The sequence below is a fragment of the Rhizobium zaerense genome, assembly GCF_051810725.1.
GTDB lineage: Bacteria > Pseudomonadota > Alphaproteobacteria > Rhizobiales > Rhizobiaceae > Rhizobium > Rhizobium leguminosarum_I.
Genome location: NZ_JBPWQY020000004.1, coordinates 55,515 through 113,185, shown reverse-complemented (window position 1 = coordinate 113,185; position 57,671 = coordinate 55,515). Strand labels below are relative to the sequence as shown.

Sequence of the window (57,671 nt, the reverse complement as noted above, 5' to 3'; positions counted from 1 at the left end):
GGTGTCGAACAGCATGCCGCCAGCGAAGGCGCCGCCGGCAATGGCAAGTTGGATCAGCGCCACCTGCAGCCCACCTGCCGCTTGCAACTCACCGGGGACGATGGCGGCCATCCAGGTGTTCCAGGCAACCGGAATCGGGGTTGAGAAAAATCCCCACATGACGAGCAGGGATGCCGTAATCGCCGGGAACGGCCCGAGAGCGATCAGCAGCAGGGCAATGAGCGCAAGAGCACCCGGCAGGCCTACGAGAACGAGGCGGAGGTGCCGCCGGGCGACGAAGCCAATGACGGAGGTTCCAGCCAGTCCACCGACGCCAAGGCCGAGAAGCACCATGGACAGAACATTCAATTCGAGGCCCGTGACGCCTTCGAGGAATGGACGAAGATATATGGACAGCGCGTTCTGGCCGATGAAGGCGAGAGCGGTCGCCGCCATTCCTATCGCGAATGTGCGATTGCGCAGCAGCCCGAATATTCTGGCCACCGAGACGATTGACGTCGCCGGCATCCTCGGCAGGACGACCAGTTGCCAGACGAGCGCGGCAATTCCGATTGGCACCGTGATGAAGAAGGTTCCGCGCCATCCGATCAACCCGCCAAGAAAACTGCCGAGCGGTGCGGCAAGGACGAGCGCGAATGCGGTGCCACCTTGAAGAAGCGCAATCGCCTTGGGCAGGTCACGGTCGGAGGTCAGGCGTGCCAGAATAGCCGTCGACAGCGACCAGAAGCCGCCGATCGAAACGCCGACCAGGGACCGCCCGACGAGAAAGACTAGGAAGTTGGGTGCAAGGGCAACCGCCAAACTCGATACAACAAGAACCGCCGTATAGAGCAGGACGACAGACTTGCGGTCGATCCTCGCCAGGAATGCATTGCCGAAAAGACTGGTGATAACCGCAAAGACTCCCGACACGGTGATCGCCAATCCGGCTTGCCCCTCTGACACCGAGAGATCCGTGGCGATTGGAGTCAGAAGGCTCACAGGGAGAAATTCCAGCCCCACCAGCAGGAAAGTGAGAAGCGAGAGACAGGTCACAGCAGACCATGAGGTCGCCGTGTCGTCCGTCAGTGAGGTCTCATCCAATGTCAACTCGACGGTCATGCATGTTCTCCTGTCCGTTGCCAGATAGATAGCCGGACTGGTTTTGCTCGACTAGAAGCTATAATCTGAATGTCGTGATGAAGGAGATTCAACAATGCGGCGCGACGAGTTCACGGAAATGCGTGCGTTTCTGGAGGTGGCTCAGGAGCGGAGTTTCACGCGCGCTGCATCAAAATTGGGAGTCACGCGCTCGGCGTTGAGCCATACGATCAGCGCGCTCGAAGCCCGGCTCGGAGTCCGGCTTCTCTCCCGCACGACGCGGGACGTGGCTCCCACGGCGGCTGGTGCGCGTCTCGTGGAAAGCATCCAGCCGCATTTTGAGAGCATCGCCGCCGGGATCAGTGCCCTCGGCGCGTTGCGCGACAAGCCCTCGGGCACAGTCCACCTCGTATGTCCCGATGATGCCGTGGAGCTGGTCTTCCGTTCGAGGCTTCCGGCATTTCTACGGGATTACCCCGATGTCGCCGTGGAACTCATCATCGACAACGGTTTCACAAACATCGTCGAGCGCCAATTCGATGCCGGTGTGCGGCTCGGCGAAGCGATTGCGCGCGACATGGTGGCCGTTCGCATTGGACCTGATATTTCCTACGCCGTGGTCGGATCACTTGAGTATTTTGCGACCCGCACTGTGCCTTCGATCCCTCATGACTTGACGGACCACAATTGCGTCAACTTGCGACTTCCGACGTCAGGCGCTCTCTATGCCTGGGAGTTCGAAAAGGATGGCCGCGAGTTCAGCGTTCGTGTGGAAGGCCAGCTCGTGATGAGCAACATAGGGCCGGCGATCAATGCCGCTCTCGATGGCGCGGGGCTGTCTTATGTGCCGAGGGACCTCGTCCGGCAATATTGTGACAGCGGTCAACTGAAGGAAGTGCTGGCGGATTGGGCACCAACGTTCCAAGGATATCATCTCTATTACCCCAGCCGGCGCCATCCGTCCCCTGCTTTCTCCGCCTTCGTCGAAGCCTTCCGCTACCGGCATCGGTAACCAATGATGGAAGCCTTGACGGGATGGTGGAATGAGTACGGCAAGAGTGTGCCGGTGAAACTAAACGCACGCGGTCGGAAAGCGAGAGATGGCTGAACTGCCTGGGGGTGATTGCTACCCCTGCCGCAACCGCTTTGGCGCAATAGCCGACGACAATGAAGATATCGCAGTTCGTCCGGCAGCAAATTGGACGGATTTTGGATGCTGCGGCAACTCACCGGCAGGTGGTCATCCCAAGGATGACATTCACGAAAAACTCGAACCGGACTTGTCCCAGCCTTCCTTGACCGTTTCCATCGCGACGTTCGTCGATGTGCTGGCGACGTGGGGCAGTGTCGAGATGCGCTCGCCGAGGACGCGGCGGTAGCGGCCGATATCGCGGGTGCGGATCTTCAGGAGATAGTCGAACCTGCCGGCGATCATATGGCATTCTTCGACTTCGCTGATCTTCTTGATGGCATCGTTGAAGCTTTTCAGCGCGTTCTCGCGGGTATCGGAGAGCTTCACCTCGACGAAAGCAATGTGGTCGAGCTGCATTTTCGACGGATTGAGGACGGCCTTGAAGCCTTCGATATAGCCTTCGCTGATCAGCCTTTTGAAGCGGAGCTGGCACGGCGTCTTCGAGAGGCCGACACGCGCCGCGAGATCGGTGATCGACAGTCTGCCGTCCTCGGCAAGAGCCGCGAGGATTTTTCTGTCGAATTGGTCCAATTCACTAAAGATATCGGGTTCGCCAGCCATTTGAACTCTCAACAGTGCTTTAATAAGTTCATACAGGCTAATATCTGCAAAAATCAAGTGAGATCGCGATCCTCGATCTGTGATAGTTTATGCATCGGCAATGGGATGGAAGGCGCAGGCGCTTGACGGATCGTCAGGATCGCATCGGCGCCGCACGCAAAATGGGGTCGTGCATGCGCAAGGAAGAACCGGATGACGATCAGAAGCCGGACCTGCTCGCCCACTACCGACCGGTGGCGATAAGAGCGGTTGCTGCGGCGCTCACCCTCAAGCGCAACAATCCGGATGCGCGTCCGCTTCGCGAGACGGAATATTCCGGCCCGGCCGCCTCGGACGACGCTGATTGGGACGATGAACCCGGCGTCTCATTCATCCGTTAAACTAGATATCGACTGATAGGGACCTTCATGTTGAACGCAGCGATCGAGACTACTCCATCCAAAGACGCCGACGACGGCGCGCCGTTTTCCGGCTTTGCGCCGCCAATCCGACCGCAATCCGAACTTCGCCAGGCCATCACGGCAGCCTATCGCCGGCCGGAAACCGAATGCCTGCCGCCGCTGGTGGCAGCAGCGCGCGTCTCCGAGGCAAAACGCTATGATATCCGCAGCACGGCCCGCAGCTTGATCGAGGCGTTGCGCTCCAAGCACAAGGGGACCGGCGTCGAAGGGCTGGTGCAGGAATACTCGCTCTCCAGCCAGGAAGGCGTGGCGCTCATGTGCCTCGCCGAAGCGCTGCTGCGTATCCCCGATACCGAAACGCGGGATGCGCTGATCCGCGACAAGATCGCCGAGGGCAACTGGACCTCCCACATCGGCGGCGGAAAATCCATGTTCGTCAACGCTGCCACCTGGGGCCTCGTCGTCACCGGCAAGTTGACGTCGACGGTCAACGACCGAAGCCTGTCGGCAGCGCTGACGCGGCTGATCGCGCGCGCCGGCGAGCCGGTCATCCGCCGCGGCGTCGATATGGCGATGCGCATGATGGGCGAGCAGTTCGTCACCGGCGAAACGATTGCGGAGGCGCTGAAACGCGCCCGGCCGCTGGAAGCGCGCGGCTTCCGCTATTCCTACGACATGCTGGGAGAGGCCGCCACGACGGGCGCCGATGCCGAGCGTTATTACCGGGATTACGAAAAGGCGATCCACGCCATCGGCAAGGCGTCGGACGGGCGCGGCATCTATGATGGCCCGGGCATATCGATCAAGCTTTCGGCCCTGCATCCGCGTTACGTAAGGTCGCAAGCCGGACGGGTAATGAGCGAGTTGCTGCCGAAGGTGAAGAAGCTCGCCGCTCTCGCCAAGACCTATGATATCGGCCTCAATATCGACGCAGAGGAAGCCGATCGGCTGGAGCTTTCGCTTGATCTCCTCGAGGAGCTTTGCTTCGCCCCTGAGCTTGCCGGATGGAATGGGCTCGGCTTCGTCGTACAGGCCTATGGCAAGCGCTGCCCCTTCGTCCTCGACTACATCGTCGATCTCGCGCGCCGTTCCGGGCGCCGGATCATGGTTCGTCTCGTCAAGGGCGCCTACTGGGATGCCGAGATCAAGCGCGCCCAGTTGGATGGTCTCGAGGATTATCCGGTCTATACCCGCAAGATCTACACCGATGTCGGCTACGTCGCCTGCGCGCGCAAGCTGCTCGATGCTCGGGATGCGGTCTTCCCGCAATTTGCCACCCATAACGCGCAGACGCTCGCCACGATCTATCGTCTGGCCGGTCCTGATTTCACCGTCGGCAAATACGAGTTCCAATGCCTGCACGGCATGGGCGAACCGCTCTACGACGAGGTCGTCGGAAAGGAAAAACTGGACCGGCCCTGCCGCATTTATGCGCCTGTGGGAACACATGAGACGCTGCTCGCCTACCTGGTTCGGCGCCTTCTGGAAAATGGCGCCAATTCCTCCTTCGTGCACCGCATCTCCGATCCGAATGTCTCGGTCGAAGCCCTGATCGCCGATCCTGCCGAAATCGTCGCAGCCATGCCTGTCGTTGGCGCGCCCCACGCCCAGATCGCCTCGCCGAAGGCTCTTTACGGCAACGCTCGGGTAAATTCCGATGGTCTCGATCTCTCGAACGAGGCCACCCTTCTGGATTTGGCTGAGGCGCTCACTTCTACGGCTGCTGCGCCGTGGCATGCGCTTCCCATTCTTGCGGATGGCTCTACGGATGGGGTAACACGCGATGTTCTCAATCCTGCCGATCACCGGGATGTTGTCGGCACGGTGACCGAAGTGAAGGTCGAGGACGCCACGCGCATCGTTCGCATGGCTGCGGAGTACGCGCCGCAATGGGCCGCCGTACCGCCGGCCGAGCGCGCGGCCTGCCTGGAACGGGCCGCCGACATCATGCAGGCCCGCATCAAGGTGCTGATGGGCATCGTCATGCGCGAGGCCGGAAAGTCTGCGGCCAATGCCGTCGGCGAAGTGCGTGAGGCCATCGACTTCCTGCGCTATTACGCCGAGCAGGCGCGCAAGACGCTCGGCCCCTCGCATGCGCCTCTCGGCCCGATCGTCTGCATCAGCCCGTGGAATTTCCCGCTGGCGATTTTCACCGGGCAGGTCGCCGCAGCTTTGGTGGCCGGCAATCCCGTGCTTGCCAAACCGGCCGGCGTCACGCCGATCATCGCTTCGGAGAGTGTGAAGATCCTTCACGATGCGGGCGTGCCTGTCGGTGCCCTGCAGTTCGTGCCCGGCAGCGGCCGCCTCGGCGCCGGCATGGTCGGGGCTCAGGAGACGGCAGGCGTCATGTTTACCGGGTCGACCGAAGTTGCCCGCCTGATCCAGGCGCAGTTGGCAGAACGGCTGTCGGTGAGCGGCAAGCCAATTCCGCTGATTGGCGAAACCGGCGGCCAGAACGGCATGATCGTCGACTCCTCGGCATTGGCCGAGCAGGTGGTGGCCGACGTCATTGCCTCTGCCTTCGATAGCGCCGGTCAGCGCTGCTCGGCGCTCAGGGTTCTCTGCCTTCAGGACGATGTCGCCGACAGGACCCTCGCAATGCTGAAGGGCGCCTTCCGCGAGCTGACGATCGGCCGTACCGATCGGCTGAGCATCGATGTCGGCCCAGTCATCAACGACAGCGCAAAGACGGAGATCGACCAGCATATCGAGCATATGCGCGGTTTAGGCCGCAAGGTGGATCAGCTGCCGCTGCCGGAGAGCGCTGCGACGGGGACCTTCGTTCCGCCGACAATCATCGAGATCAAGTCGCTGTCGGACCTGACGAGGGAGGTCTTCGGACCGGTGCTGCATGTCGTCCGCTTCAAGCGAAACGGGCTCGACCGACTGATCGACGACATCAACGCATCGGGTTATGGTCTGACATTCGGGCTTCACACCCGGCTGGATGAAACGATCGCGCATGTGACCAGCCGCATCAAGGCTGGAAACCTCTACGTCAACCGCAACATCATCGGCGCCGTCGTCGGCGTGCAGCCGTTCGGCGGCCGCGGCCTGTCGGGAACGGGACCGAAGGCCGGCGGTCCGCTCTATATCGGCCGGCTGGTGCAGCGTGCGCCCGTGCCGCCGCAGCAGGATTCCGTTCATACGGACCTCGCCCTTCGTGACTACATCGTCTGGCTCGACAAGAAGGGCCTGTCGGGCGAGGGGGAAGCGGCGCGTGGATATGCGAGCCGCTCGGCGCTCGGTCTCGAACGTGAACTCACCGGTCCGGTCGGCGAGCTCAATCTCTACGCGCTGCATCCCCGCGGCCGTATTCTCGTCGTGCCGCAGACGGAAGGCGGGCTTCATCGCCAGATCGCCGCAGCCCTATCGACCGGCAACCACATCGTCGTGGACGCCGGCTCCCTATCGAAATCCGTCCTGGCGGATCTTCCGGCGGCTGTCGCCGGCCGGATTTCCTGGACATCCGATTGGGAGAAGGACGGGCCGTTTTCCGGCGCGCTCGTCGAAGGGGATCGCGACAGGGTTCTGGCCGTCAATCAGAAGATTGCTCACCTGCCTGGTCCGCTTCTGCTGGTCCAAGCCGCGACGAGCGAGGAATTGGCGAGCGATCCCGAAGCCTATTGCCTGAATTGGCTGCTAGAGGAGGTGTCGACGTCGATCAACACTGCAGCTGCCGGCGGCAATGCAAGCCTCATGGCCATCGGCTGAGTAAGTGACGAGGGCGTTGAAAATATGATCATCGTCGGCATCCATCGCCAATCAAACTCAAGATGGGAAGAAGGCCTCCGAGCGCTGCATGACGCGAAGCGTGTTATTCCAGTCATTTGCGTAGACGATTCACGTCATGCAGTGGAGGGAGGTTCAGTCGAAGAAGCCCGCATCCCCTTCCGTGAGATATCGCCTGGCCGCTTCGGCGTCGATATCGAGGCCGAGCCCCGGCGCTTCCAGTAGGTCCACCATGCTGTCCTTCACGATCTGCGGTGGTAAGCCGACGACCAGATCCTCCCACCAGGGGTCGGTGGCGCTCGGATATTCGAAGGCGATGTAATTTGCCGGCAAGGTGGCGCAGACATTGATCAACGCGCCGAGCCCCAACAGGCCGTTGGCGGTGCCGTGCGGTGCCATCAGGATCGAGTGCATGTAGGCGTGTTCGGCGACCCATTTGAGCTCGGCAATGCCGCCAATATCGGCTGGATCGGGGCCGATGACGCGTACCGCCTGCGTCTCGATCAGTTCCTTGAAATTGTGCCGCAGGTAGATCTGCTCACCGGTGTGGATCGGCGTCGAGGTGGAGGTTGTCAGTTCCCGATACGCCTGCGGATTGACCCACGGCACGTAGTCGCCAGTCAGCATGTCCTCGAGCCACATCAAATTGTACTTCTCGACCGCGCGAGCGAACCTGATCGCATCGGGCAGCATCCAGCCCGGGCCGCAGTCGAGCGCCAGGCTGACTTTGTCGCCCAGCACTTCCTTCATCGCGATCACGCAGTCGAGCATGTGATTGAAACCGCGCTCGCTGATTGCGCCCTGATCCATGGCACCGTGATAGCCGGCCTTCTTCTGCGTCACGCCGTAGTGGAAGTCCTCGATGGTGTCTTTCATGTTGGAGTGGAACGAGATTCCTTGCTTGACCATGAAGAAGTTCTGCGGCTGCTCCATCATCCATTTGACGTCGGCGGCGTAATCCTCCGGCCGGTCGCCCGTGCGCGCCTGGCGAATCGAACCATTGTAGACGCGCACCTTGTCCCGCACCTTGCCGCCGAGCAGTTTATAGGCGGGCACGCCCGCGGCCTTGCCGGCAATGTCCCACAGCGCGTGCTCAATAGCGCTGACCGCCGCGCCGTACGGTTTGAAAGAGCCGCGTTGACGGATCTTCAGCATGACTCTCTCGACGTCGGTCGGGTCCTCGCCGATCAGTGCCTCGCGGAAATGCAGCACAAAGGGCTTGAGGTAGGTCTTGGTGAATTCGACTTCGCCCAAGCCATAGAGGCCCTCGTCCGTCACGATGCGGACAATCGGGTGTTTGCCGATAACGGCACAGCGGAGGTCGGTGATCTTCATCTTCGGTTCTTTCGCCTCAGCTCCAGGTGCGATCCCAGGAATACTCATCGTCCCAGCGATCCGTAGGCTGCCAAATGCCGGTGACGCCCGGCTGCAGGTGCTGCGAGATCACCTCGTCGACGACATCGTCAATCCCCAGGCCGGGCTTGTCCGGAACGGTGATAAAGCCGTCCTTCACGAGTGGCTTGGGAAGGCCGGTGACGATATCGTCCCACCAGTCGACATCGACAGAGTGGTATTCGAGCGCCATGAAGTTTTCAGTCGCGGTCGCGACATGGGCCGCGGCCATGGCGGCGATTGGACTTTCTGCCATGTGGATGGCCATGGCGACGCCATGGTCCTGCGCCATATCGCCGATCTTTTTGGTCTCGAGAATGCCGCCGCTGGTGAGCAGGTCCGGGTGGATAATGGAGAGGCCGCCGCTCTTGAGCAGAGGCCCGAAGCCCTCCTTGAGATATATGTCCTCGCCGGTGCAGATCGGCACCGTAGTGGCGTCCTGCAGTTGTCGGTATTGCTCAGTGTACTGCCATGGGATCACATCCTCGAGCCAGGCCGGCACGTATTTTTCAATTCGCCTGGCAAGGCGAATGCCGTTCTGCACTGAGATGTGGCCGATGTGGTCGATGGCGAGCGGAATATCCATGCCGATGACTTCACGAACCTCGGCGATGTATTGTTCAAGGAAGTCGAGACCCTTGTCGGAAAAGTGGAGGCCGGTAAACGGGTGCGGGACGTTATGCAGATCGTACGCAGCGTTGCGGGCACGCCGCTCTTCAATAGTCTTCAGCGGCCCGCGACTGGGACCGTTTCGGTATCCTTCTAGTGAGCCGGCAGGAAACACGACCGCACCGGGCACATCAGCGATCTGCATCAGCCCCAGATCCATCTTGAGGAAGGTGAATCCGAGCTCCATGCGCTGCTTGAGGCGCCTGCCGGTCTCGGTACCGCTCGGCACGGTGGCATCAGTATCGCAGTAGACGCGCACTTTCTCCCGAAACCGGCCGCCGAGCATCTGGTAGATGGGGACGCCATAGGCCTTGCCGGCAAGATCCCACAACGCGATTTCAACCGCCGATACGCCGCCGCCTTGCCGACCGTGCCCGCCGAACTGCTTGATCCGGCGAAACAGGCGGTCGATGTCGCAAGGATTCTCGCCAAGCAACCGGCTCTTCAGCATCAGCGCGTAGGTGGCGCTGGCGCCGTCGCGCACCTCGCCAAGCCCGACGATGCCCTGGTTGGTGTAAATCTTGAGCAGTACTGAGGTGAAGGGCGCGCCGATAATTTCGGCGACCCGCATGTCCGTGATGCGAAGGTCGGACGGCCTGGAATGCGTGTTCACTCGATTAAGCGCCTCGTCGGCTCCATCTGCCTCTAGCATGATTTAATCCTCATTCTGATCGGCCGGGTTCGCCGCCGCGCACGCTGGTGGCGGCGTAGATTGTTGGCTAGGCCAGTTCAATCTCGTGATTTTGAAGGTAGTCGCGGTTCATTTCGACGCCGAGACCGGGCTTGGGCGAAAGCTTGAGGCTGCCGTTCGAAACATCGAGTGGTCTGTCGATGAGGTGATCGTATTTGCCCAGGTTCCACTCCGACGTTTCCAGTTTGTAGAAGTTGGGAACGGTCATCATCACCTGCGCTCCCGCAACCACGTTGATCGGCCCTGCGGCGTCATGCGGCGAGACCGGGATGTAGTAGGCCTCGCATAGGGCAGAAATTTTCTTGAGTTCAGTAATGCCGCCGGTCCAGGTGACGTCAGGCATGATGTAGTCGGCGAGCCTGTTTTCGAGCACCGGCACGAAATCCCATTTCGTGTGGCCGCGCTCGCCCCACGAGATAGCGGCGTTGACCTTTTCGCGCACCTGCCTGAGAGCGTTGAGGCTCTCCGGTGGACAAGGCTCCTCGAACCAGTCGATCTGACCGGCTTCCTCGAGGCTCCGACAAAGGCGAATGGCGGTGGGAACGTCGAAGCGGCCATGCGCATCGATGAGGATGTCGACATCAGAGCCCGCCGTTTCGCGGATCAAAGCCGTGAGTTCGGCGGCTTCGCGCTCGTCCTTGCGGGTCATGCTGCCATCGAGGTAGCCGTCCCGCTGTTCGCGAGGCTGTCCATCGGCCGCGCGGCCTTGGTATGGGAAAGGATCGAACTTGAGCGCCGTGTGGCCGGACTCGACGATGTCTCGAATTTCACGGACCACAGCCTCCTTGCTGGTAAATTTCGCCTGATTGGGATGGGTGTAAAGCGCGATTTCATCGCGTATCGGTCCACCCAACAGCTCGTAAATCGGCTTACCAAGAATTTTGCCTCGGATGTCCCAGAGAGCTATGTCGATGGCGCTTACGCATTCGACTGCGGCGCCGCGACTGCCCATATAGGTGAAGCTGCGGAATATCTTGTGCCACAGATATTCGATACGCGCGGGGTCCTCGCCTGTCACCGCAGCACCGATCTGCCGCAGGATCGTGCAGAGGGCGCGATTGGCGAGCCTTGTCGTGGTGGTGATCTCTCCCCAGCCGCTCACCCCCTCATCGGTCTTCACTTCGACGAACAGAAACTCTCCCCAATAAGAAGCATCGGACTTGATCAGCCACGGCCGAACGCTGGTGATTTTCATCTCAACTGCCTTTACTGAAATGGTCGGGATAACGATATTCCAGGCTATCTATTCTATCCTGCCCGAGCGGCATTACGCGCACGCATGTGTTCGAGGATGTGCCGGCCGGAGCCCTCGACATGGCGTGCAATGAGCTCGGCTGCCTCGTTCGCATTTCCCGCTTTTACATGCGAGATGAGCTCGCGATGCTCGCTAAGGATCGCGGCGCGCCGGGCGAGCGTGAAGTTGAAACGCCGGCTCACGGCTCGAAGCACTTCGCGATGCTTCCACCAAAGCTCGGCGGCATGGCGATTGTAGTGCTTTTGGTACATCACGGTGTGAAAGGCGGTGTCCAGCTCGCTGTGCCTGAAGGTGTCCGCGAAGTTGTTGTCTTCAATCAGGCCTTGGATGCGTTCGAGTTCGGCAATGTCCTCGACGGTGGCCATATTCACGAACCATCGCGTCAGTGCCGGCTCGATCAAGACTCCGATCTCGTAGATGTCCCGAACAAAATCCTGATCTATGGGCCGCACGCGCGCTCCGCGGTTGGGAACGAGGGTGACAAAGCCTTCTCCGCGCAACAGTTGCAGAGCCTCGCGCACGGGGTTGGTTGAGGTGCCGTGGCGGCGGGCCAGATCGGTGACCACAAGCCGCTCGTTGGCAGCGAGCCGCCCTTCGATGATGTCATCCCTGATCAGTTGATAAAGCGAGGCGCCCTCGCTGGAGGCCCCGATTGCGTCGATCCCTTCGGGTGGCTTTGCTTTAAAATCGCTTGTTCCGGCCAAGACGGTCCCCAATCAATACACATATTGCTCGGATATCACGCAAGGCTTCCGTAAACAATGTACGATTTCTTTGATTGACAGACAATCTTCAATCTGAAAACGTATGATTAGGTCAAAGGGATACATTTGGTGGATAGTCCCGCGACCGGGGAGCAAAGACCGCTCGCCTCGAAGCAGAGCGGCATGGGAGAACCTGGAGGATACCTTATGACGAGGATTTCACTCGGCGGTGCCGTCCTGCGCGGCGCTGTCTCCACTGCTTTGATGGTATCGTTGATGTCCGCATCGGCGCTGGGTGCGCCGGTCGACTTGAGCAAGTGGTCGCCGCAATATGTGCGCTCCATTGCCGGCACAGAGGATTTTGACACGGCGGCCGATTGCGCCAAGGTCACGCCCCTCGACTACAAGGGGCGACTGACGTTCTGGTATCAGGGCGTGTTCGAGGGCGACCCCGACCTCCTGCGTCAGTATTACAAGGAGTTCTTCGAGACCTTCCGCAAGACCTATCCAAACATCCAGCTTGAGGAACAAGCCCTCACCTATAACGACCTGCTGGACAAGTTCCGGACGGCGCTCCTCGGCAATGCGGCGCCCATGGCGGTCCGCCTGCAAATCCTGGGCGGCACCGAGTTCGCCTCAAAGGGCTATTTGCAGCCGCTCAAACCCGAGGATGTAGGGTATTCGACCGAGGATTTCTGGCCCGGCGCAATGAAGGCTGTAACCTGGGACGGCGTGACCTACGGCATTCCCACCAACAACGAGACGATGGCGTTCATCTGGAACGCCGACGTCTTCAAACGTGCAGGCCTCGATCCGGACAAGGCTCCGGCAACCTGGGATGACGTCGTCAAGGATTCCCAGCAGATCCACGACAAGCTCGGCATTGCCGGCTACGGCCTCGTGGCTCGCAAGAATGCCGGCAATACGCCGTACCGCTTCATGCCGCAGCTGTGGGCCTATGGCGGCGGCGTCTTCGACGAAGCGACCGCCAACCCGACCTATAAGCAGGTCGAGCTCAATAGCCCGCAAAGCAAGGCGGCATTGCAAGCCTCCTACGATATGTATGTTCGCGACAAGTCGGTTCCGGTTTCGGCGCTCACCAACCAGCAGGCCGACAACCAGCCCCTCTTCCTCGCTGGTCAGCTCGGCATGATGATCTCGCACCCGTCCGACTACAACGTCATGCTCGACCTGCAGAAGAAGGCGACGGGTACCGACAAGGATAAGGCGCAGACCGTGATCGACAACATGCGCTACGGTCTGATCCCGACTGGCCCCGACGGCAAGCGCGCCGTCGTGTTTGGCGGCTCCAACATTCACATCCTGAAGCCCGAATATGTCGAGGGCGGCAAGGTAGACGAGCCGGCCGCAAAGGCGATCATCTGCATGTGGACGAGCCCTGAATGGTCGCTGAAGATGGCCTATGCGGGCTCGAACCCGGGGAACCTTAACGGCTTCAAGACCAAATGGATGAAGGAACGTCTGGACAACATCAAGTTCCTTGATGTCACGACTTCGATGCTGCCATACGGTATCCCGTTCCCTGCGCTGCCGCAGTCCCCCGAGATCATGAACATCATCATCCCGGACATGCTGCAGAATGCCCTGACCGGAGCCATGACCGTCGACCAAGCAGCGGACGACGCAGCCAAGAAGGTGAAAGACCTGATGGACGGCGGACTCTAGTCCAAGCCTGACGATCTGACCGGCTGCGCCTCGATTGCAGCCGGTTTGTTCCCAAGAACAAGGGCAGGGCACAGTGACGATCTTGACTGGCAAGGCCGAGGCTCGCCGAAGACTGCAGCCCGACGGGTCCAGTGTGCTGCGAAAGATTTGGGAGCATCGCGCTGACTACGCGTACGTGCTTCCTGCGATCGCCGTGATGCTCATCGTTATAGCCTATCCGATCTATTATACGATCGAGCTGTCGTTCTTCAATACGCCGCCGGGCCTGCAGCTCCGAGACAAGACTTTCATCGGCCTCGGCAACTACACCGCCATCCTCACAAGTCCGGTGTTCTGGACAGTCACCTCGAACACTCTTATCTGGACACTGGGATCTACTTTCATCTCATTTGTCCTGGGGTTTGCCAGCGCGCTCGCGCTCCATCGCGACTTTGTCGGCCGTGGCATCTTGCGCGCCGTCCTGATCATTCCCTGGGTCATCAGCGCGGTCGCCGCGTCCTATATCTGGAAGTGGATCTACCATTCGGACTTTGGGATCATCGGCGCGGTGCTGGTCGGCCTCGGATTGGCCGACAGGCCGCCGAATTTCATCGACAGCGTCAGCACTGTGCTGCCTTCCCTGATCGTCGTCAATATCTGGCGGGAGTTTCCGTTTGCCATGATCATGATGATGGCTGGCCTGCAGACAGTCCCGGACCAGTTGCTGCGCGCGGCAAAAGTCGACGGAGCCAATGCATGGCAGCGGTTCTGGCACGTCACCTTCCCGCACTTGAGAAATGTCTCGACGGTGACGATCCTTCTGCTGGCAGTGGCCAACTTCAATTCATTCATCATCCCTTGGATCATGACCGGCGGCGGGCCGTCGAACGCATCGCATATCTGGATCACCCACATTTATGAGCTCGCCTTCGGCCGCCAGCGCTGGGGGGTGGCATCCGCCTATTCGGTGCTGCTGTTCCTGATCCTGATGTCGCTCGGCTACTTCTACGTCCGTGCGCTAGGCGGCAACGAGCGGAAGGATGGCAGCGCATGAGCACGATTGCCGAGACTGTTTCTCGAGGCAAGGCCGGTCGCCGTATGCGCATCGACGGATGGCGGTGGGGCGGACGCATCTTCCTGGTGTTCATGCTGCTTTACACCGCGTTGCCGATGATCTGGATGCTGATCACCTCGATCAAGTCCGGCTTCGCCGCCATGCAATTCCCGCCGCAATGGTGGCCGGACCAACCCACCCTCGCCAGCTACCAGAAGCTGCTCGATCCGCAAAACAGCGTCGGTCAGGACTTCCTGCGCTTCTTCTGGAACAGCCTTTTCGTCTCCACCGCCACGACCATCCTTTCTGTCATCGTGGCAGTTCCTGCGGCCTACGCGTTTTCGCGCTTCACCTTCCCGGGCCGAAACTTTCTGTTCTTCGCCGTCTTGCTTCGCAACATGTTCCCGGCCGTGATCTTTCTCGTGCCGCTCTTCATCCTCATGCGCGCTATCGGGCTGGTGAACACGCATGCGTCGCTCATCCTCACCTACCTCACATTCGGACTGCCGCTGGCAATCTGGCTCCTCAAGGGCTTCTACGACAACATCCCGGTGCAGCTCGAGCAAGCGGCGCGCATCGACGGGGCAACGCGGTTCCAGGCCTTTGTCCTGATCGTGATGCCGCTCTCGGCGCCAGGAATCATCGCTACGGCGATCTATGCCTTCATCGGCGCGTGGAACGAGTACATCTACGCCTACACCTTCCTCTCCAAGAACGACCAATTGACGCTGCCGGTCGGCATCCAGCGTTTCTTCTCGGAAAATACGACGGACTTTCCGGGCCTGATGGCGGCCAGCTTTATGATGAGCGTGCCTGTCGTGGTCCTGTTCCTCGTCCTGCAACGATACTTCGTCCGCGCCCTTACGGAAGGCGCAGTCAAGCACTAGAGGAGTTACCGGTGGCCCACGTGGTCCTCAAAGATCTGGTCAAGACCTATGGCAGCTTCAAAGCTGTCAACAATGTTTCGCTGACGGTCAATGACGGCGAATTCGTTGCGCTCGTCGGCCCTTCAGGCTGCGGCAAGACGACCACGCTCAATCTTGTGGCGGGGCTGATCCCCATCACATCGGGCGACATCGTCATCGGCGACCGGGTGGTCAACGACCTCGACCCCAAGGACCGGGACATCGCAATGGTGTTCCAGAACTACGCGCTCTATCCGCAGAAATCGGTCTACAAAAACTTGGCGTTCCCGCTGCAGATGCGCAAACTGCCAAAGGACGAGATCGACAGGAAGGTCAAGGAAGCAGCGCGAGTGCTCGACATGACCCAGCTGCTCGAGCGCAAGCCGCGCGAACTTTCGGGCGGGCAACAGCAGCGCGTGGCGCTCGGCCGTGCCCTCGTTCGAGATCCGGCGGTTTTCCTGATGGATGAACCACTCTCCAACCTCGACGCGAAGCTGCGCGTGCAGATGCGCTCGGAAATCAAACGCTTCCACCAGGACCTCAAGGCAACGATCATCTATGTGACGCACGACCAGCTCGAAGCCGTGACCATGGCCGACAGGATGGCGGTGATGAACGGCGGCTACCTGCAGCAATACGATTCACCGGCGCAGGTCTTTGCCCATCCGGTGAACATGTTCGTCGCCAGCTTCGTCGGCAGCCCGGCAATGAGCCTTGTCCCGCTGGAGGCGTCGATTGCAGGCGGCAACACGGTGTTGACCAGCGCGGAGGGCTGGCGCCTCGAGCTCTCGCCAGCCAACGCCCGGAAGGTTGAGAGGGCAACAACCAGGAAAGTGGTGCTCGGCGCACGCCACTCGACGATCAAGCTGCACAAGAGTGCGGTGCCAGGAAGCCTTCCTGCCAAGGCCTACACTGTCGAGCCGACCGGAGACGTCACCTTCGTACAGGCGTTCCTGTCTGGCGCCATCGTCAACGTCAGCGTGCCGCCGACCATTGCCGTCGCGCCCGACGAGCCTATTTGGCTCGAGTTCGACCAGGAGCGGATGCAGCTGTTCGACGGCGAAACAGAAATGGCTCTCAGGGCCAACTGAGACAGAGCCGATGCGTCTGGAACGAGGGTGTGGATGACTACGAAGCTTAAAATCACCGCGATCAAGCCCTATCCGGTATGGGTAGGAACCCGCAACCAGATGCTGGTCAAGGTCGAGACCGACAACGGCATCTTCGGATGGGGCGAGAGCGGCTTGAGCGGTCGCGAGAAGGCCGTGGTTGGCGCGATCGAGCACTATCGCGAATTTCTCATCGGCCGCGATCCGATGCAGATTGGTCGGATCTGGCAAGAAGTTTATCGAAGCCAGTACTTCGAAGGCGGGCGCGTTCTGCAGGCGGCGATTTCCGCCATCGACATCGCCCTTCACGACATCAAGGGAAAAGCGCTGGGGGTGCCGGTCTACGACCTGCTGGGCGGCAAGCAGCGCGATCGCATTCCTACCTTCGCCTCGACCGGTGACGAGGCCGAGGGCGACGTTGCGATCGAACGAGCCGGCGAACTACGCGCACAGGGATGGCAGGCGATCCGCTTCTTTCCCATCGGGCAAAACAGCAAGGATATCTTTGAGCCGCGCCAGTCGATCGGCGCGACCGCAGCCATGCTAAACAAGGCGCGCGAGGCGCTGGGCGACGACGTCGTCCTCGGCATCGACTATCACCATCGGCTGTCGGTCGCAGAGGCGGCGAGCTTCTGCAACAAGCTCGGCCGTGGCGTGCTTGATTTCCTCGAGGAGCCGATACGAGACGAGACACCGGAGGCCTACGAATCCCTGCGCACGATGACCGACATCCCGTTCGCCATCGGCGAGGAATTTGCCAGCAAGTGGCAGTTCCTGCCCTACATCGAGCGCGGCATCCATCAGTTCAACCGGCTCGATGTTTGCAATGTTGGCGGGCTAACCGAAGCGATGAAGGTGGCTGGCTGGAGCGAGGCGCACTATGTGGACCTGATGCCGCACAATCCCCTCGGCCCAGTCTGCACGGCCGCGACCATCCATCTCGCCGCCGCGGTACCGAATTTCGCTTGGCTCGAGACCAGGGCGCCCGAAGCAAAGCTCGGCTTCGACAATTCCGACTTCTTCCCCGTGCAACCACGGCTCGACGGCCCCGACTATCCGGTCAGCGATCTACCGGGGCTCGGCATCGAGGTCAACGAAGAGGCGGTCAACGCGGAAAGCTTTCGGTTCTGGGAAGCGCCTCACCTGAAGCGCCGCGACGGTTCTGTTACGAACTGGTAGTCCATCCAACGGAGTCTAAAATGACGCATACTCCCGACATTATGCGGCCGCCCAAAGATATGATCGACGCGCTGAAGGAAATCGGCGCCGCGACGGTTGCCGGCACGCTTGGCCACATGGGCTTCCGCAATCCCCACATGGTCGGTCCCGTGCCGCAGAACCGCGGGAAGTCGATCGTCGGGCCGGCGCTGACGCTCCAGTTCATGCCACAGCGGCCGGACCTCTTCACCGAGGGAGAATATGCCGATCCGGAGACGCAGTTGCACCGGCACGTGCTCTATCACGCGCAGGAGGGCGATGTGGTCGTGGTTGACGCGCGCGGCGACATGAGCTCGGGCGTCTTTGGCGATATGATGTCGACCTATTTCAAAGGCAGAGGTGGCGCTGGCATCGTAATCGACGGGTGCATGCGCGATCGGCCCAATGTCGAGAAGCTGGATCTGCCCCTATGGCTGCGTGGCTGGACTCCCAACTACCATGTGCAGACCAGCATCTATCCGAACGCCGTCAACGTTCCGATTGCCTGCGGCGGTGTCACGGTCATCCCCGGCGATATCATCGTCGCCGACGACGACGGGGTGGTGGTGCTTCCAGTCGCAATGGCCTCGAAGGTCATCGAAGAGTCGCAAAAGCATCACGATTGGGAGGAGTTCTCGCGAGTGAAGCTTATGGAGGGCGGGTCGTTGCAGCGCTACTATCCGCTGCATGACGATGCCCGCGGAGAGTACGACGAGTGGCGCAAAACAAACCACTTGGGGAGCCGAAGCTAGCCTGTCGATTACCCTAGGCGGGCGGCGACCTGCCGCACCAACTTGCGTGCCGTGTCGAGAAAGGCTGGCGTTCTCCATCAAATACCGGCGGCAACCTGATTGGCATGTGCAGTGCGTCTAAAATCCCCTTGACAAAACGTGCCCGCTGCCACTATTGGGTAATCGATAACCCAAGGAGGATGGTGAAGATCGTGGCAGTATCACTTTCTGACATCGCGGAACGTGCGGGCGTCTCGGTAAAGACAGTTTCCGGCGCCTTGCACGGCGGCTCCGCCCGCATGTCGGACGATACGCGCCAGAAGATCAAGGCCATTGCGGAAGAATTCGGCTACGTCACCAACCTGGCGGCGCGCGGCGTGCGTCAGGGCTGGCTGCCGCTGGTCGGCGTCGTCTCCGACGGCCTCATCACTTCGCCCTTCGCCACCGAGATCGTGCGTGGCCTCGACGGGGCGGCCCGCAGCGCCGGCATGGCGGTTTTTGCGGTCAACCACAGAAGCGGCCAGTCTATCGGTTCGGTGCTCGACGAGGTGCAGCAGTTCCGGCCGCGCGCCGTTGCATATGCCGCCATGTACCACAAGCATGTCGCCCTGCCGGACAGGTTGGCGGGCGCCGTCGGCGTGATGATCAACTGCCGCGAGGCTGCCGGCCGCGTCACCGCGCTGGTGCCGGACGAAGAGGGCGGCGCGCGGGAGATCGTGCGTTATCTGCTTGTCGCCGGCCGCCGGCGCATTGCCTTCATCAACCTGCCGGGCATTCTCGCCGGCACGCTACGCGAGACGGGGTTTCGTGCGGCGCTTGAGGAGGGGGGCATCGACCCCGTCGGCGTGTTGCCGGCGGTGCGCCGCAGCGTCTACAGCGACCGTGCACCAAGCCTTGTTGCCTCTCATGTGGAGGCGCTTCTGAAATCCGGTCAACGGCCGGACGCCATCCTGTGCGGCAATGACCGCGTGGCGATGGAAGTCTATGCGGCGCTTGCCCGCGCCGGCCTTCGCATTCCGGATGATATCGCGGTGGCAAGCTTCGACAACCAGGTCGAGCTTGCCTCGCGGCTGGACCCGCCGTTGACGACGATGGCCCTGCCGCACCGCGCCATGGGCCGCCTTGCCATGGAGATCCTCCTGGCCGAGCAGCCCCAACCGCCGCATCTGCGGAAATTGCCGTTCCATCTGGTCGAACGGGCATCCGTCTGAACATCGAGTGTCTAACAGGAGGAGAATATCAATGAGCACTTCAATGGGTAATCGATTACTTTACGCATTCCTGGCGTCCGCCGCGCTGGTCGCGACCGCCGGTTTCGCCGAGGCGAAGACCGTCATCCACGTCATGCACCAGGGCGATCCCGGCTGGGTGAAGGCCTATGGCGATGTTGCCGCCCGCTTTGAGGCAGCCAATCCCGATGTCGACATCGAGATGATCTACGCGCCGCACGATGCCTATAACGAAAAGTTCAGCGCCGCCGTCATGGCCAAGCAGCTGCCCGATATCATGGAGCTCGATGCTCCGTTCCTCGCCAATTATGTCTGGTCCGGCTATCTGCAGGCCGTCAAGCCGCTCATTGACAAGGACCTGCTCGATGACATGACGGATTCGAATATTGCCCAGGGCACCTATCCGATCGACAAGGACCTTTATGCGATCGGCCTCACCGACTCCTCGGTCGTGCTCTACGGCAATAAGAAATATCTTGAAGCCATTGGCGCCCGCATTCCGAAATCGGTCGACGATGCCTGGACCCGCGAGGAATTCGAAGGCTATCTCGAAAAGCTTTCCAAGGTTGAAGGCGTGAAGTGGCCGATCGACACCTTCCGGGGTTACGGCATCAAGACCGAGTGGATCACCTATGCCTACGGCCCGCTGCTCGAGAGCGCCGGCTGCGACCTGATCGACCGCAAGACCTGGAAGGCCAGCGGCACGCTTGATGGCGAGGCCTGCGTCAAGGCGCTGACGATGATGCAGGACTGGGTGAAGAAGGGCTGGGTCGTACCGACTTCGTCGGGCACCAACCAGTTCTACGCCGAGGGACAGCCGGCCGCGCTCGCCATGGGCGGACACTGGTTCTACGCGGAGGCATCGGCAGCGATGAAGGACAATATCGTCGTCATGCCGCTGCCCAAGATCGGCGACAAGGGCGTGAGCCCGAACGGAACCTGGATCTGGGGCATTTCCGCGACCTCGGAAAACCCTGAGATCGCCGGCAAGTTCCTGAGCTTCCTGCTGAAGGACAAGGACTATCGGGAGTACGCCAAGACCCAGTCCGCCTATCCGGGCCTGAAGAGCTTCGCCGCCGCATCCCCGCTCTATGCGGAAGGCGGTCCGCTCGCCATCGCCTTTGAGCAGGCTTCCAAGACCGCGATCGCCCGTCCGCCGCACCCGGCCTATCCGACGATCACCTCGGCCTTCATGCAGGCCGTCGACAAGATCTTCAACGGTGGTGACGCGCAGGAAGCGCTGACGGCCGCTGCCAAGAAGATCGACGAGGATATCGAGGACAACGCCGGCTATCCGCCCTTCGACGAACAGCAGTAGGGGGTTTTGACGGGGCCGGTTCTCCTGCCGGCCCTGGACCATCTCGGGAGGATGACCGATGAGGAGGAAACAATGACTTTGCAACAGACCTCCACGCCCGCTTTGCGGCGTCCGGCGAAACGCCGCGACAACAAGCGGCTCTGGCAGGAAATGGCGATGATCGCGCCTGCCTTTCTGCTTATGGCGATATTCCTGATCACGCCGTTCCTCTTGTCCTTCTGGACGGCGATGACCAACCAGCCGCTCGTGCCGCGCCCGACGCCGGTGCGCTTCGTCGGTCTGCTGAATTTCGAGCGCGTCTTCACCGATCCGCTGTTCTGGACCTCGCTGTGGAACGTCACGCGCTTCACCGTCTGGGTGCTGCCGCTGCAGTGCGGCCTCGCCTTCCTGACCGCGCTACTCTTGCATCAGAAGCTGCCGATGCAAAACCTGCTGCGCGGCCTGTTCTTCCTGCCGGCGATCACCTCCATGGTGGTGGTCTGCGTCATCTGGGGCACGCTGTTCCAGTATCCGAGCGGTCCGCTCAACCAGATCGTCGGTTTTCTTTCCGGCGGCGCGATTCAGCCGATCGACTGGCTCGGCGACCCCAACTGGGCGATGTTTTCCATCGTGCTGCTTTCAGCCTGGCAGGCCTATGGGTTTCAGATGATCATCTATCTCGCCGGCCTGCAGGGCATTCCCGAAGAACTTTACGATGCCGCCCGCATCGACGGGGCAAGCGCGCTGCGCCGCTTCTGGCACGTCACCATGCCCGGCCTTCGCCCGACCCATGTCTTCGTGCTGGTCATCACCACTATCCAGGCCTTCAAGCTCTATACGCAGGTGGCGATCCTAACCCAGGGCGGCCCGAACGAAAGCACCGAAACCGTCGTCCACTACATGGTGCGCGCCGGCTTCGAGGAGCAGAAACTCGGCTACGCATCGGCCGTTTCCGTCATCCTCTTCGTCATCGTTCTTCTGATCGCGCTCCTGCAACGCAAACTCCTGAGGCGCTTCGATGTCTGATCTCGCTTTGACCCAGCCCGTCCCGCTGGCAATCGCACGGGGCAACGGCAAGAGAAGCCTGCGCATCGTGCAGAGCCTCTGCATCCTGGTCATCGCGCTGGTGATGATCTCACCGCTGTTCATGCTGCTGATCGCCAGCCTGAAGGACGACCGCTTCCGCATCCTCGCCGACATGGGCAGCTTCCGCGCCTTCTGGGTCAGCGACCCGACGCTGTCGAACTATAAGGAGATCGCCCATTTCTCCGGCGAGCTGGCCTATGGCCGATATCTCTTCAATTCGCTGGCGATCCTCGTCGCCACAGTCGTCTCGGGACTGGTCATCAATTCCATGGCGGGCTTCGTTCTCGCCTGGGGTTCGCTGCGCGGCAAGGCGGCGCTCTTGGCGCTGGTCGTCGCGCTCTATGTCATCCCGCAGGAAAGCATCATCATGCCGCTCGTCGTCATGATGTCGCGGGCTGGGCTGACGGATACATTCGCGGTGCAGATCCTGCCCTGGGTGGCAAGCCCGCTCTATGTTTTCCTTTTCTACCAGTTCTTCGCGCAGCTGCCGAAGGAACTTTATGAAGCGGCGGAAATGGACGGCGCATCGGCCTTCCGCATCTACCGATCGATCTACATGCCGCTCAGCCTGCCGGCACTCGCCACGGTCTCGATCCTCATGGGCATCGAAAGCTGGAACCAGTATCTCTGGCCGACGCTGGTCACCCAGACCGACTATGCTCGGCCGATTGCCGTCGCCATCGCCACCTTCTTCGGACAGGACAGCATCTACTGGGACCGCGCCATGGCCGCCTCGGTGCTGATGATGATCCCGGTCCTCATTCTCTATCTGGCTTTCCAGCGCTGGTTCGTCAGTTCATTCGTCGGCTCCGCCGTGAAAGGTTGATCATGTCTCTGCAGGCAAAATCCGAAACGTCCGCACCTGAAACCATTGAAGCGGAACTGCCCGAAGGCACGGTGCTGCATCTCTGGCTGAAGGCGCGCCATGCCGGCGGCGAGGCGAAGCTCTTCGTCGCCGTTAATGGCAACGACATCGGCGAGCCCTCGACCCGCCGCACGGGGGAATTTGAGTTCTTCGCTGTGACGCTCGCGAAAGGCGGTCGTGCCACGCTGTCCTATGATGCAACAACCACAGCGCTCTCCGTCGCTTACGCCTTCCGGCCGGAAACCGTGATGAAGGAGGGCATCCGCGTCCTGTACAGCGATGCCCGCACCGCCGCCCCCGAGGTGCCCGACAGCTACCATTTCCGCCCGCCCTTCGGCTGGATGAACGATCCGAACGGTTTTGGACGGTTCGGCGGAAACGCTCACCTCTTCTACCAGCATTATCCTCATGAGCCGCGCTGGAACACGATGCACTGGGGACATGCCGTCTCGAAGGATTTCGTCCGCTGGAGGCATCTGCCCATGTTCCTCTTTCCGGCAGCGCATCTGTCGGAAAAGGACGATGGCCGCGGCGGCGCCTTCTCCGGCTCGGCGATCCCCGGCTCCGGCCCGGAAGGCGAGGAGATCCGGGTCTTCTACACCGAGCATGTTCGTGACCGGCAACCGGAAGAGCAAATCCAGCTTTCCGCGGTCAGCCGCGACGGCATCGTCGCCGGGCCATCAGAAATCGTGATGCCGCTGCGCCCGGAAGGCTTGAACCTCACCACCGATTTCCGCGACCCCTATGTCTTCAAAGGCCCGGACGGGCGCTGGAAGATGCTGCTCGGCAGCCGCGACAGGCAGGGCGGCGTCGTACTGCTCTATGAAACTGCAGACGCGCAAGGCGCCGATGGCTGGAACTTCCTCGGCATCCTCCATCGCGAGGACGGTTTCGGCATGACGGCGGCGGAATGCCCCTGCATGGTGCCGCTTTCCGGCAAAAACGCAGAACCCCGCTGGGCGCTGATCTTCGGTCTGCTCACCAGCCGCGACCCGGCCACCGGCCGCCGCAATCTCACCTCCGTGACCGTCGGCGGTTTCGATGGCCGCACCTTCACTGCGGAGTTCGAGCAGGAGTTGGATTTCGGTTCGGATGCCTATGCCTTCCAGGCCTTCGTTGATGGCGACGAGCCGGTCGGCATCGCCTGGCTCGCCAACTGGTCGGATTTTTCCAAGAAGGATGATTTCCCGACGGCCATGACCCTGCCGCGCCGCGTGATTCTCGACGGCGACAGCGTGCTGACCCCGCCGGTCGCAGCCGTCGAAAGCCTGCGCCATCAGTTGCTTGATGACACCGCGCTTGCCGCCGGCAAGACCGTGCCGCTCGGCACCGGCGCCGTCGAGATCCTGCTTGATCTCACCGAGCCTGGCGCCGCCTTCGATCTCACCTTCGATCATCCGGATGTCGATCTAGCCGTGAAACTCGATGCCGATGGTCTGGCGATTGTCTTCGACGCTCGCACCGGTAAAACGCCGCCACGTTACGTCGCCGCGCGCGCAAAACCGTCGAGCCTGCGCATCTTCCTCGATGCCGGTTCCATCGAGGTGTTCGCTGACAACGGCCGCTGGACGGGGTCCAAACGGATTCCGGGCTTTGCCGCCGCACGTTCGGCAACGCTCGCCGGCGCCGTCGCCGCGGCCGGCGTCTGGCAATTGAAACTGTGAGGGAGGACAGACAATGGCATCGGTAGCAATCGATCGGGTTCTGAAGCAATACGGCGCGGCCTCCGTTATCCACGGGGTTTCCGCGGATATCGCAGACGGTGAGTTCGTCACGCTCGTCGGGCCGTCCGGCTGCGGCAAGTCCACGCTTCTGCGCATGCTGGCGGGGCTGGAGGATATCAGCGGCGGTGAAATCCGCATCAACGGCCGCGTCGTCAACGACGTCGCGCCGAAGGAGCGCGATATCGCCATGGTGTTCCAGTCCTACGCGCTCTATCCGCACATGACGGTGCGCGAAAATATGGGCTTTGCCCTGAAGCTGCAGGGGCGCGATAAGGCGACAATCGACAAGCTGGTGAGCGAAGCCGCCGCCATTCTCGCACTCGAACCCCTGCTGGAGCGCCTGCCGAAACAGCTTTCCGGCGGCCAGCGCCAGCGCGTCGCCATGGGCCGCGCCATCGTACGCCATCCGAAAGTGTTCCTCTTTGACGAGCCGCTGTCCAACCTCGACGCCAAGCTGCGGGTGACCATGCGCAGCGAGATCAAGGAGCTGCATCAGCGCCTTGGCACGACCATCGTTTACGTCACTCACGACCAGATCGAGGCGATGACCATGGCCGACAAGATCGTCGTCATGCGCGCCGGCCGCATCGAGCAGATCGGCAAGCCGCTCGATCTCTACGACCGCCCAGATAACACCTTCGTCGCCGCCTTCATCGGCTCGCCGTCGATGAACCTTTTCGAGGGCGGCGTCAGCGACGGCGGCTTCCGTATCGAAGGTGGTGTTTCCCTGCCGCTTCCGCCGCAATTGAGCCAAAGCGCGGCGCGCACCTACGGCATCCGTCCGGAAGACCTCGACATTGCGGAGACGGGCATTCCGGCCACCGTGCTGACTGTTGAGCCGACCGGTGCGGAGACCCATCTTTCGGTGCGTGTCGGCACGCAGACGGCAACCATCGTGCTGCACCGACGGGTGGATTTAAAACCTGACCATCAAATCCACCTCGCGCCCAAATCCGAGAAAATCCACCTCTTCTCCGCCGAAGGCAATCGGCTGGGCTGATCCCCCGGCGCCTCCCGCTGAGCCGCGTCCGTCATTTGACGGGCGTGGTTCGGTGCCGGTGCCATCCAGCCTTGCGACATCTTAGTTTTGGGTGTTCGGCCCTTCAGTTGATCGAATTAGCCAATTGCACGGCGATCTGTTGCCACGCGCCTGCCAAACGTGCTCCGCGGGCGGTGCAGGCAGCAGCGACCGGACCGTCCCGCCCATCACCAGACGTTCAAGAACCGTCCGCTTTTCGTGGATACTCATTTCCGTGTCGTCCACCTCGACGCCGTCGGTCACAAAGAAGGATTACGGCTCGATGGAGGTGGAGATCGCCTGGATATTACCTCTTACGATTTGTTGACTTACCTGCGGTTGAACAATAACTTGCTAATTTGGTCATCAGGCTTGTCCTCACATGACGGACCAATCTATTCAGCGTCGCCTTGCCGCCATCGTCGTTGCCGATGTGGTGGGTTATACACGCCTGATGGAGGCTGATGAAGTCGCAACGCTGGCGAACCTCAGAGAACTCCGTTCTGGCGTTATCGAGCCGGCTGTAAAGCGCCACAAGGGTCGCATCTTCAAGGTCATGGGCGACGGATTCTTAATCGAATTCGGTAGCGCGGTCGACGCGGTCGCAGCAGCATTGGAAATGCAACGGGCCACCACTGCTGTTGAGGCTTCCGGAGACCGGCGCCTGCTTTTGCGTATAGGCGTTAATCTGGGAGATGTCATTGACGACGGTTCAGACATCCTCGGCGACGGCGTCAATGTCGCGGCGCGACTCGAGACGCAGGCCGCACCGGGAGGTATATGCATTTCAGCCAAAGTTCACGGCGAGATCGTCGGCAAGATCGGCGACCGGTTCTTTGATGCAGGCGAACGTTACCTCAAGAACCTGACTCGCCCGGTCCGCGTGTGGCATTGGCCGGATGCGCTGCAGAGCACATTGCCGCTGCCCGAATGTCCCTCGATCGCTGTATTGCCGTTCACGAATATGAGTGGGGATGAAGCGGACGCGCCTTTCGTCGACGGCTTGACCGAAGACCTGATCACCGACCTTTCCCGTACGGCTGGCCTGTTCGTCATCGCGCGCAATTCCGTGTATCGCTACAAGGGCAAGCCGGTCGACGTGCGGCTGGCCGCCCAGGAACTCGGCGTCCGCTACGTCCTGGAGGGGAGCGCCAGACGCGCAATGGGCCGTGTCCGCATCAATGCCCAATTGATCGACGCGCTTGGCGGCCAGCACTTGTGGGCCGACCGGTTTGACAGGACGGTGGAAGATGTTTTCGAATTACAGGATGAAGTTAACGCCAAGATTGTTGAAGCCCTCGTCGGCCGGCTGACCATCCCGAAGCAGCGCAATCGGCCGAAGAACCTTGAGGCGTACGATCTGTGTGTGCGCGCTCGCCTCCTGACGGAAGAGTCGCCGCAAACTGAGCGTGAGGCCTATGTGCTGCTCCAACGCGCGGTTAAGCTCGAGCCATCATATGCCGAGGCGCTCGGTCTGCTCGCCTATAACCGTTGGCTTGCCTGGACTCATTTCGGCGAGCCCGACGATCCTAACCGTCGGATGGCGGTGACGTTCGCGCAGAAGGCGGTCGACCTAGATCCCAACGATGCCGGCTGCCGTTACGTTCTGGGGACCATTTTGGCTTATGAGCGGCGATGGGAGGAATCGGACGCCGCCTTCGCCAAGGCCCTGGAGCTGGACCCCAACCACGCCGACACCTGGGCCGCCATGTCGGACATGTCCGTGCTGGACGGCAGGATTGCCGACGGACTAGCGCAAATCGAAAAAGCTCTGCGGCTCAATCCCCATCCAACCTGCTGGTATCTTTGTCATCTTGGGCAGGCGCAGTACGCCGCGCGTGACTATGAGGCGGCAGCCGCGACACTCCGCAGGGAAGACACGTATCGTACCAACTCACGCAAATTCCTGGCTGCTACGCTTGCGCAATTGGGCCACCTTGAGGAGGCGCGGCGAGAAGCAGAATTGTTCCTGATCGCCCACCCTCATTTCACGATCGGCCATTGGCTCAGCTCCCAGCCGCTGCGCGATGCATCTGTACGAGACCACTTTGTCGACGGCTTTCGAAAGGCCGGCCTGCCGGAGATGTGACAGCGGGTGGGGACAATCGCGAGGCGTTCGAGGACTTTATCAACGGATATGCGCTGCGCGAGAACGGTGGTCTGGATCGCAGTGCCAAGCTTCGTCAGACGCTCCACCAAACGCGTCAACCAGCCCGAGTCTCGCATGACTTTTCCGCTGGACCGCTTGCATCCGCTAATCATTAGGTCCTGAGCCTAAAGAACTCGAACAGTGAAACGTCTGCTCCGCTCTCTTGTCCAGGAGCCGCTGAACATACGCTTTGCGTTTTGCCGTGATCATCGTGATCTAAATGGCCATTTGAAAAGACCACCTCGCCTAGATTGATCAGCATACGGAGCGCGACCGCAACGAAGGTCGGCCCCCCATAAGTCTGGCGAGAAATAACGATTAATCCTGCAGCTGCCGCCAAGAAAAGGAGGGCTGGCATCAGCGCCTTTTAAGGCGAGGACAACCGCGATCGAAAGCGGAGCAATGCTTGTCGTTACCATCGAGGGCCTCAGGCCTACTGAGTGAATCCGAGACTCGCGATCCCAATTCCCCCCACCAGGATCAGGCTCGCGGCCCACACGATATCGAGATTGAACCAGCTTTGTGAGATGAACTTGGGTCCGAGCCATCGATAGACGGCAAAGGCGATAACGCCGCCACTTACAATCATGGCGGCCGCGTGGACCACGGAGACGGCGGTAGCTGTGATCAGATTACCAGTCATGAGCGTGGCAGCCGCTCGGTGTCCGACATCCGGATCCCCGGCCAAGCACAGGCCCAGATAAATCGGCACCAGCATCAGCCCGGCGCCATGCGCGGTGGCAGCCGCGAAGGACCACAACGCCAGTTGCGCCGGCGGGATACGGGCAAGAACACGCGGGTGGCGCCGGTTGATCAAGAGATAGATTCCGGCTGCGATCACGATCAACCCGGCTGCGATGCGGATCTGTCGTTCCCAGACAATCAGCGTCAGCATCGCGCCGAAGGGCAGCAGGATGCCAATCATCGCCACAAAGTGGCCCATTGCCAAAAGGCCGAGCGCCCGGAACAATTCGCTGGCACGTCTGTCCAACAGTCCGGCCGAGACGGCCAACGGCCAGCCCATGCCGGGGTTGACGCCATGATAAATGCCGCTGGCGATGACGGCCAACCAGAGAGACCCGGCAGTCGTCCACTCGCTCATCGCTTCATTGATCCGAGCAGTCCGTTACACCGATGGATAGCAAAATGAATCCGTTGAGCAATCGCCGCCTTCCAAACGAATCTGGTGCGAGCGATACCCCTCGGGGAACTTGACAAAAAAGTCCTTGTCCAGGGTGATTCCACCGTTCTCGCCGACACTGGCCTTGACCATGGCTGCCGGGATGCCATCGGGATAGAATTGGTCATCCCAGGTCGAATACAGGGAGTTGGTCCAGTAAACGCGTTTGCCGTCGCGGCTGATCTCGACCATCTGCGGTCCGCCCCTGTAGTCGCCGCCGCCGGGATGCTTGGTCTTGCGCGTGATGCCGCCAATATGGACGGACCCTGCAAGCTTAGGCTTCATAGGATCGGTGACGTCATATTGGCGCATCTCACCGGTCCCCCAGCAGGATACGTAGAGGAAGCGGTCATCGAGCGATAGGTCTATGTCGGTTACCAGCGGCGGGACCGCCTCGAAGCCCTGCAAAAGCGGGGGAAGGTCATCTTTCGCGGCTGCCTCGGGCGGGATAGTCGCCGTCTTTTCGCAATGAAATTTGCCGTCCTCGCGCCACCATGTCCAGATCGATCCCTCAAGGTTTGTCGTGTCAACGACCACTCCAAGGAAACCGTATTCTTTTACCGGGTCATGGGCGGGGCGGACTTCCAGTGCCATCTGGTGATTGGCTCCCAGATCAATGGTCTGCACGTTCCTGCGTTCGCGCAAATCCCAGAAATGCACCCGGTGTCCATATTTGTTCGACAGGAGATCTTCCGGGACGATGCCCTTCTCGAACTGCGGCGGAAGTGCCCACTCGCTCGATACCATGTAGTCGCGTGGCAGGTTCCACCAGAAATCATACTGCTTGTCCTGTGGCCCACGATCGATCTCATAGCGCCCGATGACATCGAACGTCTCGCAATCCATGACAAAGATGCCGGGAGGTCCGTCGGTGCCCTCAGGGCCACCGCCCCCAAGCGTCGAGACATAAATACCTTCCGGACCGCAGTGAATCGTATGAGGCCTAGAATAGCCCGTCTTGGCAAACACTTCTTCTGGCTCGATGACCTTGTGGATTTTGGCTTTGGTCGGTCCGCCCTTGGTGTCTATTACGTAGATGCGCGAAGATCGAATACCGGGAATGATCAGAAACCGGCGCTCGAGAAACGGGTGACCGTTCAGCGGCGAAAGGGCCGAAGAGCACGCGTTCCAGCCGAAGTGGTGAAACTCGTCGCCCTTGTTTGGCATTATCACGCTATGGACGACCTTGCCGTAGTCCTTTGACTTCGGGTCTACGTCAACTATTGCTAATCCATCAGGCCGAGAGAAGTCGGGACTCAGCATCAAAGTGTACGCAAAATTTTCGACTGGCGCCTGCATTGCGAGCTTGGCAGTCGCGTGGAAAGTCCGGTCTGGCCGTACAGTCATCGTCGTCCTCCCTTGGCGGGTTAAGCAGCCCGTCAGACAATCAGGGCACGACCTGCGTTTGGACGCCCGCCGAAAACGTCGAGACGCTTTGTTGTTCGCACGCTATTTTCATCCGACTTTGGAGAATCTCACGGATTCTAGAGAACTACAATCTCGATTTGCACCGGAAGAGGAATCAGTGACATGGACTACAGATTCTACGAGGAGCTTGGTTGGCTTCAAAAAATCGATGCCCGGCGGCCATGCGAAGCCATCGTTACGAGTGATACTGTTATCCCAACATTGAGCGGCCGGCGAATTCAGCATTGCCAACATGCGCACACAAGGGTGGCGAGATCATCGAGGTGGCCGTTAGATGAACGCGGATATGATAGCCGCCTGGGCGGTGGAAAATGGTTTCCATGCGATGGATTCGGGGAATTATCGTCGCCATGACAATGCAGGCGTGATCACGATCGAGATAAAGAGGATGTCATTCCTCCTCATCGATGAGAGGCAAGGATTGCGGCCGCGCCTCATATCGCGGTTGTTCAAAGACATACCCCTTAAAAGCGGGAGCGGCCCCTTGCAAGGTCTTCTTCTTGACCGCTATCCCAATCACTGAGTCCTGACGCGGTCACCACAGCCAGCCAATTCATTCACCAAGGCGGCCGACCGGCGGTACCAAGTTGCCATGTCAATCAACAGAGCAATAGCGATCCTTCAGGAGGGGTGGCACTCGCACGATCCGGCCTGCATCGAAGCTCTGGAGCGAGCACTTGCTAGGACGAACGTTGCAGCGGGTTACATAGCTCGTTCGCCGCTCAGCAAACAGAGGCTGTGGTCCGCGTCGCAATACTGAACCGAATATCCGCCTGCGGACGCCCGAAATCCGCTCGCGGCAAGGGACCGAGGGCGGCGACGAAATAGAGGATGATCAAACCGAATTCCGCACAAAATGCAGATCCACCCGCCAACGCCACTCCGGAACTGAGCATTCGCGGTCGGATCTCGGCTTGCTGCGCATCTCTGACAATGTCATTGTATCGGGATTTTTCGCAATTGGTCGGCGCCATTCCGGTCGCCGGCATCGATCCAACTATCGACCGTCAATCACCCTTTTGCCGCATCCCTCCAGGCGCGCTCGAACGGCAGGCGCCAGGCGTGCGGGGCAACGAGTTGATGGATCGACTTCGGCCCCCACCCGCCCTGGTCGTAGAGGCGTACGGGCGGCGGGTTATCGAGGAGAGGTTGGGAAACCTCCCAGAGACGCTCAATACCCTCGGCCGTAGTGAAGAGCGTGTGGTCACCGCGCATGGCGTCGAGGATCAGACGCTCGTAGGCCTCCAGAACTTCGCCAATCAGGCCTGTTTCGCTCATGGCGAATTGCAGCGAGAGCTTGTCGAGCCGGAAGCCCGGGCCAGGGCGCTTGCCATAGAAGGAAAGCGAGACCTTGGAGGCATCAGCGAGGTCGAAAGTGAGGTGGTCAGGGCCCTGTGCCCCCACGCCAGATCCCGGAGGGAACATCGATTTCGGGGGCTCGCGGAACGCGATCGAAATAATGCGCTGCCCCTCGGCCATGCGCTTGCCTGTACGCAGGTAGAAGGGCACTCCGGCCCAGCGCCAGTTGTCGATGGCGCATTTTAAGGCGATGAAGGTGTCAGTGTCGCTTTCGGGATCGACGCCAGGCTCATTACGGTAGCCAATGTATTGACCGCGCACCACGTCGCGCGGCTCAATCGGCAACATGGAGCGGAACACCTTGTTCTTCTCTTCCGAGATTGGCGCAGGCTCAAGAGCAGTGGGCGGCTCCATCGCCATGAAGCCGAGGATCTGGAAGAGGTGGGTCACCACCATGTCACGATAGGCGCCGGTGGTCTCGTAAAAGGCGGCGCGGGTGGAAAGGCCGAGCGTCTCCGGGACATCGATCTGCACATGGTCGATGAAGTTCCGGTTCCAGATCGGTTCGAACAGGCCATTGGCAAATCGGAAGGCCAGGATGTTTTGTGCCGGCTCCTTCCCGAGGAAATGGTCGATGCGGAAGATCTGCTTCTCGTCGAACACTTCGTGCAGCTTCTTGTTTAGTGCAACGGCACTGGCAAGGTCTGTGCCGAAGGGCTTTTCCATAATGATTCGGGAGCGTTCAGTCAGTTCAGCCTGGGCGAGGAGTTGCACGGCCAGAAGGGCGGCACTTGGTGGCACGGATAAATAGTGCACGCGCCGCGTCTCGGCGCCCAGTGCTGCCTCGGCCCTGTCGACCGCTTCCTTGAGAGCATTGGCGCCGGCAGCGAGCGGGACGTAGTCGAGCGATGCGGCAAACGCTTCCCATTCGGACTGCGAGAACTTGCGAGTCAAGAACTTGTCCAGCGAGTCACGGGCGATAGCGCGGAAGGCATCCGCGTCGATGTCGTCGAGCGAGACGCCGATAATGCGGCAGCCTGGAATGAAGCCCGCATTCGTCAGGTGGAACAGCCCGGTCAGTAGCTTGCGTCGTGAGAGATCGCCTGTCGCGCCGACAAGCACAACGACCTGTGGATAGCCGGGGCCAACCCGAGTTGAATTCTTGCGCAAAACACTCATCCTCAAGTCTTCCGTTGTCCCTTGGGGATGGAGGTCGACCCCAGCTCCGAGCTGCCGCGAAGCGGCGATCTTCGTGCGTGATGCCATGACGTTGAAGCTCACCCCTCAAAGGTTAAATAGACGCATGGATTGCGTAGCGGAGCAAGGGGGCGGCGATACCGTCACGAAGTGCCGCGCCTTAGCGACTTCGGTCGCTCGTTTGTCGACATTCTCGATACCAAGGTCTTGAGCACCTCATTTTTCCACCAGCGCATTGCAGGTCGGCACCGGCCGGCTGGTCGAGGAGACCGGCCAGGCGCTGTCATCCATCATGGACCATTTCACCTCGATCAATGGGCTGGTGCACGTCATCTCGTCTTCGACGACCAGGCAATATTAGGGGATCGACGGCGTCAACAACGCCGTTCGCGATGTCGAGCACATCACCCAGCACAATGCCGCCATGGTCGAGGAAAGCACCGCGGAGATTCATCGGCTCCAGCATCAGGTGGAAGTGTTGAACGAAAGAATCTCCCACTTTCAGACCGCCGATATCCGCAAAGCATCGCCCGCCGCCCGCCCGCCGATGTCCCTGGTCTCCTGAAGGGATGCTTCGAAATCTCCCCGATGTGCCAGGGAACCTGGGGGCTCCATAAGTTGAGTCGCCATCGATAGAGGTCCTTCGATGCTGATCCGCCCCGATGCCTGTGTGGCTTGGTGAGGAGAGCGGCGCGGACGGATTGGAGGAAGCGCTCGGCTGCTGGTTCACGACAACACGGGATGAAGGGGCTATGCTGCGATCCGGACAGTGATCATATCTGCGGCAGCCCGAGGTTCGAGTGGGGCTGGCCTAGCCGCACTTAAAAATCGGCGACTTTGCCCCAGGCGGATGTCCCGAAGCGGTCAGGATGGTACGGCCTGGGATCGACGATCGGCTCATCGCCGGTGACGATATCGGCGATCAGATGACCGGCGCCTGGCCCGATGCCGAAGCCGTGGCCGCTGAAGCCGGCAGCGAGGATGAAACCGGGCAAGGTGACGATCTCGCCGATCCCCGGCACGCCGTCGGGTGTGCTGTCGATATAGCCTGCCCAGGCCGCGCTGATGGCGGTCTTCTTCAAGGCGGGCAGAAGCTCGAGCGCCCGCGCATGGGTGAGGGCAATGGTGGCCTTGTCGACGGTCGGATCGAGGATACGCATGTGCTCCATCGGCGTCGGCCTGTCGAGCCGCCAACGGGCCAGAGATTCGTGACCCGAACGAAACCCTTCCAACCCACCGGGTGCGAGACTGCGCCAGCGCCGGGCGAACATCGGCAGGAACTGCCGCGCGAAGCGGAACTGCTGTGGCGTCGGATCGACGCGGGCGCGGCCGCTGATCGCCAGCGTGTGGCCGCCATCGCGACGTCGCGTCACCGAAACGGCGGATGTATGCAATGCATCCGGAAGGCTGCCTGCGCCCGGAGATACGGAGAGGATCGAGGAGCGTATCGAGGCTTGCGGAAATCGAATGCCGAGCTGGCGACAGAAGGAGGAGGCCCAGGCGCCACCGGCCAGGATCGCGACTTTCGTGCGGATCGTGCCATGCTCGGTGACGACGCCCGAGAGCCTGCCGCCTTCGACGTCGAGGCCGCGGGCCGCACAGGATTGATGTACCGTGCCGCCGAGTTTCAGGATCGCACGCGCGACGGCCGGCGCAGCGCTCGCCGGGTCGGCGGTGCCGTCGGTCGGCGAAAACACCCCGCCTTTCCATGAAGCGCCGGTGGCACGCCCGCGTTCGGTTGCCTCGGCGCTGCTCAGCATATGTGTCGTGACGCCGACCGAGCGGGCGAAATCGCGCCAGCGGGCCCAACCGGACAGTTCCTGGTCGCTATTGCTGAGATAGAAGAGGCCGCAACGACGGAAGCCGGTGTCCTCACCGGTCTCAGCGGCGAAGCGCTCCCACAGATCGAGGCTCTTCGTCGACATCGGCAATTCACGGGCGTCGCGGTTCTGCTGACGGCACCAGCCCCAGTTGCGGCTCGATTGCTCGGCGCCGATCAGGCCCTTCTCGACGAGGGCGACCTTCAATCCACGTCGGGTGAGATAATAGGCCGCGAAAACGCCGACGATGCCGCCGCCGATGACCACGGCATCAGCGGTGGAAGGCAGTTCAGGCGTGGTGTCGACGCGATTGAGCGGTGCGGGCATGGGAGAGTCTCCGTTTTAACGGCAGTGTAGCTGATACGACGCCACGGCTTTGCCGGAGATCGGTTCGTGGCAGCAGAAGATTCCGTGTTGGGAGGATGCCAGCAGCCGTTTGTGCTTCGGCCTATCTCGCAACGCGATCGACAGGCCAACGTCATGTGCTAAGGTTGGTGTTGGGAACACGCAGCATAATCTGCTGCGTCATTGGCGATCTCCAGCAAGTGAGGGCGTGTGAGGTGAAACTCGACCGGATCGACGTAAAAATCCTTTACGAACTGCAGAAGAATGGCCGCGTCACGAATGTGGAACTCGCCGAACTGGTCAATCTCTCGCCGAGCCCCTGCCTGATGCGGGTGAAGAAGCTGCAGTCGGAGGGCTATATCGAAGGCTATTCGGCCCAGATCAACGTCAGCAAACTGGGGCAGACGCTGACGGTGTTCACCGAGATCACCCTGAAAAACCACCGGCAGATCGACTTCGCCCGCTTCCTGGCCGCGATCGAGAAGGTCGACCAGGTGATCGAATGCCATCTGGTTTCCGGCGGCTACGATTATATGTTGAAATTCGTCACCGCCGGCATCGACGAATACCAGACGATCATGGAGCGGCTGACCGACCTGGACGTCGGCATCGACAAATATTTCAGTTTCGTCGTCCTGAAGTCGCCGATCATCAAGGCCCACATGCCGCTGACCACCTTGTTTCCGCATTAGCCGGCGAGAAGGACCGCGGCCGGGGCCCGCTTCTGAACCGCGTCTCCCCGACCCATCGATCCTGCGCAGATGCCGGTTTCTCTCTGTCGCAGGTTGTTCTCCCTATAATTGTTTGGCTCATACTGGTTGGAAGGACTTGCGACAGAATTTCGGGCTTGCTTTCCAAAGCCATGTTCGCTGCCACTTGCAGATCTCCTGCCGTGGATCCCAGGCGTTTCAACACGACCGGAGCGGGTGCGCGCCGGGTCTGGCAAGCTTGAAGGTCGGCGCTCAGTGGCGGCAATAAGCCCGCACCAGTTCCGGATCCTGCTGGAGGCCGTCGAGCCAAGCCGGATCGAGCGTCGGCACCGATGAGAACAGCAGTTGCGAATAGGGGTGTTGCGGCGCCTTCACCGTCGAGGAGGTGATTTCCTCCACCTTCCGGCCTCCATACATCACGACGATCTCATCACAGATCGCCTCCACCACCGAGAGGTCGTGGCTGATGAAGATGTAGGAGAGACCGAGTTCGCGCTGCAATTCCTTGAGCAGGTCGATGACGGCGGCGGCGACCACCGTGTCGAGCGCCGAGGTAATCTCGTCGCAGAGGATCAGCTTCGGATCGGCGGCGAGCGCCCTGGCGAAGTTGACACGCTGCTTCTGGCCGCCCGAGAGTTCGCCCGGCCGGCGATGGCGCAGGTTGCGGGGCAGGCGCACCATGTCGAGCAGTTGATCGATCCTGGCGTTCCGCGCCTTTCGATCCATACGGTGGTAAAAGACCAACGGCCTGTCGAGGATGTCCTCCACCGATTTGGCCGGGTTGAGGGCGGTATCGGCATATTGGAAGACGATCTGCATCTCGCGTAACTCATCACGCGAACGCTCGCGCGCGTTGCGATGCAGTTCCGTGCCGTCGAAGACGATCTTGCCGACCGCCGCCGGCAGGATGCCGGCGATGGTCCGGGCGAGCGTCGACTTGCCGCAGCCGGATTCGCCGATGATGCCGAGATTACGGCCTTTTTCCACCTTCAGGCTGACGTGCTCGACCGCGCGAACGAGTGGCAGGCCATCAGCCTGGCGCTGTCCATAGCCCGCGACGAGATCTTCGATCCTCAGCAGGGGAGCGGTCGCGGGTTCGGCGGGGCCTACTGCGCCGCGCGGCTTTGGCTCAAAGGCAGCGAGCAGCTCCCTGGTATAGGGGTGCTTGGCATTGTTGAGGATCTCCTCGGTGGTGCCGGTTTCCTGGGTCTCTCCGCCTTTCAAGACCACGATGCGGTCGGCGATCTGGGCGACGACGGCAAGGTCGTGCGAGACATAAACGCCAGCGATACCACCCTTCTTCATGACCGACTTGAAAGCGCGCAGCACCTCGATCTGGGTTGTGACGTCGAGCGCCGTAGTCGGCTCGTCGAAGATAACGAGGGTCGGGTCGCCGATCAGCGCCATGGCGGCAGCCAGACGCTGCAATTGGCCGCCGGAAACCTGGTGCGGATAACGGCTGCCGATCGTCTCGGGTTCCGGCAGGGACAGCGCCCGGAAGAGTTCGACTGCCCGGGCACGCGCCTCATCCGGCGACATCAGCTGGTGAATACGCGTGACTTCGATCACCTGGTCCATGATCGATGTGGCCGGGTTGAAGGCGGCAGCTGCCGATTGCGGGACATAGGCGACTTCGGTGCCACGCACCTTGGCGCGCTGCTTCTCGCTGAGCGTGACCATGTCCTTGCTGCCAACCGAAACGCTGCCTCCGGAGATACGACAGCCCGCGCGGGTGTGGCCCATGAGGGTCAGGGCGATGGTTGTCTTACCCGAGCCGCTCTCGCCGATCAGCGCAACGATCTCGCCCTCGGCAACATCGAGGCTGACACCCTTGATGATTTCGACGCGTCGGCCGGAATCGGTGGTGGCCTCGACCTTCAGGTCACGGATTTCGATGAAATTGCTCATGACGTGCTCCGGTCGCGGATTTTCTGCGGCAGGTTGTCGATCACCAGGTTGACGCTGATCGTCAGGCTGGCGATGGCAAGCGAGGGAAACATCACCGCCGGCGCACCAAACGGCAGGCCGCCGATATTCTCGCGCACGAGCGCACCCCAATCGGCATAGGGCGGCTGGACGCCAAGGCCGAGGAAGGAAAGCCCGGAGAGCAGCAGAACGATGAAGACGAAGCGGATGCCGAGATCGGCAAGCACCGGCCCGACGATGTTCGGTAGGATTTCCGAGCGAATGAGATAGAGGGTGCTTTCTCCGCGGATACGCGCGACGGTGATGAAATCCATCGCATTGATGTTGACGGCGAGCGCCCGGGCGAAGCGGTAGGCGCCCGGGATGTAGATCACCGACAGCGTCAGGATCAGCACCGGGACCGAGGAGCCGACGGCAGCGACGACCACCAGTCCGAACAATTTGCTCGGGATGGAGTTGAGCGCGTCGAGGAAGCGGCTGAGGATGGTGTCCAGCCAGCCGCCGGCCACCGCTGCGATCATGCCGAGCACAACGCCGCTGAAGCAGGCGATCGTGACCGCCGCCAGCGAGATACCGACCGTGTAGCGTGCACCCATCAGAATCCGCGAGAGCATGTCGCGGCCGAGATAATCGGAGCCGAGCCAGAGTTCCCGGCTCATCGGGCCGAAATAGTCGAGATCGATAATCTCGCCGACGGGGTAGCGGATGATCCATGGCGCGAAGATCGCGACGAGCGCCCATGAGGAGATGACGGTGAAGCCGATCGCGCCGACGATGTTGAAGCGATAGCCAAACCGGGTTCCGGACAGCCGGCCGGAGGTGGTTTCGGAACTTGTCGTGGTCATCGGAGCCTCGGATTGGAAAGGATGGCGATGATATCCGCGATGGTGATCAGCAGCAGGTAGCCCAGGCAGAAGATCATCGCGCAACTCTGGATTAGCGGCAGATCGCGGGTGGCGACGGCATCCAGCATCAGCTTGGCGATACCGGGATAATTGAAAATGGTCTCGACGATGATGACGCCTCCGAGCAGATAGGACAGCGACAGCGCAACGGCATTGACGATCGGGCCAAGCGCATTGGGCAGCGCGTGTCGAAAGACGATGCGCGGCCGGGAGGCGCCCTTGAGCAATGCCATCTCGACATAGGGTGTGTTGAGCGTCTCGATGACAGCCGCGCGCGTCATGCGGATCATCTGGGCCGAGACGACGAAGGTGAGGGTGATCACCGGCATGGCATAGACACGCAACAGGTCGGCCAGACTGTGGACCTCATTGGCGAAAGACAGCGCCGGCAGCCATTTCAGATAGACGGCGAAGATGAGCGCGGCGGAGGTCGCAACCATGAACTCCGGTACGGAGATGACGCCGATGGTGATCACTGTGACGATCCGGTCGTAAAGGGTGCCGCGCAGCATCGCCGCAGTGATCCCGAGCGTCAGCGCGATCGGTACGGAGAAAAACGCGGTGACGCCTGCAAGTTTCAGCGTGTTGACAAAGCGGCCGGCAATGAGAGCTGCGATGGGCATTTGGTTGGCATAGGACGTGCCGAGATCACCCTGCAACAGCCCGACTAACCAGCGCAGGAAACGAAAGAGCGCCGGTTCGTCGAGATGCATGGCCTTGCGCAGGCCTTCGACGGCTTCCGGCGTGGCGGCCTGGCCGAGCAGGATCGTCGCCGTATCTCCAGGCAACAGCGTTGTCGCGAAGAAGACGGCGAAGGAGACGATCACCAGGGTGATCACGGCGACGAATAGTCTGCTCAATACAAGGGATAAGACCTGGCGGTTCACGGGCGTCTTCCCTTTGCGTTCGAGTTGAGTTCCATCAATGCAGATAGAGGAACTGGGGCGCGGCTGCAGCCCCAGTCTGCTTTGCTTAATCAGGCTTCAAGCCAGACATATTCCGCGAAAGCGTATCCCATCTGGCCGCCTAGCGGGTTGGCTTCCAGGCCCTTGAGCTTGGCGGTCGTGGCATCGACGTTCGAGATATAGGCCGGAATGATTGTACCAGCTTCCTGGGCGACCATGCCCTGCATCTCGTTGTAGATCGTCTTGCGCTTCTCTTGATCGAGAGAACCACGCGCCTCGATCAGCATCTTGTCGAATTTCTCCGATTTGTAGTGGCTTTCGTTCCACGGTGCGTCCGAGGTGTAGAGCAGGGAGAAGAGGATGTCAGGGGTCGGGCGCGGGTTGATATTGCCGAAGTGGATCGGCGCCTTGAGCCAGTAATTGTCCCAGTAACCATCGGATGGCACTCGCTGGATATCGAGCTTCATGCCGATTTCGGCGCCGGCGGCCTGGATGATCATGGCCATGTCGATCGAGGAACTCGCCGCATCGGAGGCGATGATCGGGATGGATTGTCCGAGAACGCCGGCCTTGTCGAAATGGAACTTCGCCTTGTCGGGATCGAAGGTCCGCGCTTTCAGCTCTGCGTCATGATAGAAGTTCGCCGGTGAAACGGGTTGATCGTTGCCGACCTCGCCGAGACCGCGCAGCGCCGATTTGACGATCTGTTCGCGGTTGACGAGATACTTCATGCCCTCGATGAAATCCCGCTTGTTGCCGGGCTCCATATCCAGTCGCATGTTGAGGTTGGTATAGTTGCCGGACGTCGTCTTAGACAAAGTGAAGCCGTCGCCCTGGGCCTCGACGAGGCGCATAGAGCGCGGATTGATCGTGGCCGCGAGATGGATGTCGCCCGCAAGCAGCGCGTTGACGCGGGCGTTGTCGTCGCTGATAGCGAAGTATTCGAAGGAATCGACGTTCGGGCCGGATTTCCAGTAGTTCTTGTTCTTGATCCCGACCGAGCGAACACCCGGTTCGAAGACTTCCTTGACGAAAGCGCCGGTGCCGTTGGCCTTGGTGAAATCGGTCGTGCCGTCGGCGACGATCATGAAGTGATGCATCGACAGGATGGTCGGCAGGTCGGCATTCGGGCTGGCGAGCGTGATCTCGACGGTTTGTTTGTCGGCCGCCTTGAAGCCGGTCATCTGTGCGGCGATCTTAGCGACCTTCGAGCCGACGGACTGATCGAGATGGCGCTTCAGCGAGAAAACCACGTCATCGGCGGTCAGCGGCTTGCCGTCATGGAAGGTAACGCCGGTCTTCAGCTTGACCGTCCAGGTCTTCGCATCCTTGGACTCGATCGCGTCGGCAAGCTCCATCTGCGGCGTGCCTGATTTGTCGAGGAAGGTCAGGCGATTATAGAAGGAGCAGCACCGGACATAGTCGGTGGAGAGCGACGCTTTTGCGGGGTCCAGCGTATCGGCTGTGGAAGACGACCAGCCGGCCGCCTTGAGCGTGCCGCCGGAAACGGGCGTGGCGGCGAGCGCCTTGCCGGCGCGGCCAAGCACGAGCCCGCCGGATGATATGGCCACGCCGCCTGCAAGCATCATATGCAGCAATTCGCGACGAGTGGCGCCACGACGGATGGCGCTTTCGACCATGGCTTCGTCGGATCTGGTCCAATTGGTGATCTTGTCGTTCATCTCATTCCCCTTTTCTTCTGTGGCGGGCTGCTCGTTGCGGGCAGGCCCGATCTGCTTTCAAAGTCAGCCGCGCGCGGCGGCCACGGCATCGGCAAGGCCGGCCATGGAGGTGAAATGGTAATCGGGTTTGGTGAACTCGGCCGGTTCGATCGTGCCGCCGTAACCCTTCTCGGCATGTCGCCGCTCGATCCAGCAATTGGTCAGCCCGAGTTTCCTGGAAATCCCGATGTCGTGGTATTGGCTCTGGGCGACATGCAGGATGTCGTCTTTCGAATGTCCTTCCCAGGCGACATAGTCGACCACCTTCTCGAAGAAGGCGGGATCGGGTTTCTCGGTCCCCGTATCATCCGCTGTGAAGGCGGCATAAAAGGGATTTCCGAGTTCCTTCTCGAAGAAATCGAATGCCCAGCGGCGGGCGTTGGTCATCGCAACGAGGCGGTAATCTTTTGAAAGTCTAGCCAGCGCCGCGGCGCTGTCGGCAAAACCCTTCCAGCTCTTTGCCGAATCCCGCAGCTGTTCGCCATATTTTTGCTCGGCGGGCAGGCGGAGCTTCGGCGCGATCGCGAGGTAGACGCGAACGAGGTCGTCGGGAAAGAGATCGGCGTCTTCGGAGTAGCGGGCTGCGCGGTAAAGGCTAAGAGCCTGCTCGCCGTCGACTTCAGTCCCCGCCTCGGCCGCGATCTCGGCTAGGCAGGTCTTGAGGCCGCCTTCGAAGTCGATGAGCGTGCCGACGACGTCGAAGGTCATATATTTGAATTCCGAAAGGCTTTTGCTCACGTGAATTCCCCAGTGTTCGGCTCCGATGGGAGCGCGGCTTCTCGAAGAATAAAATTCTGTTCCGCTGACGGGGTCATTGTCCCGCTCTTGTATGGGAAGGCCCGCATTTGCCGGGATCCGGGCCTTTCGTTGACTTCAGTGTGTCACCTGCACCGCGCCGAATTCGCCGAATAGGCGGCATGAGGCGGCACAAAATACCGAATCTGACGGTTTCGCGATATTCTCAGGCCTGCAGCGCCCGACGCACATCGGGGTCCTCCAGGGTCTCGTCCAGCGTGACGCGGGTGCGCTCGACGATCGCATCGATCTCCGTTTCGGTGCAGCAGAGTGGCGGAGCATAGCCAAGCACACCATTGCCGAAGGCGCGGATGACGAGGCCGTTCTCCCAGGCGCGATCGAAGATGCGGCGGGAGGGTTCGGCGGATGCCGGCAATGGCGTCTTGTTCACCTTGTCGACCACCAGCTCGACGGCGGCCAGCATGCCGCGGCCGCGGACATCGCCGACGAGCGGATGATCCCTTAGCGACTCCAGGCCCTGCATCAGCCGCGCACCCGCCCTGACGCCGTTTTCGAGAAGGCCGTTTTCATAAAGCTTCAGGACTTCGAGGCCGACCGCGGCGCTGACCGGATGGGCCGAATAGGTATAGCCATGGCCGACGGCGGCGGCACCCGCGCCCTCGGCAATCGTTTCATAGACGTGATCGGCCATCAAGACGGCGCCCATGGGGACGTAGCCTGAGGTGAGGCCCTTGGCGGTCGTCATGAAATCGGGGACGATCTCATCCTCGGTGCAGGCAAAAAGCGGGCCGGTGCGGCCAAAGCCGGTAATCACTTCGTCCGCGACGAATAGGATGTCGTGCGCGCGGCAGAATTCGCGCATGGCTTTCATCCAGCCTTTCGGCGGCACCAGAACGCCGCCCGAGCCCTGGATCGGTTCGACGTAGAAAGCGGCTACGCGTTCCGGCCCGATCGCTTCGACCTTGCCTTTCAGCGCCGCAAGCGAGGCGTCGATGATCGCTTGCGGATTGTCGCCCACCGGGTTGCGATAGGCATAGTGAGATGGAATCTTATGCTGCCAATCGAAGGGAAGACCGAAGCCGGCATGGAAGGCAGGCAGCGCGGTCAGGCCCGCGCCGACCGTCGATGAGCCATGATAGCCCTGTTCGACCGAGATGAACTGATCGCGCTCAGGCTGTCCTCGGGCATGCCAGTAGTAGCGGATGAAGCGGATCGTGCTGTCCACCGCATCGGAGCCGCCGAGGGTGAAATAGACATGGTTGAGATCGCCCGGTGCGCGGTCGGCGAGTTCGCCGGCAAGCCGGATCGCGGGCTCCGAGCCGAGGCCGAAATAGGCGGTAGCATAGGGAAGCTCGCGCATCTGCCGGGCCGCCGCCTCGACGATGCTTTCGTGGCCGTAACCGGCATTGACGCACCAGAGACCGGCGAAGCCGTCGATCAGCTGCTTGCCGGAGGCGTCGGTGACCGTCGCGCCCTTGGCAGAGGCCAGCACACGCACGCCGAGCTTTTCATGGCCGCGATAGGAGGCGACCGGATGGATGAGGTGGGCGCGATCGAGTTCGATGAGGGAATTACTGTACATGGAAATCTCCGGATCAGCCGAGTGCCTGGCTGGCGAGGGCAAAGGTGGTGGCGGTCGGATCGGCGGCGTCGCGAATCAACGGCTTTGTCATCGTGATTCCGCCGCCGACATGGGCGAGCCCCTGTTCGGCGAGCCATGGGGAAAGCCCGGTCTCATCAGTGGTATCGACCCTGAGGAACCGTCCGGGCCGCCTGGCGATGAAATGTTCGATGAGTTTCCTGGCTTCGCCGAGCTCGGCAGCCACCACGGGGCCGATCACTTCGCCGCGGCCGAAAGGACGCAGGCAAGCGAACCCGGAAATGCGGCCGTCACGGCGAATGACGGCGAATTCGCCGATCTTGGTGAAATAAGAGAGCAGCCCTTCGCGGTCGGCGCCGAAGGCAAGGCGGTCGAGTGCCGCGATAGCAGGAAGGTCGGCGTCGGTGGCGGCTTGCGTTTCCGCCGGCGCGGCGATGTCTCCGGCAAGGCCCTGGTGCTGCAGCACGGTACCCGTCTCGTGGAAGCCAAGCTTTTGGTAGAGCGGCAGCCCTGCCGTCGTGGCCACCAGCCTCAACGGCCGGTCTCCCGCGGCCAGCAATGCGGCGTCCATGAGTTTCCGGCCGAGACCCCTGCCGCGCATCGTCTCGTCGACGATGACCATATTGATCGTCGCACAATCGCACTTGTAAGGCGTGACGAGGACGGTGCCGACGACCCTGCCATCCTCGACCGCAACCATCCCGTCGCTCAAGGCGAGCGCCAGCTGCCAGTCTTCCGTCCGATGCGGCCAGCCCGCCTGTCTTGAGAGCGCAACGGCGGCTTCCAGATGATCGGGGCCGAACGGGACGATTTCGATCTGACTTGCTTGCATGGGGGCGTCCTTCATGTCGTGCCCGCCAGTCTGCCGGAGCGCCGGCGGGCAGATCGTCTGAAGGCCATGGTTGAAGCAGTATCTTATGGCGCTGCTGTCATGGGCCGCCGCATCTTATGCTGGAACCGATCGATATTCATCGGATCCCGGGTCTGTCAGCGCATCATTGCCAGCGCTGCGGTAAAGAAATCCTCGCCTCCGAAGTTGCCTGATTTCAACGCCAGAAGCATATCGCCCTGCGCATTGCCGACCGTGCGCAGCACCGGCACACCGGGCGCAATCTCCGGGCCGATCAGAAATGCCGGAATGGCGAGCCTGTCGACCGCCGCTCCTGAGGTTTCGCCGCCTGCGACCACAAGGCGCCGCACGCCTCTCTCCACCAGTTCTGTGGCGATGATCGACGTCGCGGTCTCGATCGTGTGGCCGGAGGCCTCTCTTCCATAGAGCGATTGCAGCCGGGATACGGTTTCAGGCGCAGCGCTCGCGGCGACGACGACGGGACCGGCGGAGATGCGGTCTCCAGCCCAGGAAATCGCCGCGGCGATCTCATCGGGACCGGCAAGCAGCCGCTCCGGGTCGAGCCGCAGGACGGGCATCGACCGTTCGGCGATGTCGAGCTGGTGGAGCGTCGCCTTGGAGCAACTGCCGGCAACGATCGCGGAAAGCCCGCCCACCGGGCGAATGGCGTCCGTCGTCGTTGCTCCGCCGGAGGATATCCGGCCGGAGCGGACGAGCGCGCGGGCAAGGCCGAGGCCGAGGCCGGACGCACCGGTGGACACCGGCGTTTCGAGAGCGACCTCGCCGAGCGTTTCAAGATCGCGTTCAAAAATCGCATCGGCGATAACCGTGGAGACGCCTGCCGTGCGCAGGGCATCGAGCCTCGCCTTGACGGCGCCGGGTCCGGCCGCGATGGCTGCGAGATCGATCAGTCCGACGGCATTGCGCGATTGTCGGGTGAGAACCCGCACGAGACTGGCGTCATGCATCGGATTGAGGGGGTGGTCCTTGAGCGGGCTCTCGTTCAGCGGCTGGCCGCCGACGAAGAGATGACCGAGATAGACGGTGCGTCCCGTTTCCGGAAAGGCGGGTGTCACCAGCACGGAGCCGCCGCCGGCCGCGTCGCTCAATGCTTCGGTGACCGGGCCGATATTGCCGGCATCGGTGGAATCGAACGTCGAGCAGATCTTGTAAAGCACGTGGCCGGCACCCCGCCGGCGCAGCCATCGCTCGGCGCTCGCCGCCGCCGCCACGGCGTCCGAAGCCGGGACGGAGCGGATCTTCAGGGAAACCACCACGGCGTCGACATCCGGTAGTGCCAGCGACGGATCGGGGATGCCGACCGTCTGCACCGTGCGCAGACCGTTCTTCGTCAGGGTGTTGGCGAGGTCGGAGGCGCCCGTGTAGTCGTCAGCGATTGATCCGAGCAAAATAGCCATCGTCTAGCTCCGTGCAAAAGGTTTGAACCAGCCAAGACCGTCCAGTGTGTGGCCGCGCGGGATGTATTCGCAGCCGATGAAACCGTCATACCCAAGTCGGTCGATTTCGCCGAACAGATAGGGGTAGTTCAGTTCCTCCCCATCCGGTTCGTTGCGTGACGGCACGCTGGCGATCTGGATATGGCCGGCAATCGGCAGGAGGTGTCGCAAGGCCATAGTGACGTCGCCGTGGATGATCTGGCGGTGATAGATGTCGAACTGCAGCTTCAGGTTCGGCAGGCCGCATTCGGCAATCAGCCGCTCGGCGGCGGCGAAGTCGTTGAGGAAATATCCAGGCATGTTGCGCCCGTTGATCGGCTCGAGCAGGAGATCGATGCCTTTTTCAGCAAGCCGCCCGGCAGCATAGGTGACGGCGCGCCGGTAACAGGAGGAGGCGTCTTCGTCATGACGATCGGCGATGCCTGCCATCAGGTGCAACCGTCTGACGCCCGTCGCCGCCGCATAGTCCAGGGCCCGCTCGACATCGGCTTTCAGTGCATCGAAGCGTCCGGGAAGCGCGGCGATACCACGCTCGCCTGCTGCCCAGTCGCCCGGCGGCAGGTTGAACAGGGCCTGCTGCAGATTGTTGCGGGCAAGCCGTTCGGCGATCGCCTCCGGCGCGGCTTCATAGGGAAAGAGGTATTCGACCGCAGCAAAGCCGGCCTCGGCTGCGGCGTCGAAGCGGTCGAGGAACGCCCATTCGTTGAACATCATCGTCAGGTTGGCCGCGAAAACGGGCATGTCTAGCGTTCCTTTTACAGGCTCTGCGGCTCTTTGGTCGAGCTGGGCAATTCAGCGCCGGAAAGTTTGGCATAGAGCCGCGCGAGCGAGGAATCGTCGTCACGGCCCATGCCGGCCCCGGAGGCGGCCAGATACATCTGCAGGGCCGCTGCCGCGAGCGGTACCGGATAGCGCTCGGAGCGGGCCATGTCCTGGACGATACCGAGATCCTTGACGAAAATCTCGATGCTGCTGAGCGGAGTATAGTCTCCGGCCAGCACATGCGGCACGCGGTTTTCGAACATCCAGGAATTGCCGGCCGACGCGGTGATCACCTCGTAGACCTTGTCGAGGTCGAGGCCCTGCTTGGCGGCAAAGGTTATGGCCTCACAGGCGGCTGCGATGTGCACGCCGGCGAGAAGCTGGTTGATCATCTTGAAGGCAGCACCTTTTCCGGCCTCGTCGCCGAGCTCATAGACCTTGGCGGCCATGGCGTCGAGACCCGGGCGCGCCGTATCGAAGGCCTGTCTGGAGCCGGATGCCATGATCGTCAGTTCGCCACGCGCCGCCTTGGCCGCGCCGCCCGAAATAGGCGCGTCGAGGTAATGCAGGCCGAGAGCTTCCACCCGCCCGGCCAGATCGCGCGCGACGGCTGGATCCATGGTGGCCGACGAAATGAAGACGGCGCCGGGCTTCATTGCGCTCGCGACGCCGTGAGGCCCGAACAGCACGGCCTCGGTCTGCGCGCCGTTGACAACTACGGAGACGACGATGTCGGCATCCTTTGCCGCAGCGGCTGGGGTCGCCGCGCCCCGTCCGCCGTCGGCGATGAAGCGGTCCACTGCCGCCGGCGTGATGTCATATCCAACGACGTTGAGACCTGCGCGCTTCATCGACAGGGCCATTCCAAGCCCCATGGAACCAAGACCGATGACGGCCGCGACAAAGGCCGAGCCCGAGTTTTCAGCAAGCGGTGACATGAGGAGCTTCTCCAGTCTTGTGAGGAAGGTCTGCGCCCCGCCGGGTGCCATCCCGGAGGGGCTGTGTTTTAGCGATTGACGCTTTTCGCCGGAACCGTCAACACGGCCAACGAACCAATGACCAAGGCAGCCGCCAGGAGATACATGCCGGCGCTGTTGGTGCCGGTGAAGTCTTTGAGATAGCCTACCAGAAACGGCCCGAGAAACCCGGCGAGATTGCCGACCGAATTGATCCAGGCGATGCCGGCCGCAGCGCCGGTGCCGGCGAGAAAAGCCGTCGGAAGCGACCAGAACAGCGGCGCGCAACTGATGGCGCCGGCAGCAGCCAGCGACAGGCAGACAATCGAGACCGCCGGGCTCGTTGCCATCGTCGCCGCGACAAAGCCACCGGCGGCGATGAGTGCTGGGACGATGAGGTGCCACCGGCGTTCGCGCAGCCTGTCGGCGGAACGTCCGAGCGCCAGCATCACGACGAATGTGCAGATATAAGGGATCGCCGAAATCAGGCCGATGTTGAGGTTTCCGTTGACGCCGGAGGCCTTGACGATGGTCGGCATCCAGAAATTCAGGCCATATTGCCCGAGCACGAAGCAGAAATAGATCAGGCACATCAGCCAGACGCGACGGTCGCTCAGCGTTGCGCCGATGCTGTGCGGGCTTGCCGTCTTGGCCCGGTTCTCCGCCTCGATATTGGCCGTCAGCACGCCTTTTTCCTCATCGTTCAGCCATTTCGCGCCCCTGATCGTATCATCAAGGTAGAAGAACGTCGCAACGCCGAAAAGAATAGCCGGAATGGCTTCGATCAGGAACATCCACTGCCAGCCGGAAAGTCCGTGCGTGCCGTGGAAACTGTCCATCAGGAGACCCGAAAGCGGATTGCCGAAAATGGCGGATATCGGGATCGCCGACATGAAGGTGGTGATGATCCTGGCGCGGCGGTGGGCCGGATACCAGGCGGTTAGATAAAGAATGATGCCGGGGAAAAATCCGGCTTCGGCAACGCCCAGCAGGAAACGCAGGATATAGAAGACGGTTTCCGACGAGGTGAACATGAAGGCGGCGGAGATGATACCCCAGGTGAGCATGATGCGGGCGATCCACACCCGCGCGCCAACCTTGTTCATGATGATGTTGCTCGGCACTTCAAACAGAAAATAGCCGATGAAGAAGATGCCGGCGCCGATGCCATAAGCGGCTTCCGAGAGGCCGAGTTCGCTCGACATCTGCAGCTTGGCGAAGCCGACATTGACGCGGTCGAGATAGGCGACCACGTAGCACAGCATTAGAAACGGTACGATGCGCCAGAATACCTTGCCGTAGGCACGGTCTTCGAGCGTCTGGGCGGGATGCGCGCCAACAACTGGCGCCTGCGTCTGCAGCGTCATGATTTTCTCCTCCGATTGTTGCCGCGGTCTCCTTGAGGTCCTCCCGCGGCACGCCATGCCACTTTTTGGCAGCGCTGCCATTCTCATTAATTCATTTTGGCAGCGCTGCCAACGGCAAATTGGTAGCGCTGCCAAAAAAACCTTGCTTCTTGGCGGTAGCGGTGAAAAATAGGGACAGAGCGGTGCGGGCAGGCCGGGCAACCACCTCAACAGGCGGGTTCAAACGTAACGATGGAATTCAGACATCAACCGACGGTGACGCTTGCCGAGGTCGCGGAGGCGGCCGGTGTCGGCGAGAGCACGGTATCGCGCGTGCTGCGCAACCACGGTTCGTTTTCCGGCAAGACGCGCGAGCGGGTGATGACTGCCGTCGAACGGCTGGGCTATGTGCCGAACCGGATTGCGGGAACGCTGGCCTCCACCGGTTCGCGTCTTGTCGCCTTCGTCATTCCATCGCTGTCGAACATCGTCTTTCCCGATGTGCTGCGCGGCGCCAGCGCCGTTCTGGAGGAAAACCGGTATCAGGCGGTCTTCTCCGTGACCGACTATGATCCGGGCAAGGAGGAAGCGCTCGCCGCCGCGATGCTCGCCTGGCGGCCGGCGGCGGTCATGCTGGCGGGATGCGAGCATACCGAGGGCACGGTGAAGATGCTGCGCGCCAGCGGATGCAGGGTCGTCGAACTGCTCGATCTCGACGGCGATGCTCTCGACATCGCCGTCGGCTTCTCGAACCGCGCGGCCGGGCGGGAGAGCGCTGCCTTCCTGCTGAAGCGTGGTTATCGCCGGATCGGCTATGTCGGTCACGACCTGAACCGCGATACCCGCGCCGGCAAACGGTTTTCCAGCTTTTGCGAAAGTCTCGATGTGCATGGCGCCCCGCTCGTCGCCCGCGAAATTCTCGCCGGCGCTTCGTCCGTGGAAAACGGCAGGTTGGGGCTGGAGCGATTGCTCGCCCGGACGAGCGATCTCGATGCGGTTTATTTCTCCAACGACGACATGGCGCTCGGCGGCTATTTTCACTGTCTGGCCGAGGGGATCGCGATCCCCTCGAAGCTCGCCATTTTCGGCTATAACGGCCTCGATATCGGCCGGGCAACCCCACAGCCGTTGTCGACCATCCGAACGCCGCGCGTGGCGACCGGGGAGATAGCCGCGCAGTTGGTCGTCACTAATGCGCCGCCGCAGTCCGTCAATCTCGGCTTTGAACTGATCGAAGGGGCAACCGCCTAATATTGGAGGAACTGTCATGTCCGACGCGCGCCTGCGTGAGGAAATCTGCCGATTCGGCCGCTCGCTGTTCGAGCGCGGTCTGACGCCCGGTTCGTCGGGCAACATATCGTTGCGACTGGAGGATGGCGGCTGGCTGGTTACGCCGACCAATGCCTCGCTCGGCTTTCTCGACCCGGCACGGATCTCCAGGCTCGATGCCGAAGGCCGGCTCCTGTCCGGCGACAAGCCGACCAAGGAGATCCCGCTGCACACCGCCCTCTACGATACGCGCGGCAGCGCCCGCGCCATCGTCCATCTTCACTCCACCCACGCGGTGGCACTGACCATGCTGCCGGAGATCGATCCGCGCGCGGCCCTGCCGCCGATGACGCCATATTATCTGATGCGCGCCGGCGAAACCGCGCTGGTGCCCTATTATCGTCCCGGCGATCCGGCGGTGGCTGATGCCATTCGTGGGCTGGCGGGCAAGTATTCGTCGGTGCTTCTGGCCAATCACGGACCGGTTGTTGCCGGTGACAGCCTAGAGGCGGCGGTCTTTGCGGCCGAGGAACTGGAGGAAACGGCGAAGCTCTATCTGCTGTTGCGCAACCTCAATCCCCGTTTCCTCAGCCCGGCGCAGGTGACCGATCTCGTCAACACCTTCGGCCTCGACCTTCCGTCGCATCACGATCACGAACGACGGCAATTGAAGGCGTCACTTCGCTGGCCGTTGACTGCGGGCAGGCGCGCAACCTTCTGCCAAACCCCGCTTTCGATACGATAGATTCTGCTTTCGATGCCGCCAATTCAGGCGAGCTGCGGGTGAAGCGGTGCCTATGATTGTCACAGCTCCGATCGTTCAAGGATACGCAGATGACGACGTTTCGTCCGAAATACATCACCTTCGACTGCTACGGCACGCTAACCAATTTTCAGATGGCGGAGGCGGCACGCGATCTCTACGGCGAAGAGCTCGACGAGCCACGCATGGTGGAATTCATCACGAATTTCGCTGCCTATCGGCTCGACGAGATCATGGGCGCCTGGAAGCCCTATGCCGAAGTGGTGCACAATTCGCTCGAGCGGACATGCAAGCGCAACGGCGTGACATTTCGCGATGAAGCCGCCCGGATGATCTATGAGCGGGTTCCGACCTGGGGGCCACATTCAGATGTCCCGGCCGGTCTCGCCAAGGTCGCCAAGGAAATCCCTTTGGTCATCCTTTCCAACGCCATGAATTCGCAGATCATGTCGAACGTCGAAAAACTGGGCGCGCCCTTCCACGCGGTCTATACCGCCGAGCAGGCGCAGTCCTACAAGCCACGCTTCAAGGGCTTTGAATATATGCTCGATATGCTGGGCTGCGGGCCGGAAGAGGTGCTGCATTGCTCGTCCTCCTTCCGCTATGACCTGATGTCGGCCCACGATCTCGGCATCAAGAACAAGGTTTGGGTCAATCGCGGCCATGAGCCTGCCAACCCTTATTACGGTTATATCGAAATTCCTGACATCTCGGGCCTGCCTGGCGTCGTCGGGCTCTGACGGAGAGACGCGGATGCTGTTCGAATCCTACTGGCACGACACGGCACCAGCCTTTGCCGGCGGCGCTCAAGGCCCCGTCGAAGGACATTATGACGTCGCCGTCATCGGCGCCGGCTTCACTGGGCTTGCCGCAGCGCACCAGCTTGCGAAAACGGGCGTCAACGTCGTCGTGCTGGAGGCCGAACGGGTCGGCTGGGGGGCATCGGGACGCAACGGCGGCCACCTCAACAACGGCCTCGCCCATAGCTTCCTGTCCGCCAAATCAGCACTCGGCGTGGAGCGAGCCGTCGCCCTCTACAAAGCGTTCGACGATTCCATCGATACGATCGAGGCGATCATCGCCGAAGAGGGAATCGACTGCAATTTCCGCCGCGCCGGCAAGCTGAAGCTTGCCTCCAAGCCGCAGCATTTCGACGCGATTGCCCGCAATTTCGAGGCCGTTCATAGAGAGGTCGATCCGGACACCGCACTTCTGACCGCAAGTGACCTGAAGAGTGAGGTTGGGTCGTCCTTCCATGGCGCCATGCTCTCGAAGAAAAGCGCGATGATGCATATGGGCCGCTACGTCGCCGGCCTCGCCACGGCGGCCGCCCGTCACGGCGCCGTCATCTTCGAGAAGGCGGCCGTGACCGCCCACCGGCAGGGCAACGGTCGCCACAGCCTTACGACCGCACGCGGCACCGTCACTGCAGACCATGTGCTGATCGCGACAGGCGCCTATACGCCGTCGCTCTTCAGCTATTTCCGTCGCCGGATTATTTCCGTCGGCAGCTTCTTGATCGCCACCCGTCCGCTGACCGACGCCGAAATCGCCGCTACGATGCCGGGCAACCGGACCTGTGTGACGTCGATGAACATCGGCAACTATTTCCGGCTGTCGCCGGACAAGCGGCTGATCTTCGGCGGTCGTGCCCGGTTTTCCGCCACGTCCGATCAACGATCAGACGCAAGGAGCGGCGACATTCTCCGCGCCAGCCTGGCTGAAATCTTCCCACAGCTTGCCGGCGTCGAGATCGACTATTGCTGGGGCGGGCTCGTCGACATGACCAAGGACCGCTATCCGCGCGCCGGCTATGTCGATGGTGTCTGGTATGCCATGGGTTATTCCGGCCACGGCGCCCAACTCTCCACCCATCTCGGCATCATTATGGCCGACGCCATCCTCGGCAAGACCGACCGTAACCCGATCAAGGGGCTCGACTGGCCGGCCGTTCCCGGCCATTTCGGAAAGCCGTGGTTCCTGCCGCTCGTCGGGCTTTATTACAAGACGCTCGACCGCTTCCAGTAAGGCAGACATGGATCAGCAAAAGGGCGCCGGGATGATTTCCCGGCGCTCTTTCGTTTTCCTGGCGGTCAGGCGAGCCCACCGATGTGGAAGCTCTTCATTTCCAGATATTCGTCGATGCCGCATTGGGCGCCTTCACGACCGAGGCCGGATTGCTTGACGCCGCCGAAGGGAGCCACCTCAGTTGAGATCGCCCCCGTGTTCAGGCCGAGCATCCCGAATTCGAGCGCTTCGGCGACCCGCCAGGAGCGTTTCAGGCTCTCGGTGTAGAAATAGGCCGCAAGGCCGAAGGGTGTGGCGTTGGCGATGCGGATCGCCTCTTCCTCGTTGTCGAAACGGAAAAGCGGGGCAACGGGTCCGAAGGTCTCTTCGCTGGCAAGCTGCATCTCGGTCGTCGCACCGCCGAGCACCATCGGCACCGCATATTGATCGCCTTCAGGCACCGAAGCCGCGGTGGCGAGGATCCGCGCTCCCTTTTCCACCGCGTCGTCGACGTGACGCCTGATCTTCTCGATCGCCGCTCTGTTGATCATCGGCCCGATATCCGTGCCGGCATCCGTGCCGGCCCCGACCTTCATGGCCGATACGCGCGCGGAAAGTTTGGCGGCAAAGGCCTCGTAGACGCCGGACTGGACGAGAAGCCGGTTGGCGCAGACGCAGGTCTGCCCGCCATTGCGGAATTTCGAGGCGATAGCACCTTCCACGGCAAGATCGAGATCGGCATCGTCGAAGACGATGAAGGGTGCGTTGCCGCCGAGTTCAAGGCTAAGCCGCTTGACGCTGTCGGCCGCGCCGCGCATCAGCAGCGAGCCGACGCGGGTCGAGCCGGTGAAAGAGATCTTGCGGACGGTCTGGTTCGCCATCAGTTCGTCGCCGATGCCGGCCGGCATGCCGGTGACGATGTTGATCACCCCCTTCGGGATGCCGGCGTGCTCCGCCAAGACGCCGAGCGCCAGTGCCGAAAAGGGGGTGAGGTCCGATGGCTTGATAACGACCGTGCAGCCTGCGGCGAGCGCCGGCCCGACCTTGCGGGTGATCATCGCATTCGGAAAATTCCACGGCGTGATGATCGCCGACACGCCAACGGGCTCCTTCAGAACGACGATCCGCCGATCCGCCGTCGGCGAGGGAATGGTCGTCCCGCCGATGCGGCGCGCCTCCTCGGAGAACCATTTGATGAACGAGGCGCCGTAGCGGATTTCGCCGCGCGCTTCCGTCAGCGGCTTGCCCTGCTCACGGGTGAGGATCAGCGCCAGATCCTCGATATTGTCGAGCATCAGATCGTGCCAGGCTTCCAGCAATGCGCCGCGCTCGGCATTGGTCCTGGCGCGCCATGGAGCAAAGGCCTTTTCCGCGGCGGCGATTGCCGCCCTCGTATCGGCTCCGTCCATGTCGGGCACAGTGCCCAGCATATGCTGGGTCGCCGGATCGATCACCTCGATCGTGCGCCCGGTTTCAGCCCCGCGCCATTCTCCGTCGATCAGCCCTTGCTGACGAAACAGGCTGCTATCCCTTAGTCCGTTCATTCTGTTCTCCATTGATCAGCCAAGTGCCGAAAGCACCGATGCCGTGATCGCGTCGGTCTTGTCCTTGCCGGGAATTGCGCCGATGCCGTTTGCCGTCGTCGCCTCGATTGATGCCATCACCCTTGCGGCGGCAGCCGTTTCTCCCAAATGCTCCAGCATCATCGCGCCCGACCAGATGGCGGCGATCGGATTGGCGATGCCGCGATCAGCGATATCGGGCGCCGAGCCGTGGACCGGTTCGAACATCGATGGCGCCGAGCGATCGGGATTGATATTGGCGGAGGCTGCAAAGCCAAGCCCGCCCTGGATAGCGGCGCCGAGGTCGGTCAGGATATCGCCGAACAGGTTGGAGGCGACCACGACGTCGAGACTATCGGGCGCCATGACCATGCGGGCGGCCATGGCGTCGATATGGTAGCTGGTCACCTCGATATCGGGATATTCCGCAGAAAGCCTCTGGGTGATCTCGTCCCAGAAGACCATCGAGTATTTCTGGGCGTTGGACTTCGTCACCGAGGCAAGCTTGCCGCTGCGTGCACGCGCCTGCTCAAAGCCGAAGCGCAGAATGCGCTCGACCCCCTTGCGGGTGAAAATCGAGGTCTCCACAGCCACTTCATTATCGGTCCCCTGGTGGACGCGGCCACCGGCGCCGGAATATTCGCCTTCGGTATTTTCACGAATGCAGAGGATGTCGAAGCCGTCAGACCGCAACGGTCCCTGCACACCCGGCAGCAGCCGGTGCGGGCGGATATTGGCATATTGCACGAAGGCCTTGCGGATCGGCAGCAAAAGCCCATGCAGCGACACCGAATCCGGCACTTTGCGAGGCCAGCCGACGGCGCCGAGCAGGATGGCATCGAAGGATCGGAGCGTTTCGATGCCATCCGCGGGCATCATGCTGCCGTTCTCCAGATAGTAGTCGCAGGACCAGGGATAGCTGGTTGCATCAAGAGAAAATCCGTTCAGGCCGGCTGCCTTTTCGAGTACGGCCCAGGCTGCAGCCGTCACGTCGGGGCCGATGCCGTCTCCGGGCAGAAGGGCGATCTTGTAGGTTTTCATCGCAGGTCCTCACAGGCTGATGAGCACACTCTTGCTCTTGCGGTTGGCGAGATAGGCGTCGCGGCCGAGATCCTTGCCGATGCCGGACTGCTTGTAGCCCCCGGTCGGCAGGATATGGTCGCGTGAGCGGCCGTAACGGTTGACCCAGACGGTGCCGGCCTGCAGGCGGCGGGTCACGCGGATGGCACGCGAGAGATCGCGAGTGAAGAGGCCGGCGGCAAGCCCATAGGCCGGATGATCGGCGAGGCTCAACGCCTCTTCCTCATCCTCAAAGGTCTGAATGGTCAGGACCGGTCCAAAGATTTCCTCAAGAACCGCCGGCGATGTTGCCGTCACGCCTGATATCAGGGTCGGTGCGTAGAAATAACCTTCGCGGTCGAGCCGGCGGCCACCGGTGAGGCATTCGGCGCCGTCGTCGATGGCTGCGCGGATGATACCGTCCATGCGGGCAATCTGGCGTTCGGAGATGACGGGCGAATAATCAGTTGCCTCATCCCAGGTGGGGCCGGGGCGGATGGCCGCGAGCCTCTTGACGAGTGCGGCTGCGAGCGCGTCCGCCACCTTCGCCTGGACGATCAGGCGGGATCCGCAAACGCAGGCCTGGCCGGCGTTGGAGAGAATGCTGCCGGCGATTGCGCCGGCTGCAAGCTCGAGATCGGCATCGGCGAAGACCAGTTGCGGGCTTTTGCCGCCGAGTTCCAGCGTCATCGACTTGACGCCGGTGCGGGCGATGTTGGTCATGATTGCCGCGCCGGCCGCAGTCGAGCCCGTGAAGCTGACCTTGGCGATGCCCGGATGTCCGGTGATCGAATTTCCGGTGGTTGGGCCGTCGCCGAGCACGATGTTGACGAGACCGGCCGGCAGGCCGGCCCGCACCGAAAGTTCGGCGAGATAGAGCGTCGAAAACGGCGTCATTTCCGACGGCTTCAGCACCACCGCATTGCCCGCCGCCAGCGCCGGGCCGAGCTTCCAGCCGGCCATGGACAAGGGAAAATTCCAGGGCGTGATGGCGCCGACGACGCCATAGGGTTCGGTCATGATCATGCCGAAATTGGCATCGTCTGTCGGCACAAGGTCGCCGCCTTCCTTGTCGGCGAACTCGGCAAAGAAGCGGATTTGCTCGGCGGTGACGGCGATGTCGCCGGCGACGAGATGACTAATGGGCCGTGTCGAGGAGAGCGCTTCGAGCCTGGCGAGGGTTTCCGCCTCGGCTTCGATCATGTCCGCCCAGCGCTGCAGCGCCACGGTTCGCTCGCGTGGCCGTACGCCGCCCCAATTGCTCGTCTTCAATGCGGTCCTGGCAGTTTCGACGGCCTGGTCGACAAGGGCCTCGTCGGCCAGCGGGCAGCCGGCATAGGCCTTGCCGTCGGATGGGCGATGCATGTCGATGACGGCTTCGGCCGGAACCAGCCGGCCGCCGATGAAATGTCCGACGGGCAGGGATATGGTGTTCGGATCGAAGCTGAGTGTCATCGCATGTCCTCGGGATGGGCTGAGACAAGCCTAACTGGGGAAGGCGAGCAGCATGCATCGACCGGCGGTGCCGCAGCGGCGAAAAATTGCGTTTTCGCCGCTGCGGCAGTCAAATCTACGGCGTCACGTCACGGTCACATAGATCTTGCGTACAGTCTCGGTCGTCTTCCAGACGCCAACGAAGCCTGGCTTCATGACGAAGCTGTCGCCGGCCTTGTAGACCACCGGTTCGCCGCCTTCCGGCGTGATTTCGACCAGGCCGGAAAGGATATGGCAGAACTCGAAGGTCTCGCCCTTGATCGAGCGCGTCTCGCCGGGTGTGGCTACCCAGACGCCGCTATGAACCGTCTCGCCGCGGGCGACGTCCTGCGCCCAGGTCTTGAAGGCCGGATCGCCCGAGATCAGCCGTTCCGGGAGCGGGCCGGACTCGCGCGGCGCGAAGGTAGGGTTGGTGTCGATTGTCTTGAGGAGGGACATGATTTTGCTTTCCTGGGTTGAGAACTCAGTAGCCGCGGCTGCGATCGACCAGTCCGATCGGATCAAGGCCTGCCTGATGCCGCTTGATGTTGCCGATCACGGCCGCCGCGGCGGTTTCAGGCTGGGTGACGCTCGCAATATGCGGCGTCAGCAGGATCTTCGGATGGCTCCAGAAGGCGTGGTCCGCAGGCAGCGGTTCCGGCTCTGTGA

Annotated in this window: 47 protein-coding genes and 4 pseudogenes (2 of these 51 cut by a window edge); 25 read left to right on the top strand and 26 right to left on the bottom strand. The window is 61.5% G+C overall.

The features are described 5' to 3' along the window. Window positions 1–1,101, bottom strand: the 5' portion of a protein-coding gene (locus tag ACS4RR_RS28500) for an MFS transporter (RefSeq protein WP_456190489.1). The gene continues 87 nt to the left of window position 1, outside the view; only the first 1,101 of its 1,188 coding nucleotides appear in the window; it begins with the start codon at window positions 1,099–1,101; its stop codon lies beyond the left edge, outside the window. A 94-nt stretch (window positions 1,102–1,195) separates the two neighbouring features. On the opposite strand from ACS4RR_RS28500, the gene ACS4RR_RS28495 reads away from it, so the two are divergent. Together ACS4RR_RS28495 and ACS4RR_RS28490 are read left to right on the top strand one after the other, a co-directional pair. Next, window positions 1,196–2,092, top strand: a complete 897-nt coding sequence (locus ACS4RR_RS28495) for a LysR family transcriptional regulator (RefSeq protein WP_456190488.1) — start codon at window positions 1,196–1,198, stop codon at window positions 2,090–2,092. Continuing rightward, a pseudogene (locus ACS4RR_RS28490) lies at window positions 2,093–2,188 on the top strand (winged helix-turn-helix transcriptional regulator); the annotation flags it as partial. It lies immediately after the preceding gene. 150 nt (window positions 2,189–2,338) lie between these two features. Here ACS4RR_RS28490 and ACS4RR_RS28485 read toward each other — a convergent pair. Beyond that, entirely contained in the window at window positions 2,339–2,833 is a 495-nt protein-coding gene (locus tag ACS4RR_RS28485; protein ID WP_260059250.1) for an Lrp/AsnC family transcriptional regulator, read from the bottom strand. A 173-nt stretch (window positions 2,834–3,006) separates the two neighbouring features. Here ACS4RR_RS28485 and ACS4RR_RS28480 point away from each other — a divergent pair, with 173 nt between their 5' ends. Next, on the top strand, window positions 3,007–3,213 hold the full coding sequence (locus ACS4RR_RS28480; protein WP_026154504.1) for a hypothetical protein: 207 nt from the start codon (window positions 3,007–3,009) through the stop codon (window positions 3,211–3,213). 27 nt (window positions 3,214–3,240) lie between these two features. Further along, entirely contained in the window at window positions 3,241–6,948 is a 3,708-nt protein-coding gene (gene putA / locus ACS4RR_RS28475) for a trifunctional transcriptional regulator/proline dehydrogenase/L-glutamate gamma-semialdehyde dehydrogenase (protein WP_456190487.1), read from the top strand. A 153-nt stretch (window positions 6,949–7,101) separates the two neighbouring features. Here putA and ACS4RR_RS28470 read toward each other — a convergent pair whose 3' ends face one another. From ACS4RR_RS28470 to ACS4RR_RS28455, 4 genes are all read right to left on the bottom strand, one after another. Next, on the bottom strand, window positions 7,102–8,301 hold the full coding sequence (locus tag ACS4RR_RS28470) for a mandelate racemase/muconate lactonizing enzyme family protein (RefSeq protein ID WP_456190486.1): 1,200 nt from the start codon (window positions 8,299–8,301) through the stop codon (window positions 7,102–7,104). A 16-nt stretch (window positions 8,302–8,317) separates the two neighbouring features. Further along, window positions 8,318–9,679: a mandelate racemase/muconate lactonizing enzyme family protein gene (locus tag ACS4RR_RS28465; protein ID WP_222385502.1), complete on the bottom strand. Its 1,362-nt coding sequence runs from the start codon at window positions 9,677–9,679 to the stop codon at window positions 8,318–8,320. Window positions 9,680–9,746: 67 nt separating this feature from the next. After that, window positions 9,747–10,934 (bottom strand): mandelate racemase/muconate lactonizing enzyme family protein, encoded by a 1,188-nt coding sequence (locus ACS4RR_RS28460; protein ID WP_456190592.1) that lies wholly within the window; start codon window positions 10,932–10,934, stop codon window positions 9,747–9,749. A 32-nt stretch (window positions 10,935–10,966) separates the two neighbouring features. Then, window positions 10,967–11,677 carry a GntR family transcriptional regulator gene (locus ACS4RR_RS28455; RefSeq protein ID WP_456190485.1) on the bottom strand — a complete coding sequence of 237 codons (711 nt, stop codon included), beginning with the start codon at window positions 11,675–11,677 and terminating at the stop codon, window positions 10,967–10,969. A gap of 207 nt (window positions 11,678–11,884) precedes the next feature. Between ACS4RR_RS28455 and ACS4RR_RS28450 the strand changes: the two genes are divergently transcribed. The 13 genes from ACS4RR_RS28450 to ACS4RR_RS28390 all read left to right on the top strand — a co-directional run bounded on the left by ACS4RR_RS28450 (window position 11,885) and on the right by ACS4RR_RS28390 (window position 27,646). Beyond that, on the top strand, window positions 11,885–13,363 hold the full coding sequence (locus ACS4RR_RS28450) for an ABC transporter substrate-binding protein (RefSeq protein WP_017967552.1): 1,479 nt from the start codon (window positions 11,885–11,887) through the stop codon (window positions 13,361–13,363). Between the two features lie 73 nt (window positions 13,364–13,436). Then, window positions 13,437–14,396 (top strand): carbohydrate ABC transporter permease, encoded by a 960-nt coding sequence (locus tag ACS4RR_RS28445; protein WP_222350858.1) that lies wholly within the window; start codon window positions 13,437–13,439, stop codon window positions 14,394–14,396. Further along, window positions 14,393–15,283, top strand: a complete 891-nt coding sequence (locus ACS4RR_RS28440; RefSeq protein WP_170259577.1) for a carbohydrate ABC transporter permease — start codon at window positions 14,393–14,395, stop codon at window positions 15,281–15,283. Before ACS4RR_RS28445 ends, ACS4RR_RS28440 begins: the two co-directional genes overlap by 4 nt. A gap of 11 nt (window positions 15,284–15,294) precedes the next feature. Continuing rightward, on the top strand, window positions 15,295–16,392 hold the full coding sequence (locus ACS4RR_RS28435) for an ABC transporter ATP-binding protein (protein WP_456190484.1): 1,098 nt from the start codon (window positions 15,295–15,297) through the stop codon (window positions 16,390–16,392). A 33-nt stretch (window positions 16,393–16,425) separates the two neighbouring features. Beyond that, window positions 16,426–17,589, top strand: coding sequence for a mandelate racemase/muconate lactonizing enzyme family protein (locus tag ACS4RR_RS28430; RefSeq protein ID WP_260299052.1), 1,164 nt, complete (start codon window positions 16,426–16,428; stop codon window positions 17,587–17,589). Window positions 17,590–17,609: 20 nt separating this feature from the next. Further along, window positions 17,610–18,359 (top strand): ribonuclease activity regulator RraA, encoded by a 750-nt coding sequence (locus ACS4RR_RS28425; protein ID WP_170279594.1) that lies wholly within the window; start codon window positions 17,610–17,612, stop codon window positions 18,357–18,359. 179 nt (window positions 18,360–18,538) lie between these two features. Beyond that, window positions 18,539–19,549 (top strand): LacI family DNA-binding transcriptional regulator, encoded by a 1,011-nt coding sequence (locus ACS4RR_RS28420; protein WP_456190483.1) that lies wholly within the window; start codon window positions 18,539–18,541, stop codon window positions 19,547–19,549. A 43-nt stretch (window positions 19,550–19,592) separates the two neighbouring features. Beyond that, entirely contained in the window at window positions 19,593–20,885 is a 1,293-nt protein-coding gene (locus tag ACS4RR_RS28415) for an ABC transporter substrate-binding protein (protein WP_170256697.1), read from the top strand. A gap of 72 nt (window positions 20,886–20,957) precedes the next feature. Continuing rightward, window positions 20,958–21,890 (top strand): carbohydrate ABC transporter permease, encoded by a 933-nt coding sequence (locus ACS4RR_RS28410; RefSeq protein ID WP_170259581.1) that lies wholly within the window; start codon window positions 20,958–20,960, stop codon window positions 21,888–21,890. Then, entirely contained in the window at window positions 21,883–22,776 is an 894-nt protein-coding gene (locus ACS4RR_RS28405; protein WP_033183394.1) for a carbohydrate ABC transporter permease, read from the top strand. Before ACS4RR_RS28410 ends, ACS4RR_RS28405 begins: the two co-directional genes overlap by 8 nt. Window positions 22,777–22,778: 2 nt before the next feature. After that, window positions 22,779–24,479, top strand: a complete 1,701-nt coding sequence (locus ACS4RR_RS28400; protein ID WP_456190482.1) for a glycoside hydrolase family 32 protein — start codon at window positions 22,779–22,781, stop codon at window positions 24,477–24,479. Window positions 24,480–24,492: 13 nt separating this feature from the next. After that, entirely contained in the window at window positions 24,493–25,539 is a 1,047-nt protein-coding gene (locus ACS4RR_RS28395) for an ABC transporter ATP-binding protein (RefSeq protein ID WP_456190481.1), read from the top strand. Between the two features lie 400 nt (window positions 25,540–25,939). Then, complete coding sequence (locus ACS4RR_RS28390; RefSeq protein ID WP_456190480.1) at window positions 25,940–27,646, top strand: adenylate/guanylate cyclase domain-containing protein; 1,707 nt, start codon at window positions 25,940–25,942, stop codon at window positions 27,644–27,646. Between the two features lie 493 nt (window positions 27,647–28,139). Here the strand turns inward: ACS4RR_RS28390 and ACS4RR_RS28385 are convergent, their stop codons facing one another. Next, window positions 28,140–28,808, bottom strand: coding sequence for a hypothetical protein (locus tag ACS4RR_RS28385; RefSeq protein ID WP_456190479.1), 669 nt, complete (start codon window positions 28,806–28,808; stop codon window positions 28,140–28,142). 24 nt (window positions 28,809–28,832) lie between these two features. After that, window positions 28,833–30,233 (bottom strand): selenium-binding protein SBP56-related protein, encoded by a 1,401-nt coding sequence (locus ACS4RR_RS28380; protein ID WP_017967538.1) that lies wholly within the window; start codon window positions 30,231–30,233, stop codon window positions 28,833–28,835. Window positions 30,234–30,588: 355 nt separating this feature from the next. On the opposite strand from ACS4RR_RS28380, the gene ACS4RR_RS28375 reads away from it, so the two are divergent. Both ACS4RR_RS28375 and ACS4RR_RS28370 read left to right on the top strand, forming a co-directional pair. Beyond that, complete coding sequence (locus ACS4RR_RS28375) at window positions 30,589–30,837, top strand: hypothetical protein (protein ID WP_170276017.1); 249 nt, start codon at window positions 30,589–30,591, stop codon at window positions 30,835–30,837. Window positions 30,838–31,025: 188 nt separating this feature from the next. Next, window positions 31,026–31,142 (top strand): annotated as a pseudogene (locus ACS4RR_RS28370) (IS5/IS1182 family transposase); the annotation flags it as partial. Window positions 31,143–31,325: 183 nt separating this feature from the next. On the opposite strand, the gene zwf reads toward ACS4RR_RS28370, so the two are convergent. Continuing rightward, the gene (zwf, locus tag ACS4RR_RS28365) at window positions 31,326–32,792 is read right to left on the bottom strand and encodes a glucose-6-phosphate dehydrogenase (RefSeq protein WP_456190478.1); all 1,467 of its coding nucleotides are present in this window, start codon (window positions 32,790–32,792) and stop codon (window positions 31,326–31,328) included. 241 nt (window positions 32,793–33,033) lie between these two features. On the opposite strand from zwf, the pseudogene ACS4RR_RS28360 reads away from it, so the two are divergent. Beyond that, a pseudogene (locus ACS4RR_RS28360) lies at window positions 33,034–33,375 on the top strand (methyl-accepting chemotaxis protein); the annotation flags it as partial. A 256-nt stretch (window positions 33,376–33,631) separates the two neighbouring features. Here ACS4RR_RS28360 and ACS4RR_RS28355 read toward each other — a convergent pair. Further along, complete coding sequence (locus tag ACS4RR_RS28355; RefSeq protein WP_456190477.1) at window positions 33,632–34,957, bottom strand: NAD(P)/FAD-dependent oxidoreductase; 1,326 nt, start codon at window positions 34,955–34,957, stop codon at window positions 33,632–33,634. Window positions 34,958–35,190: 233 nt separating this feature from the next. Here ACS4RR_RS28355 and ACS4RR_RS28350 point away from each other — a divergent pair, with 233 nt between their 5' ends. Next, window positions 35,191–35,667 carry an Lrp/AsnC family transcriptional regulator gene (locus ACS4RR_RS28350; protein WP_003562931.1) on the top strand — a complete coding sequence of 159 codons (477 nt, stop codon included), beginning with the start codon at window positions 35,191–35,193 and terminating at the stop codon, window positions 35,665–35,667. 270 nt (window positions 35,668–35,937) lie between these two features. Here ACS4RR_RS28350 and ACS4RR_RS28345 read toward each other — a convergent pair whose 3' ends face one another. The 11 genes from ACS4RR_RS28345 to ACS4RR_RS28295 all read right to left on the bottom strand — a co-directional run bounded on the left by ACS4RR_RS28345 (window position 35,938) and on the right by ACS4RR_RS28295 (window position 48,890). Then, window positions 35,938–37,593, bottom strand: a complete 1,656-nt coding sequence (locus ACS4RR_RS28345; protein WP_456190476.1) for an ABC transporter ATP-binding protein — start codon at window positions 37,591–37,593, stop codon at window positions 35,938–35,940. Next, entirely contained in the window at window positions 37,590–38,456 is an 867-nt protein-coding gene (locus ACS4RR_RS28340) for an ABC transporter permease (protein WP_222350867.1), read from the bottom strand. The genes ACS4RR_RS28345 and ACS4RR_RS28340 overlap by 4 nt, the downstream gene beginning before the upstream one ends. Then, complete coding sequence (locus ACS4RR_RS28335; protein WP_222350868.1) at window positions 38,453–39,403, bottom strand: ABC transporter permease; 951 nt, start codon at window positions 39,401–39,403, stop codon at window positions 38,453–38,455. Before ACS4RR_RS28335 ends, ACS4RR_RS28340 begins: the two co-directional genes overlap by 4 nt. Window positions 39,404–39,492: 89 nt before the next feature. Beyond that, entirely contained in the window at window positions 39,493–41,103 is a 1,611-nt protein-coding gene (locus ACS4RR_RS28330; protein ID WP_456190475.1) for an ABC transporter substrate-binding protein, read from the bottom strand. Between the two features lie 63 nt (window positions 41,104–41,166). After that, the gene (locus tag ACS4RR_RS28325; protein ID WP_456190474.1) at window positions 41,167–41,880 is read right to left on the bottom strand and encodes an HAD-IA family hydrolase; all 714 of its coding nucleotides are present in this window, start codon (window positions 41,878–41,880) and stop codon (window positions 41,167–41,169) included. A gap of 223 nt (window positions 41,881–42,103) precedes the next feature. Further along, the gene (locus tag ACS4RR_RS28320; protein ID WP_222350871.1) at window positions 42,104–43,480 is read right to left on the bottom strand and encodes an aspartate aminotransferase family protein; all 1,377 of its coding nucleotides are present in this window, start codon (window positions 43,478–43,480) and stop codon (window positions 42,104–42,106) included. A 13-nt stretch (window positions 43,481–43,493) separates the two neighbouring features. Then, window positions 43,494–44,330 carry a GNAT family N-acetyltransferase gene (locus ACS4RR_RS28315; protein ID WP_222385487.1) on the bottom strand — a complete coding sequence of 279 codons (837 nt, stop codon included), beginning with the start codon at window positions 44,328–44,330 and terminating at the stop codon, window positions 43,494–43,496. A 155-nt stretch (window positions 44,331–44,485) separates the two neighbouring features. Next, window positions 44,486–45,766: a 3-oxo-tetronate kinase gene (gene otnK, locus ACS4RR_RS28310; RefSeq protein WP_222385486.1), complete on the bottom strand. Its 1,281-nt coding sequence runs from the start codon at window positions 45,764–45,766 to the stop codon at window positions 44,486–44,488. A 3-nt stretch (window positions 45,767–45,769) separates the two neighbouring features. Further along, complete coding sequence (gene otnI, locus ACS4RR_RS28305; protein WP_222350874.1) at window positions 45,770–46,546, bottom strand: 2-oxo-tetronate isomerase; 777 nt, start codon at window positions 46,544–46,546, stop codon at window positions 45,770–45,772. A gap of 14 nt (window positions 46,547–46,560) precedes the next feature. Continuing rightward, complete coding sequence (gene ltnD / locus ACS4RR_RS28300; RefSeq protein ID WP_456190473.1) at window positions 46,561–47,505, bottom strand: L-threonate dehydrogenase; 945 nt, start codon at window positions 47,503–47,505, stop codon at window positions 46,561–46,563. Window positions 47,506–47,573: 68 nt separating this feature from the next. Then, complete coding sequence (locus ACS4RR_RS28295) at window positions 47,574–48,890, bottom strand: MFS transporter (protein ID WP_456190471.1); 1,317 nt, start codon at window positions 48,888–48,890, stop codon at window positions 47,574–47,576. A 231-nt stretch (window positions 48,891–49,121) separates the two neighbouring features. Between ACS4RR_RS28295 and ACS4RR_RS28290 the strand changes: the two genes are divergently transcribed. From ACS4RR_RS28290 to ACS4RR_RS28275, 4 genes and pseudogenes are all read left to right on the top strand, one after another. After that, window positions 49,122–50,120, top strand: coding sequence for a LacI family DNA-binding transcriptional regulator (locus ACS4RR_RS28290; RefSeq protein WP_456190470.1), 999 nt, complete (start codon window positions 49,122–49,124; stop codon window positions 50,118–50,120). Between the two features lie 16 nt (window positions 50,121–50,136). After that, window positions 50,137–50,796 (top strand): annotated as a pseudogene (gene otnC / locus ACS4RR_RS28285) (3-oxo-tetronate 4-phosphate decarboxylase); the annotation flags it as partial. Between the two features lie 176 nt (window positions 50,797–50,972). Then, window positions 50,973–51,641 (top strand): haloacid dehalogenase type II, encoded by a 669-nt coding sequence (locus tag ACS4RR_RS28280; RefSeq protein ID WP_456190469.1) that lies wholly within the window; start codon window positions 50,973–50,975, stop codon window positions 51,639–51,641. 13 nt (window positions 51,642–51,654) lie between these two features. Then, window positions 51,655–52,929: an NAD(P)/FAD-dependent oxidoreductase gene (locus tag ACS4RR_RS28275; protein WP_456190468.1), complete on the top strand. Its 1,275-nt coding sequence runs from the start codon at window positions 51,655–51,657 to the stop codon at window positions 52,927–52,929. Between the two features lie 65 nt (window positions 52,930–52,994). On the opposite strand, the gene ACS4RR_RS28270 is transcribed toward ACS4RR_RS28275, so the two are convergent. The 5 genes from ACS4RR_RS28270 to ACS4RR_RS28250 all read right to left on the bottom strand — a co-directional run. Then, window positions 52,995–54,452: an NAD-dependent succinate-semialdehyde dehydrogenase gene (locus ACS4RR_RS28270; protein WP_456190467.1), complete on the bottom strand. Its 1,458-nt coding sequence runs from the start codon at window positions 54,450–54,452 to the stop codon at window positions 52,995–52,997. Window positions 54,453–54,467: 15 nt separating this feature from the next. After that, window positions 54,468–55,511 (bottom strand): tartrate dehydrogenase, encoded by a 1,044-nt coding sequence (locus ACS4RR_RS28265; protein WP_222350881.1) that lies wholly within the window; start codon window positions 55,509–55,511, stop codon window positions 54,468–54,470. Between the two features lie 9 nt (window positions 55,512–55,520). Then, window positions 55,521–56,984, bottom strand: a complete 1,464-nt coding sequence (locus ACS4RR_RS28260) for an aldehyde dehydrogenase family protein (RefSeq protein ID WP_456190466.1) — start codon at window positions 56,982–56,984, stop codon at window positions 55,521–55,523. Between the two features lie 123 nt (window positions 56,985–57,107). Next, entirely contained in the window at window positions 57,108–57,461 is a 354-nt protein-coding gene (locus ACS4RR_RS28255) for a cupin domain-containing protein (RefSeq protein ID WP_456190465.1), read from the bottom strand. Window positions 57,462–57,486: 25 nt separating this feature from the next. Beyond that, window positions 57,487–57,671: the final stretch of a 2-hydroxyacid dehydrogenase gene (locus ACS4RR_RS28250; protein WP_456190464.1), read on the bottom strand. 739 nt of this gene lie beyond the right edge of the window; only the last 185 of its 924 coding nucleotides appear in the window; its start codon lies beyond the right edge, outside the window — the gene reads right to left on this strand; its stop codon occupies window positions 57,487–57,489.

Excerpts from the sequence above, each read along its gene's own strand:
- ACS4RR_RS28495 (WP_456190488.1), top strand. The coding sequence starts at position 1,196 with ATGCGGCGCGACGAGTTCACGGAAATGCGTGCGTTTCTGGAGGTGGCT.
- ACS4RR_RS28485 (WP_260059250.1), bottom strand. The coding sequence starts at position 2,833 with ATGGCTGGCGAACCCGATATCTTTAGTGAATTGGACCAATTCGACAGA.
- ACS4RR_RS28480 (WP_026154504.1), top strand. The coding sequence starts at position 3,007 with ATGCGCAAGGAAGAACCGGATGACGATCAGAAGCCGGACCTGCTCGCC.
- putA (WP_456190487.1), top strand. The coding sequence starts at position 3,241 with ATGTTGAACGCAGCGATCGAGACTACTCCATCCAAAGACGCCGACGAC.
- ACS4RR_RS28470 (WP_456190486.1), bottom strand. The coding sequence starts at position 8,301 with ATGAAGATCACCGACCTCCGCTGTGCCGTTATCGGCAAACACCCGATT.
- ACS4RR_RS28465 (WP_222385502.1), bottom strand. The coding sequence starts at position 9,679 with ATGCTAGAGGCAGATGGAGCCGACGAGGCGCTTAATCGAGTGAACACG.
- ACS4RR_RS28450 (WP_017967552.1), top strand. The coding sequence starts at position 11,885 with ATGACGAGGATTTCACTCGGCGGTGCCGTCCTGCGCGGCGCTGTCTCC.
- ACS4RR_RS28440 (WP_170259577.1), top strand. The coding sequence starts at position 14,393 with ATGAGCACGATTGCCGAGACTGTTTCTCGAGGCAAGGCCGGTCGCCGT.
- ACS4RR_RS28430 (WP_260299052.1), top strand. The coding sequence starts at position 16,426 with ATGACTACGAAGCTTAAAATCACCGCGATCAAGCCCTATCCGGTATGG.
- ACS4RR_RS28425 (WP_170279594.1), top strand. The coding sequence starts at position 17,610 with ATGACGCATACTCCCGACATTATGCGGCCGCCCAAAGATATGATCGAC.
- ACS4RR_RS28420 (WP_456190483.1), top strand. The coding sequence starts at position 18,539 with ATGGTGAAGATCGTGGCAGTATCACTTTCTGACATCGCGGAACGTGCG.
- ACS4RR_RS28415 (WP_170256697.1), top strand. The coding sequence starts at position 19,593 with ATGGGTAATCGATTACTTTACGCATTCCTGGCGTCCGCCGCGCTGGTC.
- ACS4RR_RS28410 (WP_170259581.1), top strand. The coding sequence starts at position 20,958 with ATGACTTTGCAACAGACCTCCACGCCCGCTTTGCGGCGTCCGGCGAAA.
- ACS4RR_RS28405 (WP_033183394.1), top strand. The coding sequence starts at position 21,883 with ATGTCTGATCTCGCTTTGACCCAGCCCGTCCCGCTGGCAATCGCACGG.
- ACS4RR_RS28400 (WP_456190482.1), top strand. The coding sequence starts at position 22,779 with ATGTCTCTGCAGGCAAAATCCGAAACGTCCGCACCTGAAACCATTGAA.
- ACS4RR_RS28395 (WP_456190481.1), top strand. The coding sequence starts at position 24,493 with ATGGCATCGGTAGCAATCGATCGGGTTCTGAAGCAATACGGCGCGGCC.
- ACS4RR_RS28390 (WP_456190480.1), top strand. The coding sequence starts at position 25,940 with ATGACGGACCAATCTATTCAGCGTCGCCTTGCCGCCATCGTCGTTGCC.
- ACS4RR_RS28385 (WP_456190479.1), bottom strand. The coding sequence starts at position 28,808 with ATGAGCGAGTGGACGACTGCCGGGTCTCTCTGGTTGGCCGTCATCGCC.
- ACS4RR_RS28380 (WP_017967538.1), bottom strand. The coding sequence starts at position 30,233 with ATGACTGTACGGCCAGACCGGACTTTCCACGCGACTGCCAAGCTCGCA.
- ACS4RR_RS28375 (WP_170276017.1), top strand. The coding sequence starts at position 30,589 with ATGAACGCGGATATGATAGCCGCCTGGGCGGTGGAAAATGGTTTCCAT.
- zwf (WP_456190478.1), bottom strand. The coding sequence starts at position 32,792 with ATGAGTGTTTTGCGCAAGAATTCAACTCGGGTTGGCCCCGGCTATCCA.
- ACS4RR_RS28355 (WP_456190477.1), bottom strand. The coding sequence starts at position 34,957 with ATGCCCGCACCGCTCAATCGCGTCGACACCACGCCTGAACTGCCTTCC.
- ACS4RR_RS28345 (WP_456190476.1), bottom strand. The coding sequence starts at position 37,593 with ATGAGCAATTTCATCGAAATCCGTGACCTGAAGGTCGAGGCCACCACC.
- ACS4RR_RS28340 (WP_222350867.1), bottom strand. The coding sequence starts at position 38,456 with ATGACCACGACAAGTTCCGAAACCACCTCCGGCCGGCTGTCCGGAACC.
- ACS4RR_RS28330 (WP_456190475.1), bottom strand. The coding sequence starts at position 41,103 with ATGAACGACAAGATCACCAATTGGACCAGATCCGACGAAGCCATGGTC.
- ACS4RR_RS28320 (WP_222350871.1), bottom strand. The coding sequence starts at position 43,480 with ATGTACAGTAATTCCCTCATCGAACTCGATCGCGCCCACCTCATCCAT.
- ACS4RR_RS28315 (WP_222385487.1), bottom strand. The coding sequence starts at position 44,330 with ATGCAAGCAAGTCAGATCGAAATCGTCCCGTTCGGCCCCGATCATCTG.
- otnK (WP_222385486.1), bottom strand. The coding sequence starts at position 45,766 with ATGGCTATTTTGCTCGGATCAATCGCTGACGACTACACGGGCGCCTCC.
- otnI (WP_222350874.1), bottom strand. The coding sequence starts at position 46,546 with ATGCCCGTTTTCGCGGCCAACCTGACGATGATGTTCAACGAATGGGCG.
- ltnD (WP_456190473.1), bottom strand. The coding sequence starts at position 47,505 with ATGTCACCGCTTGCTGAAAACTCGGGCTCGGCCTTTGTCGCGGCCGTC.
- ACS4RR_RS28295 (WP_456190471.1), bottom strand. The coding sequence starts at position 48,890 with ATGACGCTGCAGACGCAGGCGCCAGTTGTTGGCGCGCATCCCGCCCAG.
- ACS4RR_RS28290 (WP_456190470.1), top strand. The coding sequence starts at position 49,122 with ATGGAATTCAGACATCAACCGACGGTGACGCTTGCCGAGGTCGCGGAG.
- ACS4RR_RS28280 (WP_456190469.1), top strand. The coding sequence starts at position 50,973 with ATGACGACGTTTCGTCCGAAATACATCACCTTCGACTGCTACGGCACG.
- ACS4RR_RS28275 (WP_456190468.1), top strand. The coding sequence starts at position 51,655 with ATGCTGTTCGAATCCTACTGGCACGACACGGCACCAGCCTTTGCCGGC.
- ACS4RR_RS28270 (WP_456190467.1), bottom strand. The coding sequence starts at position 54,452 with ATGAACGGACTAAGGGATAGCAGCCTGTTTCGTCAGCAAGGGCTGATC.
- ACS4RR_RS28265 (WP_222350881.1), bottom strand. The coding sequence starts at position 55,511 with ATGAAAACCTACAAGATCGCCCTTCTGCCCGGAGACGGCATCGGCCCC.
- ACS4RR_RS28260 (WP_456190466.1), bottom strand. The coding sequence starts at position 56,984 with ATGACACTCAGCTTCGATCCGAACACCATATCCCTGCCCGTCGGACAT.
- ACS4RR_RS28255 (WP_456190465.1), bottom strand. The coding sequence starts at position 57,461 with ATGTCCCTCCTCAAGACAATCGACACCAACCCTACCTTCGCGCCGCGC.